54 protein-coding genes, 1 tRNA gene and 7 pseudogenes (1 of these 62 only partly in view) are annotated in these 55,961 nt (G+C 59.6%); 28 read left to right on the top strand and 34 right to left on the bottom strand.

The window, feature by feature from the left end; translation table 11 throughout:
* Positions 1-1,092, top strand: partial view of a beta-ketoacyl-ACP synthase II gene (fabF, locus tag BLV47_RS13040; RefSeq protein ID WP_092314135.1) — the 3' portion only. The gene continues 177 nt to the left of window position 1, outside the view; only the last 1,092 of its 1,269 coding nucleotides appear in the window; its start codon lies beyond the left edge, outside the window; it ends in the stop codon at positions 1,090-1,092.
* A 94-nt stretch (positions 1,093-1,186) separates the two neighbouring features.
* On the opposite strand, the gene BLV47_RS13035 is transcribed toward fabF, so the two are convergent.
* Complete coding sequence (locus tag BLV47_RS13035) at positions 1,187-1,420, bottom strand: YceK/YidQ family lipoprotein (protein ID WP_092314133.1); 234 nt, start codon at positions 1,418-1,420, stop codon at positions 1,187-1,189.
* A 70-nt stretch (positions 1,421-1,490) separates the two neighbouring features.
* On the bottom strand, positions 1,491-1,646 hold the full coding sequence (locus BLV47_RS36200) for a hypothetical protein (protein ID WP_167365615.1): 156 nt from the start codon (positions 1,644-1,646) through the stop codon (positions 1,491-1,493).
* A 184-nt stretch (positions 1,647-1,830) separates the two neighbouring features.
* Here BLV47_RS36200 and BLV47_RS13030 point away from each other — a divergent pair, with 184 nt between their 5' ends.
* The gene (locus BLV47_RS13030; protein ID WP_092314131.1) at positions 1,831-2,076 is read left to right on the top strand and encodes a hypothetical protein; all 246 of its coding nucleotides are present in this window, start codon (positions 1,831-1,833) and stop codon (positions 2,074-2,076) included.
* Between the two features lie 82 nt (positions 2,077-2,158).
* On the opposite strand, the gene BLV47_RS13025 is transcribed toward BLV47_RS13030, so the two are convergent.
* The 4 genes from BLV47_RS13025 to BLV47_RS13010 all read right to left on the bottom strand — a co-directional run bounded on the left by BLV47_RS13025 (position 2,159) and on the right by BLV47_RS13010 (position 4,177).
* Complete coding sequence (locus BLV47_RS13025) at positions 2,159-2,452, bottom strand: hypothetical protein (RefSeq protein WP_092314129.1); 294 nt, start codon at positions 2,450-2,452, stop codon at positions 2,159-2,161.
* A 116-nt stretch (positions 2,453-2,568) separates the two neighbouring features.
* The gene (locus BLV47_RS13020; RefSeq protein WP_244168873.1) at positions 2,569-3,579 is read right to left on the bottom strand and encodes a threonine ammonia-lyase; all 1,011 of its coding nucleotides are present in this window, start codon (positions 3,577-3,579) and stop codon (positions 2,569-2,571) included.
* Positions 3,580-3,837: 258 nt separating this feature from the next.
* Positions 3,838-3,975 (bottom strand): PA0050 family protein, encoded by a 138-nt coding sequence (locus BLV47_RS36195; RefSeq protein ID WP_092314125.1) that lies wholly within the window; start codon positions 3,973-3,975, stop codon positions 3,838-3,840.
* 61 nt (positions 3,976-4,036) lie between these two features.
* Entirely contained in the window at positions 4,037-4,177 is a 141-nt protein-coding gene (locus BLV47_RS13010) for a PA0050 family protein (RefSeq protein ID WP_003083582.1), read from the bottom strand.
* Between the two features lie 405 nt (positions 4,178-4,582).
* Between BLV47_RS13010 and BLV47_RS13005 the strand changes: the two genes are divergently transcribed.
* Positions 4,583-4,744 carry a DUF2986 domain-containing protein gene (locus BLV47_RS13005; protein ID WP_092314123.1) on the top strand — a complete coding sequence of 54 codons (162 nt, stop codon included), beginning with the start codon at positions 4,583-4,585 and terminating at the stop codon, positions 4,742-4,744.
* Positions 4,745-4,768: 24 nt separating this feature from the next.
* Here the strand turns inward: BLV47_RS13005 and BLV47_RS13000 are convergent, their stop codons facing one another.
* Complete coding sequence (locus BLV47_RS13000; RefSeq protein ID WP_092314121.1) at positions 4,769-6,274, bottom strand: diguanylate cyclase; 1,506 nt, start codon at positions 6,272-6,274, stop codon at positions 4,769-4,771.
* A 534-nt stretch (positions 6,275-6,808) separates the two neighbouring features.
* Between BLV47_RS13000 and BLV47_RS37000 the strand changes: the two are divergent.
* The 5 genes and pseudogenes from BLV47_RS37000 to chrA all read left to right on the top strand — a co-directional run.
* Positions 6,809-7,594: pseudogene (locus tag BLV47_RS37000) on the top strand (MCP four helix bundle domain-containing protein); the annotation flags it as partial.
* Positions 7,586-8,449: a methyl-accepting chemotaxis protein gene (locus tag BLV47_RS36995; protein WP_425272169.1), complete on the top strand. Its 864-nt coding sequence runs from the start codon at positions 7,586-7,588 to the stop codon at positions 8,447-8,449. The pseudogene BLV47_RS37000 and the gene BLV47_RS36995, both read left to right, overlap by 9 nt.
* Positions 8,450-8,804: 355 nt before the next feature.
* Entirely contained in the window at positions 8,805-9,716 is a 912-nt protein-coding gene (locus tag BLV47_RS12990) for a bifunctional GNAT family N-acetyltransferase/nucleoside diphosphate kinase regulator (protein WP_092314117.1), read from the top strand.
* Between the two features lie 162 nt (positions 9,717-9,878).
* Positions 9,879-10,268: pseudogene (locus BLV47_RS12985) on the top strand (chromate resistance protein ChrB domain-containing protein); the annotation flags it as partial.
* A complete protein-coding gene (gene chrA, locus BLV47_RS12980) occupies positions 10,261-11,619 on the top strand; it encodes a chromate efflux transporter (RefSeq protein ID WP_092314115.1) in 1,359 nt (452 codons plus the stop codon). The pseudogene BLV47_RS12985 and the gene chrA, both read left to right, overlap by 8 nt.
* Here chrA and BLV47_RS12975 read toward each other — a convergent pair.
* Positions 11,616-11,960: an NAD(P)-dependent oxidoreductase gene (locus BLV47_RS12975; protein ID WP_208605264.1), complete on the bottom strand. Its 345-nt coding sequence runs from the start codon at positions 11,958-11,960 to the stop codon at positions 11,616-11,618. The two genes, chrA and BLV47_RS12975, sit on opposite strands and share 4 nt — an antisense overlap.
* Before the next feature lie 29 nt (positions 11,961-11,989).
* Entirely contained in the window at positions 11,990-12,607 is a 618-nt protein-coding gene (locus BLV47_RS12970) for an FMN-dependent NADH-azoreductase (RefSeq protein WP_092314113.1), read from the bottom strand.
* A gap of 73 nt (positions 12,608-12,680) precedes the next feature.
* Between BLV47_RS12970 and BLV47_RS12965 the strand changes: the two genes are divergently transcribed.
* Positions 12,681-13,151, top strand: a complete 471-nt coding sequence (locus BLV47_RS12965) for a winged helix-turn-helix transcriptional regulator (RefSeq protein WP_244168872.1) — start codon at positions 12,681-12,683, stop codon at positions 13,149-13,151.
* Positions 13,152-13,722: 571 nt separating this feature from the next.
* Here the strand turns inward: BLV47_RS12965 and BLV47_RS12960 are convergent.
* The 6 genes from BLV47_RS12960 to BLV47_RS12935 form a co-directional block, all read right to left on the bottom strand.
* Entirely contained in the window at positions 13,723-14,046 is a 324-nt protein-coding gene (locus BLV47_RS12960) for an NAD(P)H-binding protein (RefSeq protein WP_279626592.1), read from the bottom strand.
* A 100-nt stretch (positions 14,047-14,146) separates the two neighbouring features.
* Positions 14,147-14,896: an IS21-like element IS1474 family helper ATPase IstB gene (gene istB, locus BLV47_RS12955; protein ID WP_062838242.1), complete on the bottom strand. Its 750-nt coding sequence runs from the start codon at positions 14,894-14,896 to the stop codon at positions 14,147-14,149.
* Positions 14,784-16,469 carry an IS21 family transposase gene (istA, locus tag BLV47_RS12950; RefSeq protein ID WP_062838241.1) on the bottom strand — a complete coding sequence of 562 codons (1,686 nt, stop codon included), beginning with the start codon at positions 16,467-16,469 and terminating at the stop codon, positions 14,784-14,786. The genes istB (BLV47_RS12955) and istA (BLV47_RS12950) overlap by 113 nt, the downstream gene beginning before the upstream one ends.
* Positions 16,470-16,672: 203 nt before the next feature.
* The gene (locus tag BLV47_RS12945) at positions 16,673-17,008 is read right to left on the bottom strand and encodes an NAD(P)H-binding protein (protein WP_092314107.1); all 336 of its coding nucleotides are present in this window, start codon (positions 17,006-17,008) and stop codon (positions 16,673-16,675) included.
* A gap of 12 nt (positions 17,009-17,020) precedes the next feature.
* Positions 17,021-17,950: an alpha/beta hydrolase gene (locus tag BLV47_RS12940; protein ID WP_092314105.1), complete on the bottom strand. Its 930-nt coding sequence runs from the start codon at positions 17,948-17,950 to the stop codon at positions 17,021-17,023.
* Between the two features lie 57 nt (positions 17,951-18,007).
* Positions 18,008-18,967 carry an alpha/beta hydrolase gene (locus tag BLV47_RS12935; RefSeq protein WP_482822344.1) on the bottom strand — a complete coding sequence of 320 codons (960 nt, stop codon included), beginning with the start codon at positions 18,965-18,967 and terminating at the stop codon, positions 18,008-18,010.
* A 72-nt stretch (positions 18,968-19,039) separates the two neighbouring features.
* On the opposite strand from BLV47_RS12935, the gene BLV47_RS12930 reads away from it, so the two are divergent.
* The 3 genes and pseudogenes from BLV47_RS12930 to BLV47_RS12920 all read left to right on the top strand — a co-directional run bounded on the left by BLV47_RS12930 (position 19,040) and on the right by BLV47_RS12920 (position 22,084).
* Complete coding sequence (locus BLV47_RS12930; RefSeq protein ID WP_092314101.1) at positions 19,040-19,960, top strand: LysR family transcriptional regulator; 921 nt, start codon at positions 19,040-19,042, stop codon at positions 19,958-19,960.
* 140 nt (positions 19,961-20,100) lie between these two features.
* A pseudogene (locus BLV47_RS36540) lies at positions 20,101-20,492 on the top strand (hypothetical protein); the annotation flags it as partial.
* 44 nt (positions 20,493-20,536) lie between these two features.
* Entirely contained in the window at positions 20,537-22,084 is a 1,548-nt protein-coding gene (locus BLV47_RS12920; protein ID WP_092314099.1) for a sensor domain-containing diguanylate cyclase, read from the top strand.
* A gap of 143 nt (positions 22,085-22,227) precedes the next feature.
* Here BLV47_RS12920 and BLV47_RS12915 read toward each other — a convergent pair.
* Positions 22,228-22,537: pseudogene (locus BLV47_RS12915) on the bottom strand (phage late control D family protein); the annotation flags it as partial.
* A gap of 32 nt (positions 22,538-22,569) precedes the next feature.
* Between BLV47_RS12915 and BLV47_RS36740 the strand changes: the two are divergent.
* The 8 genes and pseudogenes from BLV47_RS36740 to BLV47_RS12885 all read left to right on the top strand — a co-directional run bounded on the left by BLV47_RS36740 (position 22,570) and on the right by BLV47_RS12885 (position 28,632).
* Positions 22,570-22,704 carry a site-specific integrase gene (locus tag BLV47_RS36740; RefSeq protein ID WP_279626577.1) on the top strand — a complete coding sequence of 45 codons (135 nt, stop codon included), beginning with the start codon at positions 22,570-22,572 and terminating at the stop codon, positions 22,702-22,704.
* Between the two features lie 619 nt (positions 22,705-23,323).
* Positions 23,324-24,508: a DUF262 domain-containing protein gene (locus tag BLV47_RS12905; RefSeq protein ID WP_092314097.1), complete on the top strand. Its 1,185-nt coding sequence runs from the start codon at positions 23,324-23,326 to the stop codon at positions 24,506-24,508.
* A 157-nt stretch (positions 24,509-24,665) separates the two neighbouring features.
* Entirely contained in the window at positions 24,666-26,351 is a 1,686-nt protein-coding gene (gene istA / locus BLV47_RS12900; protein ID WP_062838241.1) for an IS21 family transposase, read from the top strand.
* Positions 26,239-26,988 (top strand): IS21-like element IS1474 family helper ATPase IstB, encoded by a 750-nt coding sequence (gene istB, locus BLV47_RS12895; RefSeq protein WP_062838242.1) that lies wholly within the window; start codon positions 26,239-26,241, stop codon positions 26,986-26,988. Before istA (BLV47_RS12900) ends, istB (BLV47_RS12895) begins: the two co-directional genes overlap by 113 nt.
* Positions 26,985-27,107 (top strand): hypothetical protein, encoded by a 123-nt coding sequence (locus BLV47_RS36735; protein WP_279626576.1) that lies wholly within the window; start codon positions 26,985-26,987, stop codon positions 27,105-27,107. Before istB (BLV47_RS12895) ends, BLV47_RS36735 begins: the two co-directional genes overlap by 4 nt.
* Positions 27,104-27,640 carry a HEPN domain-containing protein gene (locus BLV47_RS12890; protein WP_092314095.1) on the top strand — a complete coding sequence of 179 codons (537 nt, stop codon included), beginning with the start codon at positions 27,104-27,106 and terminating at the stop codon, positions 27,638-27,640. Before BLV47_RS36735 ends, BLV47_RS12890 begins: the two co-directional genes overlap by 4 nt.
* 535 nt (positions 27,641-28,175) lie before the next feature.
* Positions 28,176-28,265, top strand: a pseudogene (locus BLV47_RS36535) (DUF159 family protein); the annotation flags it as partial.
* A 190-nt stretch (positions 28,266-28,455) separates the two neighbouring features.
* On the top strand, positions 28,456-28,632 hold the full coding sequence (locus BLV47_RS12885) for a DUF3606 domain-containing protein (RefSeq protein ID WP_092314093.1): 177 nt from the start codon (positions 28,456-28,458) through the stop codon (positions 28,630-28,632).
* Positions 28,633-28,673: 41 nt separating this feature from the next.
* Here the strand turns inward: BLV47_RS12885 and BLV47_RS12880 are convergent, their stop codons facing one another.
* The 6 genes and pseudogenes from BLV47_RS12880 to BLV47_RS12855 all read right to left on the bottom strand — a co-directional run.
* Positions 28,674-29,207 carry a lysis system spanin subunit gene (locus BLV47_RS12880; RefSeq protein ID WP_092314091.1) on the bottom strand — a complete coding sequence of 178 codons (534 nt, stop codon included), beginning with the start codon at positions 29,205-29,207 and terminating at the stop codon, positions 28,674-28,676.
* Complete coding sequence (locus BLV47_RS12875; protein ID WP_092314089.1) at positions 29,204-29,755, bottom strand: glycoside hydrolase family 19 protein; 552 nt, start codon at positions 29,753-29,755, stop codon at positions 29,204-29,206. The genes BLV47_RS12880 and BLV47_RS12875 overlap by 4 nt, the downstream gene beginning before the upstream one ends.
* A 28-nt stretch (positions 29,756-29,783) precedes the next feature.
* Complete coding sequence (locus tag BLV47_RS12870; protein WP_092314087.1) at positions 29,784-30,827, bottom strand: phage late control D family protein; 1,044 nt, start codon at positions 30,825-30,827, stop codon at positions 29,784-29,786.
* Positions 30,828-30,888: 61 nt separating this feature from the next.
* Positions 30,889-31,551, bottom strand: a complete 663-nt coding sequence (locus tag BLV47_RS12865; protein ID WP_092314085.1) for a hypothetical protein — start codon at positions 31,549-31,551, stop codon at positions 30,889-30,891.
* Between the two features lie 57 nt (positions 31,552-31,608).
* Complete coding sequence (locus BLV47_RS12860; RefSeq protein ID WP_092314083.1) at positions 31,609-31,815, bottom strand: tail protein X; 207 nt, start codon at positions 31,813-31,815, stop codon at positions 31,609-31,611.
* Positions 31,736-32,094: pseudogene (locus BLV47_RS12855) on the bottom strand (phage tail protein); the annotation flags it as partial. The pseudogene BLV47_RS12855 and the gene BLV47_RS12860, both read right to left, overlap by 80 nt.
* Before the next feature lie 2 nt (positions 32,095-32,096).
* Here BLV47_RS12855 and BLV47_RS36990 point away from each other — a divergent pair.
* Together BLV47_RS36990 and BLV47_RS12850 are read left to right on the top strand one after the other, a co-directional pair.
* A pseudogene (locus BLV47_RS36990) lies at positions 32,097-32,234 on the top strand (DUF4224 domain-containing protein); the annotation flags it as partial.
* 3 nt (positions 32,235-32,237) lie between these two features.
* The gene (locus tag BLV47_RS12850) at positions 32,238-33,302 is read left to right on the top strand and encodes a phage integrase (protein ID WP_092314081.1); all 1,065 of its coding nucleotides are present in this window, start codon (positions 32,238-32,240) and stop codon (positions 33,300-33,302) included.
* A gap of 119 nt (positions 33,303-33,421) precedes the next feature.
* Here the strand turns inward: BLV47_RS12850 and BLV47_RS12845 are convergent, their stop codons facing one another.
* The 3 genes from BLV47_RS12845 to BLV47_RS12835 form a co-directional block, all read right to left on the bottom strand.
* Positions 33,422-34,549: a hypothetical protein gene (locus BLV47_RS12845; protein ID WP_092314079.1), complete on the bottom strand. Its 1,128-nt coding sequence runs from the start codon at positions 34,547-34,549 to the stop codon at positions 33,422-33,424.
* Positions 34,542-35,702, bottom strand: a complete 1,161-nt coding sequence (locus BLV47_RS12840) for a nucleoid-associated protein (protein WP_092314077.1) — start codon at positions 35,700-35,702, stop codon at positions 34,542-34,544. Before BLV47_RS12840 ends, BLV47_RS12845 begins: the two co-directional genes overlap by 8 nt.
* A 424-nt stretch (positions 35,703-36,126) precedes the next feature.
* Positions 36,127-36,200 (bottom strand) — tRNA-Cys (locus BLV47_RS12835).
* Positions 36,201-36,596: 396 nt separating this feature from the next.
* Here BLV47_RS12835 and BLV47_RS12830 point away from each other — a divergent pair.
* The 3 genes from BLV47_RS12830 to BLV47_RS12820 all read left to right on the top strand — a co-directional run bounded on the left by BLV47_RS12830 (position 36,597) and on the right by BLV47_RS12820 (position 40,121).
* Entirely contained in the window at positions 36,597-37,697 is a 1,101-nt protein-coding gene (locus BLV47_RS12830; RefSeq protein WP_092314075.1) for an extracellular solute-binding protein, read from the top strand.
* A gap of 58 nt (positions 37,698-37,755) precedes the next feature.
* Positions 37,756-39,171, top strand: a complete 1,416-nt coding sequence (locus BLV47_RS12825) for an aminotransferase (RefSeq protein ID WP_092314073.1) — start codon at positions 37,756-37,758, stop codon at positions 39,169-39,171.
* A 77-nt stretch (positions 39,172-39,248) separates the two neighbouring features.
* Positions 39,249-40,121 (top strand): helix-turn-helix transcriptional regulator, encoded by an 873-nt coding sequence (locus BLV47_RS12820; RefSeq protein ID WP_092314071.1) that lies wholly within the window; start codon positions 39,249-39,251, stop codon positions 40,119-40,121.
* 121 nt (positions 40,122-40,242) lie between these two features.
* Here BLV47_RS12820 and BLV47_RS12815 read toward each other — a convergent pair whose 3' ends face one another.
* The 3 genes from BLV47_RS12815 to BLV47_RS12805 all read right to left on the bottom strand — a co-directional run bounded on the left by BLV47_RS12815 (position 40,243) and on the right by BLV47_RS12805 (position 44,037).
* On the bottom strand, positions 40,243-41,283 hold the full coding sequence (locus BLV47_RS12815) for an ABC transporter substrate-binding protein (RefSeq protein WP_092314069.1): 1,041 nt from the start codon (positions 41,281-41,283) through the stop codon (positions 40,243-40,245).
* A 566-nt stretch (positions 41,284-41,849) separates the two neighbouring features.
* Positions 41,850-42,797 carry an AEC family transporter gene (locus tag BLV47_RS12810; RefSeq protein WP_092314067.1) on the bottom strand — a complete coding sequence of 316 codons (948 nt, stop codon included), beginning with the start codon at positions 42,795-42,797 and terminating at the stop codon, positions 41,850-41,852.
* Positions 42,790-44,037 carry a beta/alpha barrel domain-containing protein gene (locus BLV47_RS12805; protein WP_092314065.1) on the bottom strand — a complete coding sequence of 416 codons (1,248 nt, stop codon included), beginning with the start codon at positions 44,035-44,037 and terminating at the stop codon, positions 42,790-42,792. The genes BLV47_RS12810 and BLV47_RS12805 overlap by 8 nt, the downstream gene beginning before the upstream one ends.
* A 352-nt stretch (positions 44,038-44,389) precedes the next feature.
* Between BLV47_RS12805 and BLV47_RS12800 the strand changes: the two genes are divergently transcribed.
* The 3 genes from BLV47_RS12800 (at position 44,390) to BLV47_RS12790 (ending at position 47,887) form a co-directional block, all read left to right on the top strand.
* On the top strand, positions 44,390-45,538 hold the full coding sequence (locus BLV47_RS12800; protein ID WP_092314063.1) for a MalY/PatB family protein: 1,149 nt from the start codon (positions 44,390-44,392) through the stop codon (positions 45,536-45,538).
* A 283-nt stretch (positions 45,539-45,821) separates the two neighbouring features.
* Positions 45,822-46,880 carry an aromatic ring-hydroxylating dioxygenase subunit alpha gene (locus tag BLV47_RS12795; protein WP_092314061.1) on the top strand — a complete coding sequence of 353 codons (1,059 nt, stop codon included), beginning with the start codon at positions 45,822-45,824 and terminating at the stop codon, positions 46,878-46,880.
* Positions 46,881-46,936: 56 nt separating this feature from the next.
* Positions 46,937-47,887 (top strand): PDR/VanB family oxidoreductase, encoded by a 951-nt coding sequence (locus BLV47_RS12790; RefSeq protein WP_092317216.1) that lies wholly within the window; start codon positions 46,937-46,939, stop codon positions 47,885-47,887.
* 6 nt (positions 47,888-47,893) lie between these two features.
* Here BLV47_RS12790 and BLV47_RS12785 read toward each other — a convergent pair whose 3' ends face one another.
* The 6 genes from BLV47_RS12785 to mdlC form a co-directional block, all read right to left on the bottom strand.
* A complete protein-coding gene (locus BLV47_RS12785; RefSeq protein ID WP_092314059.1) occupies positions 47,894-48,607 on the bottom strand; it encodes a GntR family transcriptional regulator in 714 nt (237 codons plus the stop codon).
* A gap of 231 nt (positions 48,608-48,838) precedes the next feature.
* A complete protein-coding gene (locus BLV47_RS12780) occupies positions 48,839-50,095 on the bottom strand; it encodes an OprD family porin (protein WP_092314057.1) in 1,257 nt (418 codons plus the stop codon).
* 118 nt (positions 50,096-50,213) lie between these two features.
* Positions 50,214-51,689, bottom strand: coding sequence for an aldehyde dehydrogenase family protein (locus BLV47_RS12775; RefSeq protein ID WP_092314055.1), 1,476 nt, complete (start codon positions 51,687-51,689; stop codon positions 50,214-50,216).
* 148 nt (positions 51,690-51,837) lie between these two features.
* A complete protein-coding gene (locus BLV47_RS12770; protein ID WP_092314053.1) occupies positions 51,838-52,761 on the bottom strand; it encodes a ketopantoate reductase family protein in 924 nt (307 codons plus the stop codon).
* Complete coding sequence (locus BLV47_RS12765) at positions 52,758-54,191, bottom strand: MFS transporter (RefSeq protein WP_092314051.1); 1,434 nt, start codon at positions 54,189-54,191, stop codon at positions 52,758-52,760. Before BLV47_RS12765 ends, BLV47_RS12770 begins: the two co-directional genes overlap by 4 nt.
* Before the next feature lie 83 nt (positions 54,192-54,274).
* Positions 54,275-55,861: a benzoylformate decarboxylase gene (gene mdlC / locus BLV47_RS12760; RefSeq protein ID WP_092314049.1), complete on the bottom strand. Its 1,587-nt coding sequence runs from the start codon at positions 55,859-55,861 to the stop codon at positions 54,275-54,277.
* Positions 55,862-55,961 lie beyond the last annotated feature (100 nt).

Raw genomic sequence — 55,961 nt, 5'->3', positions numbered from 1 at the left:
CCGCAGGCCGGCTTCGATCCGGACCGTCTGCTGACGCCCAAGGAACAGCGCAAGATGGACCGTTTCATTCTCTTCGCCCTGGCCGCGGCGGAAGAGGCCCTGGCCCAGGCGCAGTGGAAACCCGATAACGCCGCCGCCCAGGAACGCACCGCCACCATCATTGCCTCGGGAGTCGGAGGCTTCCCGGCGATTGCCGATGCCGTGCGCACCAGCGACAGCAAAGGCCCACGGCGCCTGTCGCCCTTCACCATTCCGTCATTCCTGAGCAATATGGCCGCCGGCCACGTTTCGATCCGCCACAGCCTCAAGGGGCCACTGGGGGCGCCTGTCACTGCCTGTGCGGCCGGAGTCCAGGCCATCGGTGACGCGGCGCGAATGATCCGCGCCGGAGAAATCGATATCGCCGTCTGTGGCGGAGCGGAAGCGGCAATTCACCAGGTCAGCCTGGCTGGCTTCGCCGCTGCACGGGCCTTGTCCAGCGATTACAACGACACGCCGGAGCGCGCCTCGCGCCCCTTCGATCAGGCCAGGGACGGCTTCGTCATGGGCGAAGGCGCCGGTCTGCTGGTCATCGAGGAGCTGGAGCATGCCCTGGCCCGAGGCGCGCAGCCCATCGCCGAACTGGTGGGCTACGGCACCAGCGCCGATGCCTACCACATGACAGCCGGCCCTGAAGATGGCGACGGTGCGCGGCGTGCCATGCAGCAGGCACTCAACCAGGCCGGCGTCCAGCCGGCCCAGGTACAGCATCTGAATGCCCATGCCACTTCCACCCCCGTGGGCGACAAAGGCGAACTGGCAGCGATCAGGAGCGTGTTCGGCAGCGGCCGCGGCCCGGCCATCAGCGCGACCAAATCCGCCACTGGCCATTTGCTGGGCGCGGCCGGCGGGATCGAGGCGATCTTTACCATTCTCGCCTTGCGCGACCAGATCGCCCCGGCCACGCTCAACCTGGAAAACCCCGACCACGACGCTGCGGGCCTTGATCTGGTCAGCGGCCGGGCACGCCAGGTAGCCATGCAATACGCCCTGTCCAACGGCTTCGGTTTTGGCGGGGTCAATGCCAGCGTGCTGTTCAAGCGCTGGGAATAGTGCTGGCAGTCGACAGACTCAGTGTCGGGGTTTCAGCCAGCTTGGGCTGCAACCCCGGCGGTCCGGCCTGAGCCGGACCTGCGAGCGCCGAGCATCAAAGCGAGCAGCTGTACTGATATTCAAAAGGAAACATCAAGGTATCCACCACGCCGGAAAACGGTGCATCCAGCGCCAGCAATGGCCAGAGCACGCCGTTGTTTTCCTTCGCCAGGGCCCAGTCCATGCGCACACCGATATAGGGGCAGGTATCGGGCGTGGTTCGGACAATCAATGCGGTGCACCCATTCAGCCCCAGGGCCAGCGCCAGCAACAACAGACTTCGCAACACGTAACATCCTTATCACTGGCATCGGCAAGCGCCCCCGGGCGCTGCATGGCCGACGCGGCACTGCACACTCTCAAGCCTTGTAGTCGCAATGGATCTGCAGGCTTTGCGTAGGGTTGCGATGGATCTCGAAGCCACATTGGCTCAGGGTTTCCCTGACTTCATCAACCACCGCCGCGTAACGCGCCTGGCGCGAGCGCTGGTGATCACCCTTTGTCAGTCCCAGCATGCAGATCGAACCTGATTGTTACGCGGGCCCGAATGGTACACACAGGGGCATCCGAGTACAGGAAATTCACCGCCGAAAAACCCATATGCCAACGTGCCGGCCCAGTGACAGCCCGGCGGCGGTTTAGTTAACATAGCGATGGCTCATAGCCACTATTGTTGATCACAGTGACCGCAGGGGTTGTATGTACGATTTAACGAGTCTGGTCATTGTCGATAGCCCGTTTGGCTTGAATGTCCTGCAAGTCACCGCTGACCTGGTGGCCGGCGCACTGGACGAGCTGCTGCAAAATTGCACAGGTGGCGCGAACATCACCCAGAAGCTCGACTACTCCATTCTGAGCCTCTATCAGGACAAGCTCGAAGCAGCCATTCGCGACACGAGCCTGCCGCCACTACCCATGCCCAGTGCCGCCGATAGCCTTCGCTGATTCGTTGCGAACAGCAGGCCGCCGACCTGACCATCACCTGCGCGCCGACCAAGCCCGGCGCGCAGGTGAGGCAATCCCTCCATCAGCCGAATACCAGCACCAGGTACCAGATGACAAAGCCTGCCGACACCACACTGTGGAGAATCAACAGGTCGCGCATTCCGATGGTCCTGCCGCTGACCATCCAGTAGGCAAAGACCAGCGGATAGCACAACAGGCAGGTGATCCCCAGCGCCGCGATCGCCAAGGCTGTCCCGAGGCCCGGGAGGAACCCTCCGGAAATTGTCAGACTGGTCACAAAAGCGATGCAGCCCAGCGCCACGATAATGATCAAGAAGGCAACGATAACGCGCTGCACGTCGGTTCGGTCGTTCATTACTCTCTACTTTCAGCTTGTTGACCTGGGCTGGCCTTGACGTCGCAGGATCAGGTCGGCGAGCCATTCAAGGCCCGAAACGCTGTACTTGATGCAAGGAAAACCCCAGGGGGGACTCAGGATATTCCCGCGTAGGCGGCCCATTTGCTCATGTCTTGAAGGGATATGTTGCCGCCACAGACCACCAGACCGATGACTGCGTCCTCGGGCAGCTTCGGCGCGGTGGCCAGCATGGCCGGAACCAGCGCTCCGCAAGCCAGTTCGACCCATTGCCTGGCGTCCTGCGCAAAGCAAACCATGCCCTTGATGGCGTCATGGTCAGAAACCACAAGCATGTCTTCCAGATAGTGGCGAGCGTGGGCAAACATCAGCTCATCGATGATGGGAACACCCAGGGTCGAGACGATCGAACTGATCTCCACGTCCACTGGCTTGCCTGCCTGCAACGCCTGTTGCATGGAGCTTGCGCCGGCAGTCTCGACGCCCCAGACACGGATTCCGGGCTTGATCGCCTTCAACGCCGTGGCCACTCCCGCCAGCATCGCCCCACCACCCACCGCGACGAATACGTCGGTCAGGGACGGGCAGTCGGCAATGAACTCAAGGGCCAGGGTGCCATGCCCCTCGGCGATCAAGGTGTCGGCGCAATCGTCGATAACCACATAGCCCTGCTCCTCAAGCGCCTTGGCCCGGGCAAATGCACCATGAACGTCTTTTTCGATAATCACCGAACTGCCACTGGCGCGAATTCGCTCGACCGATGTTGAGGGCGCGCTCTCGGGCATGACCACCGTTACCTTGGCGCCGAAGTGCCTGGCCGCCTCGCCGATGGCAATCCCGAAATTGCCACCACTTACGGCAACGAAATGGTTGTCGTCGAGATTCTTGGCAAGCGCCGAAAACTTGTTGAGCACCCCGCGGGCCTTGAACGAGCCCCCGACCTGCATGTTTTCAAGCTTGAGAAAGACGGGCCGCCGAGCCTTGTCGCTGAGCACTGAACTGTTGACCGTCGGCGTGCGAGTTACCGATCCATCTATCCGTTGCGCCGCTGCAACGATGGATTTGAAATCAATTAGCTGACTCATCTGGGGCTGCTGTCCTTGGATTGAGATGCACGGGACTTCCAACGTCCGCGCCTGGCCGGCTTGGATGCAGACTGCCTGCCGGCATGCTGAAAACTACAGGACAACCTGAGCTGCGCGCCACACATTGAGCGGATTCAGCCGTTCAATGAAAGCCGCTGTCCGGCCCCCATCGGTGAAAGTGGGTATCACCAGCAATTGATGACCCACCTGTGAAGCATTTGCCGGAGACGCTGCGGCACTTGCCGAGCGGCCAGCGGAGCGGGCAGACCCGATTTGCGTCGGGCCTGCCTAGCCACTATCTCAAGGGCATTCGCAGGTCGATGGACCGAATACCGGACCGCTGCACGGATCCTTGGACGGGCCGAACACCGGGCACGAGGCCTGGGCAGTCAGGGAGAAACCACACAGCAGCAATACCGCCAACAGCACTTTCTTCATTTGCGACCTCCTGGTCAGTCATCCAATCGTCCATGTGCCCGGGCAAGGGCACGGACAGTCATCAAGGGCACTCGCAGACGGTCGGGCCGAGCACCGGGCCGGCACACGGATCCTCACCAGGCCCGAGCACCGCGCAGTCCGCCTGCGCTGTCAGCGAGAACATCCATAGCAGCAACGAAGCCGCCAGCATTTTTCTTTTCAACCTGACCTCCTTGGTCGAGACAATGATCACGATCCGCGCTTTCCCCTTGTCTCAGGGGGCGGATGCACGCCCATGGCACGGCGCGCAGCAAGCCCTGCCAGCACTCCCGCCAGCGGGCCCGCAACAGCAAAGACCACAGTCTGTAATTGCGCCAGTGCGGCACAGTGTCACAGCACTGGTCATCTGCCTCGAGCGGGACATGAGGCCCTCTTTGTCACCCTGTACACCGAAGGGCGCGACATCATCACCCTGGCCTGCGTGATCGACGACAAGGACAAGAACTGCTGAGCTGATCAAGGCCGACAGGACCGCCAGCCGACTCGGCGCACCCCATACTCGGCACAGGTGAACGGCCCAATCCCCTTAGCTGATATCATCCGGCAACTTATCCGCCGAGTAACAACGATGAATCGCCGCAAGAAAATAAACCAACTGCTGAAGGCCAACGCCAAGAAGGCCAGCGCCAAACTGGCACCGAAAAAGAAGTCGACCTACATCAGCAAGGCCGACCGATTGAAACTGGCGGAGCAAGCCACTCAAGACCCGGCCATCGTCCCCGACAGCTGATACTGCACGTCTGGCATACGCCCACTACACCTTTGCCTCGGCAAACTGGTTACGTCCCGATGCCTTGGCAATGTACAGCGCCTGATCTGCCGCCTCGATCAGTCCTTGCAGGTGGTTCAACTCCGCACCCGTGGCGGCGGCAATTCCGATGCTTACACTCACCCGCCCCAACGGGCTGGAAACGTGCGCAATGTTCTCCTGTTCCAAGCGACTGAGAATATGTTGCGCCACTATCCTCGCTCCGTCGCTGTCGGTGTCCGGCATGATGACGCCCATCTCCTCTCCACCATAACGTGCCACCAGATCCGACGGCCGTCGCACACACTCCTCCAGGATTCTGCCAACCGCCTGCAGGCAGGCGTCTCCGGCTACATGCCCGAGCGAATCGTTAAACAGTTTGAAGTAGTCGATATCGATCATCATCAATACCAGCGAGGCATTGGCACGTTGTGCCCGACGCGCTTCGGTGGCGAGGCTCTCGTCGAAGCAGCGCCGGTTGGCCAGCCCCGTCAAGGGGTCCTTCATGGCCAGCAACTCCAGTTGGCGATTGGATGAGAGCAACTGCTGCTGGGCGCCTCGCAACTGACCTTCAACCTCGGTTCGCCGGCGAATATCCAGGATCAAGAAGCAACCGATCAGAGCGGTAAGCCCCAGCAGCCCCGCCACCACGACCGTCGACAACAGCGCCTCCATACGCCACGCAGCCAGGGCCTCTCGCTTGCCGAGAGCAACAGTCGTGATCACAGGCAGCTGGTCACTCTTGCGAAAGGCATAAAGGCGCTCGACACCGTCCAGGCTGGAGGTAAACGATGCGGTACCGGCGGTTCGATCGACAAGGTACTTGGCATAGATCGGCGACTTGGAAAAGTTGCGCCCCATATCCTGCTCACGGAAGGGATAGCGAACCAGCAACGTACCATCGGTATTGGACAAGCCGATGGCCCCCTCCTGCCCTACATCGATCTTGCCAAACAACCGCAAGAAGTTTTCGATCCCCAGGGTAACCGCCACGACTCCGGCAAACTCGCCGCGAGAATCATTGAAACGCCGACTGAGGGTAATCACCCACTCCTGATTGGAGCGGCTCTGGATTGGCGGCCCGATAAAGGTTTCACGGGATGGATCGTCGCGATGATGAATGAAATAGGCCCGATCACTGCTGTTCGCCCCGGCAGGAATCGGCCGATTGGAAGACATCAACCAACGGCCCTGATTATCGTAAATGGTGACGCCACTGAGCTGTGGCATCAGCGGTTCCTGCCGGTGGATCAGCTTACTCAGGCGCTGAATCTGAGGAGGACCGCTACCCTCGGTTTCCAGGCGCTCGACCAGCCCGAGCAACAGCGCCGAGCTTTGACGAACTATCCCTTCGGTGTAGGTAGCAAGCGCCTGGGTCAGGTTCAGACCGTGAACATTGACATCCCTTAATACCTGCTCGCGAGATGCCAATACTTTCCAGACAGTCAATGACGCCAGTGAGCAACCAACGACCAACAGCAAAAGCACAACCAAGCGTGTATCACGCTTCACGTTCCCACCTTATGGATAGTACGGTTCAAGTTCTAGTGTAGCGGTTGTAATAGATTGGTAGAAATTTAAACCCGTTGCGGGAGGTCAAAAGTCCATTGCAGATCAACTAGTAGTAAATGCATAGTCATTAATCAGCACCAAAAGAAGTCACCGTGCCCACTGCAACGTCAAGAATGACGCAACTGCGAAACACACCTCTGTACCTGCGACGCTGATACACAGCCTGTTTTTTCGGGCGACAAGTGTCGCATGCGTGCCACTGGCCGCACCATCGCGCCCCTCATCACCTGACTGTTTTTGGCCCCCGTCAATATCGCTTATGACGCCAACAATGACTGCAGACGAAACCTTATTGTTAATACTGCACGTTAGTTCCAAATCAAACCCATGACTCACTGCAGAAAAAACACTTAGCTAGTTAATGATCGTGCTCAAAAAAAACCGGCGCTCCATTAAAGTTAATAGATATCCCGGCGGATACATGGAAACCCAAGCCAGCTTGGGCCAGCCAACTAAGAGTTCGTCGAGGGTCCTATGGACGCATTACGTAACATCAAGCTTTCCACACGATTAATCTCTGCATTTGTGGTGTGCGCCATCATCACACTGGGAGTGGGGCTCTTGGGACGCTCGGGTATCGCATTGCTAAAAACAACAATAAACGAAATCGTTAGCAACAACCTGGTGTCCGTTAACAATACGGGCAATGCTCGGGCCGGTGTTTTTGCCTACTCCAGGGATCTGCATGCAGCCCTGCTTTTTAAGTACACCAAGGCGGATTCAGGGAAGTTTGAAGCGGCAGTACAGTCCATGTCCGAAAACCAGAAGGAAGTTGAGCGGCTTTTCAAGGAATATCGCCAGACGCCTCTCGCCGATGACGAGCGGGTGGCGGGCGATCAGTTCGAAAAGGACTGGCCGGCCTACGTTCAGGGGGCGAACAAAGTCATCGCCCTGGCGAGATCTGGCGACCTTGATGGTGCCATGCAGACTTTCCAGCAGCAGGTTGCCCCGGCGTCCAAGCGCATCATCGATCAACTGCAAATCATAGTTGCCTCCAACTATCGCCAAAGCGGTGAAGCCGCCGACGCAGCCGAGGCCGCCACTACCAGTGCTTACTGGACATTGGGCATCGGGGTGCTGATCGCGTTCATCGCGGCCGTCTCGTTGGGCATGATCATCACCCGCTCGATCACCCGGCCACTTTCCATCGCTGTCCACAGCGCAGAGGAAGTAGCGGAAGGCAACCTTTCCAAGAGCATTCAGGTCAGCGGCCGGGATGAGGTCAGTGCACTGCTCAATGCGCTGGATAAAATGCAGCAAAACCTGCGGGCCACGGTCAAGGAGATTGGCAGTGCTGCTGACCAACTGGCCTCTGCATCCGAAGAGCTGAACGCCGTCACGGAAGAAAGCTCGCGGAGTATGACGCGACAGAATGACGAGATTCAGCAAGCGGCAACGGCGGTAAACGAAATGACCGCGGCAGTGGAAGAAGTTGCCCGCAATGCCACAGGCGCCTCAGAAGCCTCCGAGCAGACCAGCCGCAGCGCCGTGCAAGGGCGCGATCAAGTGCGCAGGGCCGTTGACTCCGTTGGCGCAATGGCAGACGAAATTGCCAATTCGACCGGCAAGGTTGAGGTGCTCGCAACCCGCGTCAACGAGATCACGAAAGTGCTTGAAGTGATCAGGGCCATCGCCGAGCAGACCAATCTCCTGGCCCTCAATGCGGCCATCGAAGCCGCCCGGGCGGGTGAACAGGGTCGCGGCTTCGCAGTGGTGGCCGATGAAGTCCGCGCACTGGCCCACAGGACCCAGGCGTCGACGGCGGACATCGAATCGATGATGCAACAGGTGCGCTCGGGAGCTGAAGAAGCCGTCCTCGCGATGAACAAAAGCAAAGAGCTGGCCGCCGATACACGGGCGCAGTCGGTTGAGGCCGGCCAGGCCTTGGACAGCATCACCGAGGGCGTTTCCGTCATCAACGAAAAGAACCTGGTCATCGCAAGTGCAGCTGAAGAACAAGCTCAGGTCGCACGCGAGGTCGACCGTAACCTGATCAACATTCAGGATCTTTCCGCACAAACCGCGACAGGCGCACATCAAACCAGCGCTTCAAGCGCCGAACTGTCGCGACTCGCGACCTCATTTGGCGTGCTGATCAGCCGATTCACCGTTTGATGGGCAAAGCATTGAGCGCCTAGACCGGGCATCAGCCTGACAGGTCAACACTCTCCTCAAGCTCAAGCGCCTCCCCTTACGGAGAGGCGCCGACAGCCCGCAGCACTTTGTTGAAGGTTTGCCGCCTCAAGCGTCTTTGATTGCCGAACTGATTGCTCAATACAGCGTGAATGGAGTCGGCTTCATCGACGCTTGAGCGCGTGGCTGGCTCGGGTTCGACAATACGATGTTTTCCTCGAATTCTCGGGGATCTTCGCTATTACTCGCGGTATATCTTAGAATGCGCGGTTGCCGAAGAACCGTCGTGACTTTAGCCATGAAGGGCTTCCATCCTTTACTAAGAAGTGTGGTTTAGATGAACAAGCCTTTCATTACCCTGTGCCCTGAAATCACTCGGGCGCACGCGCTGACGTTGATGGATTGGTTGGAAGATGAGCGCGTTACCTGCTATCTGAGCGATTCGCGTGATGTCTCCCGCTCCATCGAGCAAGTCATCGATCGGACTCAATTGCCGATCCTGACCCATCTTTTCAATCGAGGCGGCCGGTTCTTCATGGCCTATGACCGGCATGACGCCCCGGTGGGCTTTGTCCGCCTGATCAAGACCGACTCCAACTGCGAGATAGTCCTGGTCATCGGAGACAGCGACAAATGGGGCCGAAACCTTGGCGCCCGCACCATCCGCGAAGGCATGAAACTGGCCTTCCTCGACATGCGTGCCGAGAAGCTCATCGCCAAGATCCACCCGGACAACGCGCGCTCGCTGAAAGCCTTTCAACGCAGCGGCTTTCTGCTTGAAAGCGAGACGCCGACATTGAAATCATTTTCCATGACCGCGGGGCGCTATCTCCAGTTCTTGCGCGCAGGCACCGTTGTCGACTCCACCGAGATCTACATCACTGAAATCGACAAGGCCAGGCTCGAGAGCCTGATCGTGTTCGAGCAAGGCCCGGCGATTGTAGAACTTGAACATGAGCTTGAACGAGCCATTGTCGTCAAGCCGCAGCAGGTGGCGGGCAATGTCATCACGATGAACTCCAGGGCGTTGCTGCAACTGGATGACGAAGAGCTCGAAGTGGCCCTGGTCTACCCTGAAGACGCGGACTGCGACGCAGGGAAGCACTCCGTGTATTCCGACTTAGGCGCCGCCATCCTTGGCTATCAGGAGGGGAACGCCATCGACTGGCGAATCTCTGATCGGACCCGCCGGATTGAGATCCGGAAAGTGCTTTACCAGCCGGAGGCTGCGGGCGACTTCCACTTGTAATTGAGCCTTTTGCCCGATGTTCGTACATCGGGCACCAGGATTCCCCAAAGGACGGCGCCTCGCTTTCCGCGCCTGAGCGCTGGTTCTACGGTCAAGGGTAGTCTTGCAGAACCCGGTACATCGCGAGGCACCTGCTCCCCCTGCTCCCCTCAGCCATTCTCGGTTGACCGCCTGGCTTGTGCCTGGCTGATCCGTCGCTTCATTGACCACGATGCTCAGATCCTCTGGCTGGACAGGCCACAGGACTGCCCAGCCAATGCGCTGGTTTTTTATTTCGTTGAGGCGACTTTCAGTCATGTGGGCAACCGGGTTACTTTCGAGACCTTGCAAGCCAGCTTCGAGCTTCAAGAGCCCGGCCTAAACCGTATCGCGGCCTTGGTGCATTACCTAGATGTTGGAGGCACTCAGCCGGCGGAGGCCGCCGGTGTCGAGCGAGTGCTTGCCGGCCTGCGCGAAACGATTACCGACGACGACCATTTGCTGGCTGCAGCGAGCGCCATTTTCGACGGTCTGCTCGCCGGCTTTGTGAAAGAGGAACAACCCAATGAGTAAGGTATCGGCCCCCATGGTTGAAGAAGAGCTGTCGAAGCCGGAAGCGATCAGCCTGCGTGAGGCGTTCTGGTTCTGGTTGAAGCTCGGCTTCATCAGCTTCGGCGGGCCTGCGGGCCAGATCTCGATCATGCACCAGGAATTGGTGGAGCAACGGCGCTGGATATCCGAGCGCAGATTTCTGCATGCCCTCAATTACTGCATGTTGTTGCCTGGGCCCGAGGCGCAGCAGTTGGCGACTTACATTGGCTGGCTGATGCATCGAACGTGGGGAGGTGTTATCGCCGGCGTGCTGTTTGTGCTGCCCTCACTGTTCATCCTGATCACGCTGTCGTGGATGTACATCGCGTTCGGCGAAGTACCTGTGGTGGCCGGGCTCTTCTACGGCATCAAGCCTGCCGTGACAGCCATCGTAGTGCAGGCGGCACATAGGATCGGTTCTCGGGCGCTGAAGAACAATTGGCTGTGGGCGATAGCAGCGGCTTCATTTGCCGCGATCTTTGCATTCAATGTTCCGTTCCCATTGATCGTTCTTGGGGCCGCCTTGATCGGCTATGTCGGTGGACGCCTGGCACCCACGAAATTCAGAACCGGGGGCCATGGCGCCGCCAAGAAATCCTTCGGCCCGGCCTTGATCGACGACGACACTCCGTCCCCGGAACATGCCCGCTTTAGCTGGTTGAAATTGGCATCGCTCGCAGTGATCGGCGCCCTGTTATGGGCTTTGCCGATGGGGGCCTTGACCGCGCTCTTTGGTTGGGAAGGAACCTTGACCCAAATGGGATGGTTCTTTACCAAGGCCGCCTTGCTGACCTTTGGTGGGGCCTACGCCGTGCTGCCGTATGTCTACCAAGGCGCAGTCGGACACTATGGATGGCTGACCCCAACCCAGATGATCGACGGGCTGGCGCTGGGGGAAACCACGCCAGGGCCACTGATCATGGTGGTGGCCTTCGTCGGCTTCATCGGGGCCTATGTCTCGCAGGTATTCGGGGCTGATCAGGTCTTTCTGGCCGGAGCCGTCGCCGCCGCGCTAGTCACATGGTTCACCTTCCTGCCATCATTTTTATTCATCCTCGCGGGCGGCCCTCTGGTGGAGTCGACCCACAACGAACTCAAGTTCACGGCACCGCTTACCGCCATCACCGCTGCCGTGGTTGGAGTGATCCTCAATCTGGCGTGTTTCTTCGGCTATCACGTGATTTGGCCGAAAGGCTTCAGCGGCCACCTCGACTGGCCCTCTGCACTGATCGCCATTGCAGCGGCGATTGCCTTGTTCCGCTTCAAGCGGGGCGTCATCCAAGTGCTGATGGCCTGCGCGCTAGTCGGTTTGGCAGTGCATCTGTTGCGCTAGATCGCACGAGCGGACTGACAGTCTTTGCCGGGCATTGGGCGCGCCGTATCAGCAAGGGCATGAACGGCCAGATCTGGACGGCGTATCACTACGATGGCAGGTGCCAGGCGTAGGACCGCTTTGTCAGTCACTTGATCCTCAAGGAACTTCGCGAGACTACCCCTGGAAAGTTTCATGCTGAGCTTGGTTTTCCCATACCAGCCCACGTAGACACCACCATCGGCATCGCCGTCCTTGAGGTTGGGGATGCCTTCCTGTGTCCAGTCCAAGCCCGAATTGGCGATCAATTTGCCTGTCGGCTTGATGCCCTCACAGCCATTGCGCGCGATCACCCTGAACAACAGGGCGATGTTTTACCCCACCCATGAGATCACGCAACCTTCGCCAACAAGGACTTGACGGCTGTTTCGGTATTGGCGATTGCCGCCTGCAGCGCATCGGGACCGAGCACCGTGCCTTCGACGCGTACCACTTCAACGTCGGTCAAGCCGATGAAACCGAGCAAGTGCAGCAAATAGTTGGTTTGAAAGTCGAAAGGCGCCCAAGCACCTTCCGAAAACACGCCGCCAGCAGCGGTAACGAGATAGACATTCTTGCCAACGAGCAATCCTTTTGGCCCGGTGTCGCCATAGCTGAAAGTGATGCCTGGCCAAGTGACGTGATCGAACCATGCCTTGAGCTGTGAGGACGGGCCGAAGTTGATCATGCCCGACCCCAGCACGATCACATCGGCGGCCTTCAATTCATCCACCAGTTCCTGGGCGATCTTCACGGCCTCGATCTGTTCCGGCGTGCGCTCTTCGGGCGATGTGATGCGGCCCTCGATGTAGGCCGGGGCGATGTGCGGCGGCGGATTGGCGGCAAGGTCGCGCACAGCAAGCGAGCCGCCCGAGTGGCCCAGGATGCCTTCAGCGATCTGAATGGCGAAACGGGTGGAAAGGCTGTCCGCTCCGCGCGGACTGGAAGTGACAAGTAGAGTACGGTTCATGATTGCTCCTAAGTATAAAATAAGAACTGAGTAAACTATTTAATCTAAATTACCAATTCATACGAAGGATGGTATGGTCACTTCCGTTTCCCCACAAGAAGGCACACGCATGTCACCTAGTCACACCGAACTACCTGCCGACATGCCTGCTCCTGACGCAGGTGGCTGTCTGGCGACCCGTAAAATCCTGGATCGCATCGGCGACAAGTGGACCCTCTACATCGTCGCCACGCTGGCTAAAGGCCCGCAGCGCTTCAACGAATTGAAGCGTGGCATCGACGGCATTTCCCAACGGATGCTGACGCTGACCTTGCGCGGACTGGAACGTGACGGACTGATTACCCGAACGATGTATCCGACCATTCCTCCACGCGTCGAATACGAACTCACCGACATGGGAAAAACGCTGCTGGAGCCGGTGATGGCACTGGTCAACTGGGCGAACGAAAACCAGTTCGCCATTGCGCAGGCGCACGAACGTTTTGACGAAAAGCCCGAGTCAGATCAGGTGATGATTCAGGGCGTTATCTACGAACGTCGATAAGCGAATCTCAGGCGACTCGGGGTTACCGGACGTGCAGATTCTCGGTTGACCGGGAAGTTAGTTGCACCTGGTATGACCAAGGAGCGAAAACGGTGAAAACTGGCTCAGCCCGATGCCGGAAATAGTTTGATTACGGGAACGATCCAAAAACATGCGGAGATGACTGCCCAAACCCCAGGCAATAAAAAACCCCGTAACCGTTGATCTACGGGGTTTTCAAGGGTGGAGGCCGAGGTCAGAATCGAACCGGCGTAGGCGGACTTGCAATCCAGGTAAAATTCAATCTTTTCAATCAGTTAGTGATAGACCAGCTCCACAGGCTTGAATCTCCACGAAGGCTGGAACCCACGGCCTATGCGGAGCAGGATTGTGATTGCGGAACTGATTTCTCAGGGACTTCTAATGGTCAAAAGAGGTCGGTCATGAGTGGGCGCAGCAGTCATTTGCGTCATGACCTGGACAGTTAGCACAACGCCCCGGATTCACGGTTTTGCCCGTGAGCCAAACCATTGTTCGTCGATGGTCTAGAGCATCTGTTCGAGGGATCTGCTTGAGCATGCTCGGCCTCGCATTACATGAAGTACGGCTTATCGCCGTCAGTGTTCGGCTTGTTCACGCCCAGGTTGGCACCCACATGCAGATCAGGTGAGCCGATGATCTTGACGATTAGGTCTGCCACGCTCCTGCGCGACACCACGGTGCCCTTGAACGGCTCACCCTTGGCGGTGATTTCATAGTCCACCTCTTCTTCATCGGTCAGCCAGGCCGGGCGCAAGATGCTGTACTCCAGACCAGATGCCTCGATGGCATCCGCAGCGCGGCGGTAGGGCTTGAGATCCTCTCCGATGATGGCGTGGTTCCACTCGCCGAACTTGCCGGGAATCTCGTCATAGATGCCCAGTTGCGGATTTCGGTGAACGTGACCGAGCGTTTCGCTAATACGTGACCGGTGCTTCCACCCCGGTTGCGCGGGTTCTGGATTGTAATCGCATCGGTCACGATGCGGCTTGTTCCTCGGCTTTTTTTCGGCGCAGCGACTCGCCTTTCATCGTCAGTCGGTAGGCGTTGTGCACCAGGCGGTCGAGGATGGCATCGGCCAGGGTCGGGTCGTTGATCCAGCCGTGCCAGTGCTCGATGGGCAGTTGGCTCGTCAGGATGGTGGAGCGGCTGCCAGCGCGGTCGTCGATCACCTCCAGCAGGTCATGCCGGGCTCCTTCCTCCAGCGGGGCTAGCGCCCAGTCGTCCAGCACCAGGACGTCGACCTTTGCCAGCTGTTGCAGGGTACGGCCGAAGCTGCCGTCGCCATGAGCGATGCGCAGTTGTTCCAGCAGGCGCGGGGTGCGCAGGTACAGGGTGCTATAGCCCTGGCGGCAGGCCTGGTTGCCCAGGGCGCAGGCCAGCCAGGTTTTGCCGGCACCGGTCGGGCCGGTCAGCAGCAGGTTGTGCTGCTGGCGGATCCAGTCGCCACTGGCCAGGGTGGCGATCAGACGCTCGTCCAGGGCGCGTCCGGTGCGGCGGTCGAGATCTTCCAGGCAGGCGTTGGCGTACTTGAGCTTGGCCTTCTTGCGCAGCCGTACCAGGCGCTGGTTGTCACGCCAGGCCAGTTCGCGGTCGAGCAGTAGGCCGAGGCGTTCATCGAAGCTCAGGCTGTGGCTGGCCGGCAGCGTCCATTGCTCTTCCAGGGCGCGGGCCATGCCGTCCAGGCGTAGCTGGTGCAGTTGATTCAGGGTGTGTTGCGGCATCATCGAACAGCTCCTGTTGCGGGGGTTGGTAGTAGTCGGCGCCACGGACGTTCTCGTGGTCGCCGGGTAAGGTCGTTTCGGCGGCACGCTGGGGCAGCGGCTGTTGATCCAGGCCTTGCTGGAGCAGGTTGCGCACGCTGCGCCCGGTGAAGGCGCGCAGGTGTACGGCACGTTCGGCAGCGGCTTCCAGGCGTGCATTGCCATAGCGCCGGGCCAGCGAGAGCAGGCCGAGGCAGGCGCGGTAGCCCATCTCCGGGTGCGGCTTGTGGGTCAGTTGGTGATCGATCAGTTGGCGCGTGTAGGGGCCGATCCGCGCGCCCCAGTCGAGCAGGCGTTGTGGCGTCCATTCGCGATGCGCCTGGTGCGCCGCGGGCATGTGCTCGCGCTGGGTACTGTAAGCGCCGCGTCGCCCCAGCAGCAGGTGGCTGGCCACCCGCCGGTTGCCATGCAGCACTTCCAGGGTGTGTGCCGTCAGTCGCACGTCCACGTTCTGCCGGGCCAGGGCGGAGGGCACGCTGTAGAAGCTGCCATTGACCTCGATGTGGTAGTCGATGCTGACCTTGCAGCGCTTGAAGGTGGCGACCTCGTAGGGATGCACCGGCAGCGCTCGCAAGGCCGGGCGATCCAGGCGCTCGAACCAGTCGCGCCGGCAGCCATCGAGCCGCTTGAACGGGCGCCGATTCAGATCCTCCAGCAGCTCGGCGATGGCCTGGTTAAGCGCATGCAGGCTGAAGAACTGCCGATGGCGCAGCCGCGCCATGATCCAGCGCTCGACCACCTGCACCGCCACCTCGGCCTTGGCCTTGTCCTGAGGCTTGCGTGGCCGTGCCGGCAGGATCACCGTCTGGTAATGACGCGCGCACTCCAGCGTGGCCCGGTTCAGGCCCGGCTCGTAGCGATCCGGCTGGGCGACCAGGGCGCGCGGATTGTCCGGCACAACCATTTCCGGCACGCCGCCAAAGTAGGTCAGAGCCTGGCCCAGCGAGGTCAGCCAGTCCACCTGGGTTTCGCCTGGCGTCGCGCAGGCATAGGTGTAATTCGAGGCGCCCAGGGCGGCGACGAAGATGTGCGCCCGGCGCACTTCGCCGGTGGCCGGGTCGACCACCGGCAGCGTCGGCCCGGCATAGTCGATGAATAGCTTCTCGCCCGCACGGTGCAGCTGACGCATCGAACGTTTGAGCGTCTGGGCGTAGCGCCGGTAGTGCTCGACGAACTGGGTGTAGCGGTAGGTCGGCTGGCCCGCATGCGCGGCGAGATATTCCTCCCACAGCAGCTGCAAGGTCACGCCCTTGCGTCGCAACTCGCGGTGGATGCTCAGCACATCGGGCAGCACTCGCTCACCGCGCGGCTTGTTCGTCGACGTCGGTGCAAACAAGGCGGCCGCCAGCGCGGCCTCGTCCATGGCCACCAGCGCCGGCCAGTCCAGCCCGGCCACCCGCGCCGCCGCGATGTACTTGCTAACCACGCCCTTGGACAGCTGCAAGGCACGGGCAATCTTCTCGTGGGACAAGCCGGCCTCAAACTTGAGGCGCAGACATTCTTTGATGTTTCGCATGGCTACTCGCGGCGCCGCCATCTTCCTCTCCCGAAATCGGTCGAGGATGGCGGCGCATCAGGTCATGCGCAACGAAGGGGAAGGCTTTCGCTAAGTCGTGACCGGCGATTTCGGTAAGCCGTGACCACCTGTTTCGGAACAGGCGGAAAATCGGTCACGTTGCTACCGAAATGAGCGGTCACGCGTTAGCGAAATGACCGGTCACGATCAACCGAAACGGCCGGTCACGGTGCTCCGAAATCCGCACCCAGTGACAGCACGAAAACCAGGCGATGTACCCCGCAGGCCTGCATGGCGGCGATGATGGCTCGGGCTTGTTTATCCAGATCTTCGCCAATCAGGTTGGCGTAGACGATGTCCTGCCCGACCATCACCTGGCGCAGCAGCTTCTTGTCGAGTACATCGCCAATCACCACCTGCGCATTGGCTGGTTCCCGCCCGGAGAGTTTTCGTGGATTGCGCAGCAGGAGGGTCTGCTGCACATCGGCGTGTTGTCCTAAGTCCAGGGCTACCCACTGGGCGATTTGCCCAGTGGCGCCGAGAATCAGTACTCGTTTCATGATTTCTGCCGTTTAGAGATGCTTTTTGAAGAAGGGCACGATCTGCGACATGGCTAGAGCGACCGGCTCGGGTTGGTCATACAGGTCGTAATGCGACCAGCCCTCGGCGACGAAGATCTGCTTGGCCTTCGAGGCAGCGCGACCGTAGATCTCCCAACCATCGCGGTAGGCGCCAAAGCCACCGGGCTTGTCGCCGATCACCACGAGCAACGGCTGGGTCAGCAGGGTTTCGGCATGGGCGAAGGCGTCCCAGGCCATGGCCGCACTGTTGAAGGAGAACAGGCCGCTGGTGGCGCCATTGGGCTGCCGGCCACGGGCCGACTTGTAATAGTCGGTGGCCTCCAGTACGTCGATATCGCTGATACCGGCCTGCTTGCCTGCCTCGACAGAGTCCGGCAGATAGTTGATCACTTGACGCGCCGCGCCTTTGGCTTCCGCCGTGCGCTGGGCCGCCATGGCCTCTAGTGCGCCAACCTGGTCGAACTGGCTGAAGCCTTCGCGCATCAGGCGACCGAAGTTCACCCCGGTGATCGAGGTCAGCGCCCTGATGCGATGGTCGGTGCTGGCCGCGCTGATAGTGTAGGCGCCGCCGCCGCACACGCCGATGGCGCCGATGCGCTGAGCGTCCACATAGGGCAGGCTCACCAGGTAATCGATGGCGAAGCGGATGTCGGAAACGCGAATCGCCGGATCTTCCATGAAGCGTGGCTCACCGCCGCTGGCACCCTGGAAGCTGGCGTCGAAGGCCAGCACTACGAAGCCTTCCTGCGCTAGTTGGCGGGCGTAGATGTTGCCGGAAGTCTGCTCCTTGCAGCTGCCAATCGGGTGAGTGCTGACAATGGCCGGATACTGCTTGCCTTCGTCAAAATCTGGCGGCAGGTAGAGGTCGGCGGCTGAATCCCAGCCCAGGTTGCGGTAGGTGACATGCTTGAGGATGGTCATGGTCTGAAGCTCCTGTGAGCCGGCGCGAGCCACGCCGGCATTATCGGGAAAGATGAGTTACAAACGGCTCTGGAAGAACTTGGCCAGTACCGCGACGGCTTCGCTCACGTAGGGCTGCTGGTCGTACAGCGACATGTGGTTGGCGCCCTCGATCACATGCCTCTGCTTGTCACCGCTGGCTGCGCGAGCGAGCAGGTCATCGCTCATCCATTTGCTGCCGGCCTGGCTGCCCACCACGATCTGGATCGGCTGGGTGAGGAAGGCCTCGGCCTTGTGATAGGCGTCGTAGGTGATGATCTGCGGCAGGCTACGTGCGGTCATGAAACCTGGGGCGTTGGGATGCTGGCAGCGCTTGGTGTGGTAATACTCCCAGGCTTCACGCAGCTCCTCGTTCGGCGCGTCTTCCTCGCGCATCGGTGCTAGCGGCAAGGTTGCCAGTTCGGTGCTGTTGGCATCGCTGGTACGGGCCTGAGAGCCATGTTCGATATAGGGCAGTGCATCGGCATCCTTGACGATGTTCTCCCAGCCGTTGCGGAACATCTGACCGATGTTGACTGCGCTCACGGTGCCGATGGCCTTAATGCGGCGGTCGTTGATGGCGGCGTTGGCGGTGTAGCCACCTCCGGCGCAGATGCCCATGGCGCCGACTCGGTTGTTGTCGACATAGGGCAAGGTGGTCAGGTAATCAACCACCGCACTGATGTCCTCGGTGCGGATGTAAGGGTTCTCCAGCTGGCGCGGTAGGCCAGTGCTCTCGCCCTGGAAGGACGCATCGAAGGCGATGGCCAGAAATCCTTGCTCAGCCAGTTTCTGTGCATAGAGACCAGAAGCCTGCTCCTTCACCCCACCGCCAGGGTGAGCGATGACAATGGCCGGATACTGCTTGCCAGCATCGAAACCAGCGGGCTGATAGATCACGGCAGCAATGGTAACGCCCTGGCCATTGAGGGTTTGAATGTAGACGTTTTGCATGGTGGAGGCTCCAGTGGCTGAGCGCCGGGGTGTCGCTCGATGGATTCATGCTAGGCCGAGTTTTGTTCTAGAAAAATATGCAAGAATCGACATGACTCGTCAGGATTACTTAACAAAATGTCGATCAACCCCTCTCTGCTCCCTGCCTTAGCCTGGTTCGTCCATATCGCCCGCCATCGCAGCTTTACCAAAGCGGCGACCGAGATGGAAATGTCCCGCGCGGCACTCTCCCAGCATCTCAAGAGCCTTGAGCAGCAGCTCAATGTGCGTCTGCTGCATCGCACCACACGCGATATGTCGCTGACCGAGGAAGGTCAGCGGCTGTTCGACGCCGTGGCCCCGGCGTTGAAGACCATAGATACGGCAGTGGCCGAACTGGGCGAGGTACAGTCCGCACCGAGCGGGCTGATCCGCGTGAACACCTCGCGCATCGCCGCGCGTACCTTGCTGGAGCCCTACTTGGGCGAGTTTCTCGCCCGCTACCCAAGGTTGCGTCTGGAACTGGTGCTTAATGACGGCTTCGCCAACATCATCGCGGGTGGTGCCGATGTAGGGATTCGCCTGGGAGAAAGCCTGGACGAGCATATGGTGGCGATACCCATTACCCCGCGTATCGAGATGGCAGTGGTCGGCTCTCCGGCTTACTTCGAGCGCCACGGTATTCCGCAGACCCCGGCTGAACTTGTTCAACACAACTGCCTGGCCTATCGCTTCACCAGCAGCGGCACAATCGACCGCTGGTCGTTCACCTCGCCAGATGCCGAGGCCCACACACAGGTATTCGAGCCGCGCGGCAGCGCCCTGTTCAACGACGACGAGAGCATGTTGAGGGCCGCTATACAGGGAGTGGGGTTGATCAAGTATCTCGACGTCTGCGTGCGCGAGCAGTTGGCGTCGGGTGAGTTGATCAGGGTCTTGCAGCCATGGTGCCAGCCTTTCCCTGGCTTCTATCTCTATGCGCCAACACGAGCCCAGATGCCGGCCAAGGTGCGGACACTGATCGACTTTCTTGTAGAGAAACGGTCGTTATTGGGTTGATTGCCAAAAGAAGCGAGGTTGCTTGAGTGGCGGCTAATGGCCGGTAGCTGCTTCTAGCTAAGGGCTGCTGTGGGTCGAAAGGAGACGGTCATACACCGATTGCAACTCATCCCCTCAAATAACACGGCGCCAACGATGCACTTGCCCTCTTCCATATCGCCAACGACACGCTATATGCAAATCCTGTTACCCGGGGTTGGCGGCCGCACTGAGCGACGGACCGAGCAGCGCTGATAAATGCCCGCGTCGAGAAGGTCGCCCATGGCCCATTCTTCCGGCAGATATGGCCTGCCCTATTGATAGTTGGTTCGAGTGGGACGACGAAAGCGGCCCGAAGAAGCAGCCCTCAACGCCAAAGGGGCGCGCAAAACATATGGCGCTACACCAGGGAGAGTCCACAGAGGCCTTCGAATGGTTCAAGGTCAGCTCCGCCGTGGGAAACGTCAGCCACCACGGCGTCCTGCAGTCCGAACACAATCCCAAATCTCCACTGCTCGCCAGCACGACTCGCACTCATAACTCAACGCCTTGACCTAAACTCGACGCGTGCCCCAATGAGTCTAAGGACTGGACGCAATGCTCACAAAAAAAGCCTCAATTTTTACCACCGAGTGGACTGATGCCAAACTCAAGGTTGGTCATGTAGTTCTATTCATTTCAGTAGTGTGCATCTCTCTGATTGCGATAAGCGCATGGGGGATCTTCAACTCCTTGGAGTATCATTTACACGACAAAGAAACCGAGATGTCCAATCTCTCGAAGACGTTATCCTCCAATATCGAAGCAACTCTAACCCAAGCGGACTCCGTGCTGTTAGGTGCAAAAGAGCACCTGGAGTCTGAAGGCAGTAACGTCGACAACTTAAAAAAACTAGAAGAACTACTAAAATCACAACAAAAACGACTACCTCAAATCCATGGTTTTTTTGTCTATGACGAGCAAGGAGACTGGCTGCTGAATTCAAATGGCAGCATCCCCGTCGGCGCCAACAACTCAGACCGAGACTATTTTATTTATCATCGCGACCATGCGGATCCAGGACCTTACCTTGGCCCATCCATACGCAGTCGTTCAACAAATGATTGGATTATGACAGTATCACGCCGGATCAATCATCCAGACGGAAGTTTCGCTGGTGTCGCGATAGCCACGATTTATCTTAATTATTTCCTCGGTCTTTACGATGGTGTAGACATGGGAGAAAACGGCATTATAAATCTGGCAACATCAGACGGACATATTATAGTTCGCAAACCATTTCACGAGTCAGAAGTGGGTCTAAACATATCAAAAGGGGAAGTATTCGCACTACTAAAGCCTGACGTGAATTCAGGAACTGCGACGATAAAATCATTTGTAGACGGTGTAGAGCGTGTAATAGGCTTTCGACGCGTTAATGGGTACCCTCTCGTGGTCATTGCTGCATTTGACAGGAATGAGATTCTAGCCGACTGGCGAAGCGAGTCTTTTGGCAGCCTAGTAATATCCGCAATACTACTATTAATTCTTAGTCTTATAGGCTACCGACTAGCAAAATTAATAAAAAAACAAATCCAAGCACAAAGAGAGCTACAGAAATCCCAAAAAAAATACATTGAAGCCAATAAGACACTTAAATCAATGGCGCTCGAAGATGGGCTAACAGGGATTGCCAATCGGCGTCATTTCGACTTGTTCTTAGAGGCTGAAATCAGTCGAAAAAAACGCAAGCCCAATGACACCACCCTTATAATAATTGATATTGACTTCTTCAAGCTCTACAACGACCACTACGGCCACGTCCAGGGTGACGAATGCTTAAAGAGTGTAGCCGCAATAATTAAAAGCCACGTAAACCGAAGCGGCGATCTTGCCGCTCGATACGGAGGAGAAGAATTTGCCATCATACTTACAAACACAGACTACATCGGAGCATTCCTTCTAGCTGAAAAGATACGAATCGACCTAGAGAAAAACAAGATTGAACATATTAAGTCCCCATTGGGCGTAGTCACCATCAGCATTGGCATTAGCGCACTCTCTGAAGGGGATTTTAGTATTTCCAAGAGCCTGATAGATACTGCCGACAAAGCACTATACATCGCCAAAGCTAATGGAAAGAATAGGACAGTTATTTCAAATTAGTCTTACACCTCAAGCTACTGACTCCAGGCGATTATCTTGACGGTTCATCTTAGCGCCTGCCTGAGACATGACTGACATGCGGCAAGCGCGATTAATCCTTGGTCATCGGGCATTAACACCGGCGTTGGGGAGGATCTGCAGCACTTGAAGCCCTGGGCATTGATCATGCGTTCAGCGAATAGATCGGTTCGGCCTGGGCATCTCCAGGCGCACACTAGCGGTGCTGCGGTTGAATGCCGCCAGACGAGCCTTGGTGGCCTGCTCGGCAGCGGACTTGTTCGGGTAGATGTGGCGATCGGTGTGCACCGGCGGCAGGCCGTCCGGGGAGTCCTCGTTGCCCAGGTCGACGACCCGCAGCTTTCCGCTCTTCTTGTCCTGGTGCTTGGTCTGCACCGCCTTGTGGGTGCTCTTGTCACCGAGGCGAAACTGATAGCGGCTCACGTCGCGGCGGGTGCCAGAGATGGGACGACGCCAGATCAAAAGCCTTGGCTGAGGCTATCGAACAAGGCGACCAGGGCCTGACTAAGAAAATCGCAGGATTTCAGTTCCGTGATATCCGCCCGAAGGCGGCATCCGAAATTCTCGACCTGGACGATGCGAGCCAGCTTCTCGGACACTGAAACAGGAGACCACAAAGAAGATTTACGTTCGAGTTGGCGCCATCGCCACCCCTACGAAATAGGAAAGTTTTGGTACGCCAGCACTTTCATACAGGCAATAAAAAACCCCGTAGACGTTAATCTACGGGGTTTCAAGGGTGGAGGCCGAGGTCGGAATCGAACCGGCGTAGGCGGATTTGCAATCCAGGTAAAACTTCATAATTTTCAGCTAGTTAATGATGAATCTGTTCCGCAAGTGCCATCTCCTAGAAAGGCTGCAACCAACGGCCTATATGGGTCATCATTTTGATTGCGGAACTGATTTTACTGACACCCTTAGCGGTTCAGAGCCCAGTGACAGTCGCAGCCCTCAAGGATCCTCTACCCTTTCCTCCTGGACCCTGCAAGCTCAGTCGATCCGATGACGGATTGGTCACATCTTCATCATCCCCGACCTTACTCTACTGAGCTCTAAGCGTCTCATCGACAACTAGTACCAATTTGTACCAGTACTGTTTATCTCTGGCGCCACCTCTGGGTCAACCTAGATTCTGCTTTGGCGCACACTCGTATTGCCGTAACCCATGCAATCAGCTATGGTCGCGCAATATCACAACGCCATCATGAAATGGACCTTCGTATGAAAGAAGAACAAAACATCGAAATTGAAGTCCCGGCAGACGAACGTGACGACTTCTATAGCGACGACGACTTATTTGAAATTTCTTCGTGGGGCGCTGACTTAAGTTTCAGGGAGCTAATTGCCCGATATGATGACGACGAACTAGTAAAGCCTGAGCTTCAACGAAACTATGTTTGGGATAAAGCTGAAGCCTCTCGCTTTATAGACTCGATCTTGCTTGGACTCCCCGTTCCAAGTATTTTTCTCGCTAAAACTCTCGATGAAAAATTACTAATCATAGACGGCTACCAGCGCCTAATGACGGTCAGAGACTTCGTCAAAGGTATCTTCAGCACAGACGGCAGCATTTTCAAGCTATCACGAAGCGAAAAGATCCATGACCGTTGGAAAGGCAAGGCTTTCCTAGAACTCACGCCAGAAGAACAGAGAAAAATTCGCAACACTACAATCCATGCAATTGTATTTATGCAGAAACACCCTGTAGATGGTGACACAAGTTTATTCCAAGTATTCGAACGAATAAACTCAGGCGGTCGTTCACTGCTTCCACAGGAAATCCGAAACTGCGTATACCAAGGCCCGTTGAATTCACTTTTGTTTGAGCTCAACAAAGTCCCTGAATGGAGAGCACTCTGGGGAAATCCTGAGCCCGATTCGCGAATGAGAGACATGGAGTGCATCCTACGTTTCTTCGCGCTCTCACAGCTTGCAACTGAGAGCCCGAAAACTTCGCCTTCCAGAGTATCCTTGAAAAAATATCTCAACCAATTCATGGGACAAAATAATCAAGAATCACTGTGCACAGAGTTCAAGGAGCGCTTTATATCTGCCGTGCACTTTACATATGAACACATTGGCACCAATGCGTTCCACAACATATCGCCCTCCAATCCAGATCGTGACGTAACAGCGTTCAGCGCTACAATTTTCGACTCTGTACTTATTGCCATCGATGTGGGTATTCATAACGGCATAGCAGAGAATTATATTGAAGGGATTGCTGATCGCAGACGCAACCTACTCAAATCAAACGACTACCAGAAATCAGTTTCACAAGAAACGATGCGCAGCGAAACCATCCGAAAACGTGTTATCTGGATGTACCAAGCCTTATTGCGGATTTCGGAGCACCGTGACCGGCCGTTTCGGTTGATCGTGACCGGTCATTTCGCTAACGCGTGACCGCTCATTTCGGTAGCAACGTGACCGATTTTCCGCCTGTTCCGAAACAGGTGGTCACGGCTTACCGAAATCGCCGGTCACGACTTAGCGAAAGCCTTCCCCTTCGTTGCGCATGACCTGATGCGCCGCCATCCTCGACCGATTTCGGGAGAGGAAGATGGCGGCGCCGCGAGTAGCCATGCGAAACATCAAAGAATGTCTGCGCCTCAAGTTTGAGGCCGGCTTGTCCCACGAGAAGATTGCCCGTGCCTTGCAGCTGTCCAAGGGCGTGGTTAGCAAGTACATCGCGGCGGCGCGGGTGGCCGGGCTGGACTGGCCGGCGCTGGTGGCCATGGACGAGGCCGCGCTGGCGGCCGCCTTGTTTGCACCGACGTCGACGAACAAGCCGCGCGGTGAGCGAGTGCTGCCCGATGTGCTGAGCATCCACCGCGAGTTGCGACGCAAGGGCGTGACCTTGCAGCTGCTGTGGGAGGAATATCTCGCCGCGCATGCGGGCCAGCCGACCTACCGCTACACCCAGTTCGTCGAGCACTACCGGCGCTACGCCCAGACGCTCAAACGTTCGATGCGTCAGCTGCACCGTGCGGGCGAGAAGCTATTCATCGACTATGCCGGGCCGACGCTGCCGGTGGTCGACCCGGCCACCGGCGAAGTGCGCCGGGCGCACATCTTCGTCGCCGCCCTGGGCGCCTCGAATTACACCTATGCCTGCGCGACGCCAGGCGAAACCCAGGTGGACTGGCTGACCTCGCTGGGCCAGGCTCTGACCTACTTTGGCGGCGTGCCGGAAATGGTTGTGCCGGACAATCCGCGCGCCCTGGTCGCCCAGCCGGATCGCTACGAGCCGGGCCTGAACCGGGCCACGCTGGAGTGCGCGCGTCATTACCAGACGGTGATCCTGCCGGCACGGCCACGCAAGCCTCAGGACAAGGCCAAGGCCGAGGTGGCGGTGCAGGTGGTCGAGCGCTGGATCATGGCGCGGCTGCGCCATCGGCAGTTCTTCAGCCTGCATGCGCTTAACCAGGCCATCGCCGAGCTGCTGGAGGATCTGAATCGGCGCCCGTTCAAGCGGCTCGATGGCTGCCGGCGCGACTGGTTCGAGCGCCTGGATCGCCCGGCCTTGCGAGCGCTGCCGGTGCATCCCTACGAGGTCGCCACCTTCAAGCGCTGCAAGGTCAGCATCGACTACCACATCGAGGTCAATGGCAGCTTCTACAGCGTGCCCTCCGCCCTGGCCCGGCAGAACGTGGACGTGCGACTGACGGCACACACCCTGGAAGTGCTGCATGGCAACCGGCGGGTGGCCAGCCACCTGCTGCTGGGGCGACGCGGCGCTTACAGTACCCAGCGCGAGCACATGCCCGCGGCGCACCAGGCGCATCGCGAATGGACGCCACAACGCCTGCTCGACTGGGGCGCGCGGATCGGCCCCTACACGCGCCAACTGATCGATCACCAACTGACCCACAAGCCGCACCCGGAGATGGGCTACCGCGCCTGCCTCGGCCTGCTCTCGCTGGCCCGGCGCTATGGCAATGCACGCCTGGAAGCCGCTGCCGAACGTGCCGTACACCTGCGCGCCTTCACCGGGCGCAGCGTGCGCAACCTGCTCCAGCAAGGCCTGGATCAACAGCCGCTGCCCCAGCGTGCCGCCGAAACGACCTTACCCGGCGACCACGAGAACGTCCGTGGCGCCGACTACTACCAACCCCCGCAACAGGAGCTGTTCGATGATGCCGCAACACACCCTGAATCAACTGCACCAGCTACGCCTGGACGGCATGGCCCGCGCCCTGGAAGAGCAATGGACGCTGCCGGCCAGCCACAGCCTGAGCTTCGATGAACGCCTCGGCCTACTGCTCGACCGCGAACTGGCCTGGCGTGACAACCAGCGCCTGGTACGGCTGCGCAAGAAGGCCAAGCTCAAGTACGCCAACGCCTGCCTGGAAGATCTCGACCGCCGCACCGGACGCGCCCTGGACGAGCGTCTGATCGCCACCCTGGCCAGTGGCGACTGGATCCGCCAGCAGCACAACCTGCTGCTGACCGGCCCGACCGGTGCCGGCAAAACCTGGCTGGCCTGCGCCCTGGGCAACCAGGCCTGCCGCCAGGGCTATAGCACCCTGTACCTGCGCACCCCGCGCCTGCTGGAACAACTGCGCATCGCTCATGGCGACGGCAGCTTCGGCCGTACCCTGCAACAGCTGGCAAAGGTCGACGTCCTGGTGCTGGACGACTGGGCGCTAGCCCCGCTGGAGGAAGGAGCCCGGCATGACCTGCTGGAGGTGATCGACGACCGCGCTGGCAGCCGCTCCACCATCCTGACGAGCCAACTGCCCATCGAGCACTGGCACGGCTGGATCAACGACCCGACCCTGGCCGATGCCATCCTCGACCGCCTGGTGCACAACGCCTACCGACTGACGATGAAAGGCGAGTCGCTGCGCCGAAAAAAAGCCGAGGAACAAGCCGCATCGTGACCGATGCGATTACAATCCAGAACCCGCGCAACCGGGGTGGAAGCACCGGTCACGTATTAGCGAAACGCTCGGTCACGTTCACCGAAATCCGCACCTTATTTAATGGGGCGCAAAAATGAGAAACAGGGAAGTTGAAAGACAACTACAATCTTGCTCCCAAGAACTAGAAGGAATAAAACAATTCCTTACAGGCATGGGAGATGCGGCCACACCCACACCGTACATGAAACGATATGCAGTAATACGTGCATCTGGCACAATCGAAGTTGGCTTCAAACAAATAATCGCCGACAAGGTGGACGCAGACTGCGCCATCCAAGTAAAAAATTTCGTCAGAAAGAAAATCAGAGAAAACTCAGTAAACCCGAGGCTAGGGCAGATCCAAGCCATTCTTCAGGATTTCGACAATCGCTGGGGAAAAAAATTTGAGGAGCTTGTTGGCCTCGGCGACAAGCCCCGCTACTCCGGCGCCTTAAGCAAACTCGTAAACGCTCGCAACGAATTTGCGCATGGAGGGACACCAAATATTGATATAGCCTCAACCATTGAATATTTCAATAGTGGCGTCGAGGTGCTCAGAATTTTAGATCAAGTGGTTCATCATGAATTTGAAGAAGGCGAAGATGAACCGGTAATTGAAATACAAGATTAATTGCATACGCCGATTGTGCTCGGATATTAACGCAAAAAAGCCCTACAGCCCCGAGGAACAAGGGCTATAGGGCTTTTTTGACAAAGCTAGATAAATCGTCGCTTGGCATTAAATGGCATTGTTTGGCGTATAGATTGCTCCATTTTTGCCCCTGCCCCCCGTGAGAGCCTGTGTTCTGGAGTGCATGAGTCTCAGCAAGTGAGGCTCGGCTCTATCGCCGGTTGCGTAGCCAAGAGCCTGGGATTAACATCAACTCCCTTCCAAGGCGCAAGTCCGACAAACCTTATCAGGGTGCGTAAGGGCAGATCTTCATCTACTTCAGGCTGATCGCCTGATAGTTTTGAATCAGCCGGGAACTCAACTTCAATTCTGAATATTGGGTACCGGCCAATGTTAAAGCACCTTGCTGCCTGTTTAAGAATTTTAGCTATATCGCCTGAGCTTCGGCTTTTCTTACTCCCCGTGTCACTTTCCATCCCTGTACTGTCCATTGCCCTTCTGATATGGGTTTGCCACATCTCCTAGTTAAGATGTTGGCTCCCCTATCTTCTGTGCCTCAATCGGACAGTTGCCAAGACCGGACCAGAGCAAGCACGACGGCTTTGTGATCATCCCGGCCGACAGCAACCGGCCGGGATGTTGACGCATCCAGACCAGCCGCTTCTTTTTGAATAGGGACACGTTCTGAATCAATTTATCGGACTAAATTGACTCTACAAATTTGACGGACGATACCGCCCTGCTTAGCTGGAAGGCTCCGGCTTAATTTAAGCCAAACCCAGTTGGATTAATTCCGACTCAACGGAGCGCGAAAAATGCCTGATGACCTAACGAAAACTGGTAAAGCGGATCGGGACAAGGTGAACGTCAACCAATCGCATGAGCTGCGAGACTGGTCGAAAAAGTTAGGTGTGACGGAAGATCAGCTAAAAAAAGCAGTGAAAGAGGTTGGCGTTTACGCTGACGATGTGAAGAAACACCTCAAGAAGTAAGTTGTAAATGCCCCTGAAACTCAGGGGCATTTTTCGTTTCATTACCTGTCAAGCTTCACGGTCCTTGTGACTTCCTTAACGTAGCGTTGGCAGGCCACTAGGGCAATCAATCCTTGGTCGCCGTCTCCGGCGATGGCGACAATTCGTCGAGCAGCCGCTGGGTCAAGTTCGGCTCGCGCTCTTCCATGAACCACGCCGCAGGTGCCGGGGGTGGCTGGCACCCCAGCGCTACCACCCGAGGCGGCGGTGTTGAGTAGGACTGACAGCCGCAGGTCAGCAGTAGCAAGCCGATCACGCAGGCGAGCCTGGTTCGTTTGAGCATCGCGCAATTCCTTGTAGTGGGTTTCGTCATTCGCCTGCAGGCGGTCCTCCAGCGCCCGACGGGCATCCTGCTGAGTTTCCTGCCAGTTGATCACCTCCGTGGCGGCCTGCTCGCGGTCCCTGCTGTACGCATCGGCCTGGTCAGCCAGATCCTTGCCGTAGGCGTTGGCCTGCCACGTCCAGGCCAGCCAACCACCCAAGACGAACCCCAGCACTAGGGCCAGTACCGGCAACAGCCAACCCGGGGCCTTCATGGCAGCACCTTCAACGCACGCTGATATAGCGCCTCGCGATCCGCCAGGCCGTTGGTTCCGCCGTTGATGCGCTTGGTGATGGTGAGGAAGTCGCCTTTATCGGCCAGGGTGTTCAGCCCTGCCCGCTGCCAGAACCAACCCGCCGACAGCGCGGCATAGACCGGGGCTTCCAGCAGCTCCGGGGTGTTGAGTAGTCGAGCATCGCTGAACAGCGCTTCACTGCAGGCTTCGTAGTTCGCCCGGCCGGTGACCTGAATCAGCCCCCTACCCCGGTACTTCTGGCCGTCGCCATCCGCTTCGGGTGTATTGCCCAGGCGCTTGGCCAGGGTGCCAGTGTCGTACTTGCTCAGGTACTGATTGCTGCCCAGCTCGCGTACCCATTGCAACTGGCCGGACTCATGGCCGATCTGCGCGATGAACGCTGCCATCCGCAGCCGGGTGATAATTGCGTACTTGCTCATGGCAGCGTTGAGAGCAGGAACAAAAACGCCGGCTTTAGCGCCGGCGTTGGGGAGGATCTGCAGCAACTGCTGCGTGGTAATCGTCATGCCTGATATCTCCAGTGATTATGGGGTTCTAAAGCTGCACAACCTTGAGCGGCTTGGTTTCTTTCTTTTTCTTGCCCTTGGCTTTCGCCTTGCCCTTCTTGCCGCCGTTGCATTCCACCGTAGTGCTCCACCCGGACTGGGTGAACACCTGTTCGACCGAGTCCACCAGGTACTCGCCATCGAGGCCAACCTTGAAGCCCTGGGCATTGATCATGCGTTCAGCGAACAGATCGGTTCGGCCAGGCATATCCAGGCGCACACCGGCGGTGCTGCGGTTGAATGCCGCCAGACGCGCCTTGGCGGCCTGTTCGGCGGCGGACTTGTTCGGGTAGATGTGGCGGTCGGTGTGCACCGGCGGCAGGCCGTCCGGGGAATCCTCGTTGCCCAGGTCGACAACCCGCAGCTTTCCGCTCTTTTTGTCCTGGTGCTTGGTCTGTACCGCCTTGTGGGTGCTTTTGTCCCCCAGGCGGAACTGATAGCGGCTCACGTCGCGGCGAGTGATGGTGACGGTGCCAAGGGCCTTACCGCTAGCGCTCTGCCCGGCCTGTCGGGGCAGCACCAGCAGCTTGCCGTCGGCCACCTTGGCCGTGCAGTCGTACTGCTTGGCCAGGCGTGTGATGAAGTTGAAGTCGGATTCATTAAGCTGGTCGACCCGGGGCACCTTGGTGGTCACCGGGCACACCGGTTGCCAGCCATTGCGGGTCGCCACATCGCGCACGATCTGTTGCAGCGGGACGTTTTCCCAGCTCCCGCTGCGGGTGGTCTTGCCACTGCCGCGCATGTCGCTGGCCTTGCCCCTGATCTCGATAGAATCAGGCGGCCCCGTCACCACGACCTCGTCCACCATGTAGCGCCCAAGGCGGGTCAGTGACTGGCCGGCGCAGCCCATGAACACCTCGATGCTCGCGCCCCAGCTGGGCAGCGCCACAGCGCCGTCGCGGTCGTCGATGCGCAGCTCAAACTCGTCCGACTCCATGCCGGGCTTGTCCGAGGTGCGCAGGGTCAACAGCCGGTCATTGATCAGTGCGGTGATGTTCTTGCCGTCGGCAACGATTCGGAACATGGGGCTCATTTAAATACCTCAGAAACAAAAAAGCCCCGTTTATACGGGGCTCTGTCATATATTTTATGTCTTAAAAGGATTCGACAGGCTTTTGGGCTGCGGCTGTAACTTTCTTCGCGTCAAGATTGGGGAAGCTGAAGCTAATTATCAAACTAGAGTCGGCTCCCTCTCCTGCAAGCTCGACCTCAGCAATTCGAATATTGTCAGCGGATGCATCCAGAAGACTGGCAATGCTAGCGAATCTTTTATTCAAATCGACCCCTTCAATGAACGTGTAAACCAAGTTACCGCTATTGAATGCTGCCGACTCATAGTTGGTAAGTTTAAAGTTAAACTCCTCAGGGCTAGAGGCCTTAGAAGCCAGCTGGACTAAATCTAGTTCAGTCTGACCATTAGCAAGAGCGGCTAGAGTGAACGTTTTACTAAGAGAGCCTACTACAGTTGCGTAAAGACTCTGATCATAGGCACTATTCAACGACACCGTGATCAATTTTGAATTAGAAAAAACCAGTACTGCATCAAACTTATGCCCAAGAAAGTCCACATCATCTAGGCACAATGCCTTCCCGCCGATCTCTTCAGAGCAATCATAATAACCCTTTGACTTCGGATAAGCGGAAATAGGAGATTCATAGGCATACGACTTAAAAAGGTTATCACTAGCAGAAGCACTCAGCGCGCATCCCAGCATTCCCATACCAACTAAAAAACCTACAACTTTTTTCTTGTTCATCAGCCAAGTCCCTAGCATTGTAGAAATTACTATCCGAATGCTACCAAACTGCCACCTTTAATCCCATAACTTCACCACAGCATCAGGCACGCTAGGCAACTCCGGCAGCACGATCAGCACCCCAGCCCGGAACGGCTGGGGTTCGTCGGCCAGCCCCTGGTTGGCATCCAGCACCGCTTCGACACTACTGTTCAAGTGCCCGTAATACTGGTGACACAGGGTGTCCAGCAGATCCCCGTCCGACGTTCTGCATGTCGTCGCCATAGCTTACGAACTCCATCGAAAAGCCCTGCTTACGCGGGATGCCCCGGCCAGCAAATGGCTCTGCTCTTCCTCAAGGCTGGTCAGGCACCAGGTGCCCAGCACCTCGCCGTAGCCCGTGGTCAGGCTCAGCGGCTGCAGGCGCCGCCCGATGCTGCGCAGTTTCTGCAACTGACCCAGCCCCCCCTTGAACCTAGGAAATACCGCGCCCTTGTGGGTGATTTTGTCGTCGCCCTGCCCCACCGCCTGCTAAGCGATTCTGCGGGTTAGACGTTCCTGGCCATTGGGAGTTTGTTCTGACCGGTGCCCGACGCCCCATCGTTGGCCGGGTCTACGCCAGGATGAAATTAGCCGGAGTTAAACCCTCAGCAACTAATGCCGTGACTGAAGTCTGGTCGCTCAACCTTGCGAATGTGAGCTGACCCGTGCGCAAGAGAACCACAGCCAACCGCGACCTGCCGCCACGCATGGTGCGCCGTATCAGAAAGGGCAAGAGCGGCCAGATCTGGACGGCGTACTACTACGACGGCAGGGACGCCACCGGCAAACGCAAGGAGATCCCACTGGGCACCGACCTCGATCAGGCCAAGGTGGAATGGGCCAGGCTGGAACGCAGAGCACCACCCAAGCCCAACCACCTGATGAGCTACGTCTTCGATCGGTACGAAAAGGAGATCATCCCCGGCAAATCGATCCGCACCCAGTCGGACAACCGCAAGGAACTCAAACAGCTCAGGAGAGCCTTTGAAAACGCGCCCATCGAATCGATCACTCCCCAGGTTATCGCCCAATACCGCGACGCCAGAACCGCCAAGGTCCGGGCCAATCGAGAAATCGCCCTGCTCTCTCACGCATTCACCATTGCCCGAGAGTGGGGCCTGACCGACAAAGCCAACCCGTGCTTCGGCGTTCGCCGCAACAAGGAAAATCCCAGGGACTACTACGCCGGCGAGACCTTATGGAATGCGGTCTACGCCGAGGCGGTGCAGGAACTGAAGGACGCGATGGATCTGGCCTACTTGACCGGACAACGCCCCGCAGACGTGCTCAAGATCGCCGCCACCGACCTAAACAATGGATTCTTGCTGATAGGCCAGGGCAAGACCGAAAAACGCCTGCGCCTGCGCCTGGAGGACGAAGGCGTCCAGTCCGGCTTGAGCGCCTTTATCGAAGACCTACAAGAGCGCAGGGCCATCAACGGCATTAGGACATCAACGCTGATCACGAACGCTTCAGGGCTACGAATGAGCCAGCAGATGCTGCGCAACCGCTGGGACGATGCGCGGGAGAAGGCTGCCATCAAGGCTGCGGCCGATGGCGATCCGGCACTGGCGGTCAGCATTCGGCAGTTTCAGTTCAAGGACATACGGCCGAAGGCGGCTAGTGAGATTGAGCTGACGCATGCAAGCCGGTTGCTGGGGCATTCCACCGAGGAGATGACCAAGAAAGTCTATAGGCGAGTCGGGGAGATAGTGAAGCCGACCAAATAACAGTACGCAGCCAAAATCATCATTGGCCGTATACGGCCAAACGAAGACAATTGAAATCGAGTCTAGTATGGAATTAACTGAAGAACCTATCTTTTATGTGATTTAGTCAGAGAGCGACACTAATTATCTAAGAAGCGTTTGAGCAAAATCAGGTTTACTAGCACAAGTATTAACCAGCATACCCGGGTTAGCACCTTAAGTTTAGTTTCAGCTGAGCTAGAGGAAGTCGAAAGTTTTTGTCGAGACCCCTCAATTTTCAACTGTATCTCTTCTACCCCCACAACGATATCGTCATACTTTTTAGTGGAGCGCTGAAACTCTTCTGCAAGTAACTTGATATGAGCAATTACGTTATTATTTAAGGAGGTAATCATCCAGGTTGATATTACCAACCCCACAACTATGACGAGGTAATCCCATGCAGTGGTAGCAGGTTTTAAAATAGCGCCCGCCGCAACGATACTACCCGGTATAGCAAACGCCTTTGTCTGCTGAGACATGATTGCATCTTGGACCTTGCCCAAGAAATTAACACAATCATTTTCGATCTCAGTGAGAATTTTGTTAACAGAAAACTTGCTTACATAAACCTTATAACGCTCATTGTATTTTTTGTAAAAAATCGAAATGGACGCCATAACTACAGCAACATTACAGTCTTTTTTATCCTTTAAAAAATCTGTCAGCGCTTCTCGCATAACGTGACGTCTTTCTTCACAATGAACGTCCTCATCCGCCATCACCGCCGCATGCATTTTTTGAGCATGCTTAATCCCTTCTGCATCCACCTCTATGGCTATTAGCTCATCACACTCCATGAGATAAGACACTTCTAACTTTGTAAGAAAGGACTCTTTCGAACTATAGAATATGTATTTGAGGATTTGGCTTTCATCACCGTTGTTATGGCAAAGCGTCGCAAGGATTTCTCTAATTAAAAAATACAGGTCAATTAGCCGAGAAATTGAAACATACTGATTCTCATCCACACCTATAATGTGTATGTATTCAGGCTTTTTGCTACGCGTCCGTATCGTATGCCACATTGCCTCTGCATTGGCAAAGAAGGGCACGTAACCTTCGTTCCACGCTGAAGAGTCCAGCAGAAAAAGATCTCGCCCAATCAAGTCCAAACTTTCGGGACTCTGGCAACCATAGGTTTTGAGGAACTCATAGACGCTCTCTATATCAAGAGATCGAGTGTCAAATATGAGCTGATCACCATCAAGTGAGATTCGATCAAGCATTTTGGGATCCTGACGATGGATCATCAGCATTTATACTCTTCAGCCTGTTTGACACGTCGCTTGGAAGCTTTACCTTCAGGTACACAAAATTCTTGTCGACACTAAGATCAGCAGTGCTCTCACCAACAGCCACAGCATCTAGCTTCAAACGCCCCACGAATTCTCCGGAGGGTAGCTTAAGATCCACATAGCCCATTTTTTTTGCGGTAACACCAGAAGGTTGAAATTCTTCACTCACTTTAAAGCGTTCAGAGTTTTCTGAAATAAATTTTATGAGCCCATCGAGATGAGGTGAGTCCTCGTTCAGACATTTATTTATCACGCGCTGAATTTCTGAGAGATGCACTCTCTCACCAGCTTTATTTTCAATATAGCTAACTACTCGCGTATAAATTGTGCGTCGATCTGAAGAGGAAAGCGTATTTGCTTCTTCTGTGAAGTATGCGCCCAGCGCGTCTTTCAAATTATCAACACAGACCTTGCCTGGAATCGAATCGGAACAACCGAGCGCACTGTTAAAGAATTCGCTTTTTGAATTCCCTTTAATAAAATAAAGGTAGGAGTCACCTGTATTTTTCGGGAAGCCTTTTTTGAACTCTGTCAGATCCATACAGGCGGCCTGACGAAAATCTTGAAGGTTTAGGCTTTCCGTTCCTCTCGGATTGAGATTGTTGTCATCGTCAAAATCATACCCACCTCTTTTACCAAGCATGACAATTAAGAGATGGTCTACCTGCCGAAAATCTTTATAGTGCGAAAATACAACATAACCCTCATTGAGAGAGCGTCGAGCCGGGTCGTTTGCCTCATGGCACAGCCGCTCCATAACACCACTGACAAAGGCATTGAAATCGAGATTGTTAGCGTACTTAGAAAAGTTATCGGCAGCAGCGAGCATATTCGGATCTACATATCCGTAAATCCTCCCACTCTTAGAAAACTTTTTGCCAATGAGATTCACAAAATCAACACATACTGGGGATTTGAGATCCCAGTCGTTACCTTTATTACTATCGTAGAAAGTTAGGCCACCAAGCGTTTTTTTGAAAAATTTCGCAGCACACGCGTTCAACACAACGAGCGATCTAACTTCAGTATTTTTAACTTCAGTATCCGTATTGGAATGAGGCGTATTTTTTACTTGATCATCCATGCGATGTACGTCCGTAGTGACTATTAGTGCCAGACGTGCCTGACGTCAGCTGCGAGTGGTTGATGGTAGCACAGCGATAGCAAGGGGGCCTTGCATCACTGGAGTCCATTGAGTTTGGGATGGCGAATCACCCCTGATTTGATAGGCACCATTAAATAGCAGCTTTCGGCCGAACGCTGTCGCATTTTTAAGGGCCCAATCTGAATGCAACCATGAATTTAAAGCCAAGATAGCTCATAGCAACAGAGGCAAACCTCGCAGCCAGCATCAAGCATGAACTCGTACCCGATCTCGTGGAATCTCTCTTAGCTCAGTTCAAAAAACCGACCACTTGCGGAAGCGATCCTAAAATTTGCGGAAGCGATCACCCAAATCCCAGGCAATAAAAAACCCCGTAGACGTTAATCTACGGGGTTTTCAAGGGTGGAGGCCGAGGTCGGAATCGAACCGGCGTAGGCGGATTTGCAATCCGCTGCATAACCATTTTGCTACTCGGCCCCAAGTGTCCAGTACCGTAAAGCAACACTGAACACGTACAAACTGGAACGGCTTTCGAGATTAACCTCATCTCGCAACTCTTTGATTTTTAAAGAGTTTTTCCGTTTCCTCGCTGAGGAATGGTCGCAATTATGGACATGTTTTCCATTCCTGGCAACTCCTATTCGATATTTTTTCTGCCGGGCTGTTTCTGCAGGTTTCCGGGCAGTTGCAAATCCGTGTCGGAGTGGGCAATGGCGCTGGATGATTGCACACATGACGGCGGATTGCTCTCTCCTCTCTCCTCGCCCTGCCACCTACCCGATCGGGTTATGGCGCGTGTCCGGTCGCTCGCGGACAGTAGCGCCAACGGCTCGACCCGGGCTCCTTCCATCAGGTTCAAGGCGGAATTCCAGCATGCGCATAGCATTCACTGCGGTATTTGGCGTGGTTCTGGCGGTGGCGGCAGTCGGGGGGCAGGCCCAGGAGTCCGCGGGCAAGACCTTGCGTCTGTACAACTGGTCGGACTACATCGGTGAGCACACCCTCGCCGGCTTCGAGAAGGCCAGCGGGATCAAGGTGATCTACGACACCTTCGACTCCTACGAAACCGTGCAAGGCAAGCTGCTTCCGGGGCGCTCCGGCTATGACCTGGTGGTGCTCAATGCCGCGCTGGTGCCGCCCTTGATCAAGGCGCGGGTGTTCCAGCCGTTGAACAAGCAGTGGCTGCCCAGCTGGCAGAATCTCGACCCCCAGGTGCTCAAGAGCCTGGAGAACTACGACGCGGGCGTGGAGTATTCGGCGCCCTACACCTGGGGCAGCAATGGCGTGACCTACAACGTCGACAAGATCCGCGAGCGGATGCCGGATGCGCCCATCGGTTCCCTGGCGATGCTGTTCGATCCCAAGGTGGTGTCGCGCTTCGCCGATTGCGGGGTAACACTGCAGGACTCGCCCACCGATATCCTGCCGCTGGTCCTGGCCTGGCTGGGGCGCAATCCCAACAGCGCCGAGCCCGCCGATCTCAAGGCCGCGCAGGAGACCTTGATGGCCGTGCGCCCCTACATTCGCAAGTTCGACTCCACCAGCTACCTCAACGGCCTGGCCAATGGCGAGCTGTGCCTGAGCGCCACCTGGTCCGGCGACTACGCCACGGCCCAGGCCCGGGCCAATGAGGCCGGAGCACCGGTCAAGCTCGACTACTTCATTCCCAGGGAAGGTTCGCTGATCTGGTTCGACAACTTCTACATTCCTGCCGACGCCCCGAATGCGGCCAATGCCCACGCTTTTATCGAGTACCTGCTGCAGCCCCAGGTCATGGCCGAGGTCAGCGACTACATCCGCTATGCCAATGCCAATCTCCAGGCCACGCCGCTGCTCAGCGCCGAAGTGCGCGACAACCCGGCGATCTATCCCGATGCCCAGACCCGCGAGCGACTGTTCACCCAGACGATCCAGTCCCCCGCCAGTACCCGCCTGATCACCCGCACCTGGAACATGGTGAAGATCGGCAAGTGATCCAGCCGCTCGGATTCCACACGCTGTCCACGCAATGCTTTGACCCGAGGTAAAGCCCATGGCTATCCAATCCGCAACCTTCTTCCAGCAGTTCGACGAACCCAGGCTGGTGGCCGCCGACAAGGCGCATTACATGCACGGTTTCCACATGTTCGACGAACACCGCGAACAGGGTTCGTTGAACATCGCCGCCGGCGACGGCGCCTACATCTATGACACCGCCGGCAACCGTTACCTGGATGCAGTCGGCGGCATGTGGTGCACCAACATCGGCCTGGGGCGGGAGGAAATGGCCGAGGCCATCGCCGATCAGGTGCGGCAGCTGGCCTACTCCAATCCGTTCTGCGACATGGCCAACGTCAGCGCCATCGAACTTTGCGAAAAACTCGCCAGCCTGGCTCCCGGCGACCTGAATCACGTGTTCCTCACCACTGGCGGCTCCACCGCAGTGGACACCGCCTACCGCCTGGTGCAGTTCTATCAGAACAGTCGCGGCAAGCATGAGAAGAAGCACGTGATCTCGCGGCACAATGCCTACCACGGCTCGACCTTCCTCACCATGTCCATCGGCAACAAGGCCGCGGACCGCGCGCCAGAATTCGACTTCATGAGCGACCTGTTTCACCACATCTCTTGCCCCAACTACTACCGGGCGCCGGCCGGCATGAGCGAAGCCGATTTCCTCGAATTCCTGGTGGCGGAATTCGAAGACAAGATCCTCACCATCGGCCCGGACAAGGTAGCGGCGTTCTTCGCCGAACCCATCATGGGCTCCGGCGGGGTGATCATTCCGCCCGAGGGCTATCACCGGCGCATGTGGGAGATCTGTCAGCGCTACGACCTGCTGTATGTGGCCGACGAGGTGGTGACCTCATTCGGACGCCTGGGCACCTTCTTTGCCTCGCAGGAGGTGTTCGACATGCAGCCGGACATCATCACCACCGCCAAGGGCCTGACGTCGGGCTACCTGCCCCTGGGGGCCTGCATCTTTTCCGAGCGCATCTGGCAGGTGATCGGCGAGCCGGGCAAAGGGCGCTGCTTTACCCACGGTTTCACCTACAGCGGGCACCCGGTGAGCTGCGTCGCGGCACTGAAGAACATTGAGATCATCGAGCGGGAGAACCTGCTGGCCCATGTCGAGGATGTCGGGCGCTATATGGAGCAGCGCCTGCAGACCCTGGCCGAATTGCCCCTGGTGGGCAACGTGCGTTGCATGCGGCTGATGGCCTGTGTCGAATTCGTCGCGGACAAGCAGAACAAGGCACTGCTGCCGGAAGCCCTGAACATCGCCGAGCGCATTCACCTGCGGGCCCAGGCCAAGGGCTTGCTGGTGCGCCCGATCGGCCACCTCAACGTCATGTCGCCGCCGCTGATCATCAACCGCCAGCAGATCGACCAGATCGTCGACACCCTGCGCGAGTGCATTCTGGAGGCCGCCGCCGAGCTGCGCCGCGACGCTCAGTACCTGGAATGATGCGCCTGCAACCGGTGCCAGCGGCGCCCTGTCGCGGACTCTTACCCGGTCTGCGCCCGGCAGTTAAACTGCCGGGCATGAGCGCACCTGCCGATACCTCCACTGCCCTTTTGTCCCTCCAGGCCCTGCAGACCTGGCATGCCGGCCTGACCGAAGCGTTCCAGGCCGTGGACGATGATGCATTCCTGCCCCGCCTGGCAGCAGCGCTGAACGCCCTGACCCCGATCGAATCCATGATGATCAGCCTGGAGCGCAAAGGCCTGCCGCCGCAGTTGCTGCACGAACAAGGCATCGTCGGCGAATACCGCGACGAGATCATCAACCGCTACTTTTCCCGGGGCTACCTGCTGGATCCCTTTTGCCTGGCCGTGGAAAACGGCCTGGCCGAAGGCTTCTACCACCTCTCGGAAATCGCCCCAGACGACTTCTTCAGCAGCCAGTACTACAAGACCTACTACCTCAAGACCGGGGGCGCCGAGGACAGCTACTACATCGTCGACCTCGACCCCCAGAGCAAGATCTCCCTGTGCATGTTCCAAGGCCTGAGCGGCGCACGCTTCGCCAGCGCACCCCTGGCCTTGCTCAGGGCCGTGGAACCGCTGGTGCGCGAACTGTTGCGCCGTTTCGGCACCGCCGGCGGCCTGCAGCAACTGCTGCGCCAGGCCCCGGCCGATTGGCTGCCAACCCAGACACCGACCAACCTCAACCAGCAGATCGAAGCCGCCTTCATGAGTTTCGGCAATCCGCTGCTGACGGCCCGCGAACGGGAGATCGCCCACCTGATCCTGCGCGGCCATTCGGTGAAATCCACCGCCAAGGTGCTGCAGATCTCTCCGGAAACCGTGCGCATGCACCGCAAGAATCTCTACACCAAACTGGCCATCAACTCCCAGGCCGAGCTGTTTTCGCTGTTTATCGACTGGCTGACCCGGCCCCCCGCCACGGGCTGAAAAGCTGCGGGAGCGAATGCGCGGGCGATGCCCTACAACGAGAACGCCGTGTCCACTGGGTGAACACGGCGTTTTTCATGGCAGCGCGGGCAAGCTCACGCCTGCAGCCGGGGGGATGCCGTCAGCGCGCGGCCCAGGCGTTGAAGCGCTGTTCCAACTCCTCGCCATGGTCGACCCAGAAGGCCGCATCCACCGCACGCGCGCCTTTCAGGTTGGCCTCATAGGTCGGCAATTGCTGCTGCACCGTTTCAGGTAACAGAGGCAAGGCCTGGCGGTGCACCGGTCCGTAGGGAATGTTCTGCGAGAACACCTTCTGCGCCTGGGGCTGGCTGGCAAACAGGATGAAATCCTCGGCCAGGGCCTTGTTCGGCGACCCCTTGACCACCGCCCAGTACTCCGGGTCATACAGGCTCTGCGGCCAGAGAATGCTCAACTGCATGCCCTCCTTCTGGGCCATGGCAATGCGTCCGTTATAGGCCGCGCTCATCACCACATCGCCGGCCACCAGCCATTGGGGCGGCTGGGCCCCGGCTTCCCACCACTGGATAAAGGGCTTGATCTGATCCAGCTTGGCAAAGGCCCGGGTCACCCCCTGCGCAGTACCGAGCACCTGGTAGAGCTGCTCGGGGGCGACTCCGTCCGCCAGTAGAGCGATCTCCAGGGTGTACTTGGCGCTCTTGCGCAAGCCGCGCTTGCCGGGGAAATCCTTGAGGTTCCAGAAATCCGCCCAGGAGCCCGGGGCCTTGGCCAGTTTCTCCGGAGCGAAAGCCATGACCATCGACCAGACGTAGGTCGCCACACCGCACTCGCTCAGGGTGCCAGGGACGAACTGCGCCGGATCGCCGAAACGCGACAGGTCCAAAGGCTCGAACAGGCCCTCGTCACAACCGCGCAACAGTTCCGGGCTTTCCACTTCGACCACGTCCCAGCTGGTCTTGCCGACATCGACCATGGCCTTGATCTTCGACAATTCACCGTTGTACTCACCGGCCACCACTCGGCCCGCCCCGCTCTGGTTGAATGGCTGGAAATAGGCCTTCTCCTGGGCCTGTTTGGTGGCTCCGCCAAAGGAAATGACCGTGAGGTTCTGCACCTGGGCCGAAGCCCCGGCGCACAGCACAAGCCACGACAATGCAACGCCGAAACGCAAGGTGTTGGACATGAAACCCTTCCTCAAGAAAGCCGGCTCGCCCGCACGAACCTGCACAGCAGAAGCCTGGAAGCGACCGTATTCACGGGCGGTACAGCACCGGGCACGACGAGTCTTGGTCAGCGGTACACGGACTGGCGCAGCCTGGGTTGCGCAGCCGGATGGCTACCGTTGCGGGCTCTTCGGCCCCGTTCGCTTGATCTGTTTGCGACCGGTCCAGGGTCGCCGGACGCGGTCTTGCTCGAATGGCGGTTCATCGCTTGCTCCCTGTTGTTTTTGTAGGAAGAACAAATCGATCGGCAGTGCATCGCCACAACGCACCGGGCAGTCGGGCAGGCGTATGCAGGGGTTCATTGTTTGCCTAACCCGGCGCATTGCGAAACGAGGTTTTTCTGAGGCACAGGCAAGGGAAAAGCTGCCTAGACGGCAGACTCGGCCCGAGATCGACGAAGGGAGTACGCGCACTGAACGGCGTGCCTGGACGGACAAGCAAGTCCGCCGGAGCAACGACACAAACCCCGCCAGGGCATCACCCGGGCGGGGCGTTTTAACCACTCACGGACAAAGGAAGGCGCTGCTCAATCCAGCACCACCAGCAACCCCGAGATCACCCCGATGCCCATCACCGCCGAGAGCAGCATGCTGCTGGACACCTCGGTCTCGTAGGTCTTGTAGCGCGAGGCCAGGATAAAGACGTTCACCGCCACCGGCAGCGCCGCCATGATCACCGCGATCTTGACCAGAAAATCGCCGAGGCCAAAACCATAGCGGGCGGAGACGAACACCAACACCGGCAACAGCACCACCTTCAACAGCGCCAAGGCCAGAGAGTCGCCCTTGATCAGGTTCTGCCTGCGATGCACGGCAAAGGCCGCGCCCAGGGCCACCAGCGCCAGGGGGCCGGTGGCGTTGGTCATCTGCGTGGCGAAGATCTGCAGCGGGCTGGGCAACTGCCACTGCAAGGCAATGCACAGCGCCGCCAGCGCCACCGCCAGAATCAGCGGGTTGCTGATGATCGACTTGCCGGTGGTCAGCAGCACACGGACCAGATCCGGCTTGTCCTGCGCCTCGCGCGGTTCGGTGAGCTCCATGATCAACGCGCCTCCGGCCAGGATCACCAGGTTGTCGGCCATGGTGATCATCAGCGTGGGCAGCGCCGCTTCATCGCCAAACGCCATGACCATCAAGGGCAACCCCATGTACCCCACCACCCCGGAGATGGACGTCAGCCCGCGCAGGCCGGCCACCCGCGCGTTGCCGCCCCAGATCAGCCGACCACCCACGGCGGCGATCATGAAGGTCACCAGACAGGCCAGGTAATAGGCGCCGAGCAAGGCCCAATCCAGCTCGCCATGCTCCCGGGTGCCAAGGGTCTTGATGAAGATGAAGCACGGCAGGAACAACCAGAACACCACCCCCACCAGGCCCTTGACTGTTTCCGTGCCGATCACCTCCAGCCGCACTATCCAGTAGCCGGCAAAAATCATCGCAAACAGCGGCATCACCACCGTGAAGACCTTATCCATGGGCCGATTGCTCCTGACGGAGCTGGCGCTCGGCATAGCGGGCCAGATGCATCGGGCTGTAGGTACAGGAACGATAGAACTCCATCACCCCGTCCAGCGCGTGCTGATAACGGACTTCGATATCCGCCATCGAGGCGCGCATTTCCTCTTTCAGGCTTTCGACGATAGGCCAAAGCTCCTCATCCGCAATCTCGGCAACAGGGGTACTTAGCGATGAATAATCGGCCAGGGCCTGGCGGAGGGTCTGTGGATGCAGGCCTACATAATTGACGAAGTAAGCGTTCTCATCCTGAGTTTCCAGAAAGTCCGGAATATTCAAGACACCGTAATTGGAAAGTGTTTCAAACTTGCCACTTACCGGACGATAGATACCAGGCAACTGCAGGAACTTTTCCTCACAATAACGAGCGGCTTCGATCAACTTGTCCAGTTCCAACGGGTGCGCGCCCAACTTTATATTGTTGTCCCGACACAACTTCACGACTTGTTCCAGCGGGGCGATTCCGGAGCGGTTGCCAAATCCGGCCAAGGCCCCTTCAACCATCTGAAAGCCGCATTGGATCGCCTGCATGGTATTGGCCAGGGCCAGCCCGTTGTCGTTATGGGCGTGCAGGCAGAACACCAGGCGCGGGTAATCCGCCACCAGCTTCGAGCACAACCAGCGGGTCACATGGGGCTGCAGCGAGCCCACGGAGTCGTTGATGCGAATGATCTCCACACCCAGGTTGACGGCCCAGTCGATCTGCCGGCAGATCTCGGCATAGCGCTGCTCGCACACCCCGTTGCGGAAGTTGTTGAGCACACTGGCCTTGAACTTGACGGCGCCGATGTCGCGAAACGCCTGGATTGCACGCTCGAACTCACGATCGTTCTGCCTGTAGGTGATCATGCCGAAGCTGAAGACGGTGTCGGCAATCCATTCCCGTCGATGAGCCCGGGCCTTGAAATAAGCCAAGGCGGTTTCCCAGCAGTTCAACAGGACGATGAACGTGGCCTGGGTATCGGCCGGCAATTCGCCGGCTTGCCGTGCCCGGTGCAACCGGTCCCAGACCAGCGGCTCCTCCGGTCCGCAGCCCACCACGAAATCCCGCAGGCCGGCCTCGACCATGGACTTGAGGATGGATAACTTGGCGTCCACCGTAATGGGAAAGGCAGTGCGTTCAATACCCTCGCGAAGTGTTTCATCCACCAGATAGGGGACGGAAAAATCACGGTAGCGAATTCCATTTTCGAGTTTCATCGTCCTGCTCCTTTTTATTGGTTTTTTACGCAGCCACACCGTGTTGCCTGGCACACAAGACCCATGACAACCGCCACACCATATAACAGCGAGTAAACACACGACCTAAGAAATACCTTAAAAAACACCACAGGCAAGATTCACCAAAAACCGCTAAAAACCGAAACATTTGCCCGACAAATATCCCTGTTTGAATAAACAGCCGCCCGGACTTGCTAGCGCCGCACCTCGCTCCCCACGAACGGTTGCGCGCCCCTTTGAGCGAAAGGCACGCCGGCCTCGGCATTCCCTGTCGAATACCTCAGGAAGCGCTAGAATCCGCGCTACCTTTCCCCGGCGACGAGAGCCGTTCATGAGCTTCGATTTCGATACCCTGCACCCCCGCCATGGCACCGGCAGCACCAAATGGAGCCGCTACCCCGAGGATGTCCTGCCGATGTGGGTGGCCGACATGGATTTCGCCGTGGCCGACGGCATCCTCCAGGCCTTGCGCCAGCGCCTGGAACACCCGCTGCTGGGCTACAGCGTGGCCAGCGACGAATTGCGCGATGCGGTGGTCGCCGACCTCTGGGACAAGTACGCCTGGCGCGTGCAGCCCGACGAGCTGATTTTCCTTCCCGGGGTCGAGCCCGGCTTCAACATGGCCCTGCACGCCTTCGTCAAACCCGGGCAATCGGTGGTGGTGCAAACCCCCAACTATCGCCCGCTGCGCCTGGCCCCTGGCAACTGGGGCCTGGACAAGGTCGAAGTGCCGTTCCAGCTCAACGCCGAGGGCACCTACGACACCCCGATGAATGCGCTGCGCCAGGCCCTGCAAGGCGCCGGCGCGATGCTCCTGAGCAACCCGCACAACCCGCTGGGCAAGGTCTTCCCCCGGGAAGAGCTGCAGGCGGTGGCCAACGCCTGCCTGGAACAAGGGGCGCTGATCATTTCCGACGAGATCCATGCCGAACTGTGCTTCGACGGCCGCCGGCACATCCCCACCGCGTCCCTGAGCCCGGAAATCGCCCGCCGCACCATCACCCTGATGTCGGCCAGCAAGGCCTACAACATCGCCGGGATGAAGACCTGCTTCGCCATCGTCCAGGACCCGGCCACCCGCCTGGCCTTCAACAGCGCCCGCGCCGGCATGGTGGACAGCGTCAGCCCCCTGGGCCTGGAAGCGACCCTGGCCGCCCTGACCCACGGTGGCCCCTGGCTGCAGGCGCTGCTCGGCTACCTGCAAGGCAACCGCGACTACCTGCTGCACGCGGTGCAGACCCGCCTGCCGGGCATCCGCATGCACGCCCCCCAGGGCACTTTTCTGGCCTGGCTCGATTGCAGCGCCCTGGGCCTTGCCGACCCCTACGCCTTCTTCCTCAAGGAAGCCAAGGTCGGCCTCAGCGCCGGGCTGGAGTTCGGCGACGACTGCGGGCAGTTCGTGCGCCTGAACTTCGGCTGCCCGCGGGCTTTGCTCGAAGAAGGCATCCAGCGCCTGCAAGACAGCCTGCAACGGCGCTGATCGCCGCCCCCATCCCCCCCGCCACCGCAGCCGCCAGGTTCCCGACCCTGGCGCTGCGCCCTCCTGGCCCGGCCTCGCAGCCACGCCCCCGCCCTGACGCGGATGGTGCGCTGACTCGCGCTCAACGGATCCATAAAACCGCCCCAATGGATCCATAATTCTCTTAAACCTCCAAAATAGCCGATTATCGAACACTAAATCCGCGCTTTTGTTTGACACCTCCAGAGCACGAGCCATTTAATGGATCCATTAAATAAAAACAACAAACGCCTGGAGAGACGTCATGTACCCCAAGAATGCCTGGTACGTTGCCTGCACCCCCGATGAACTACAGGGCAAGCCCCTGGGCCGGCAGATCTGCGGCGAACGAATGGTGTTCTATCGCGCCCACGAAGGCCGGGTAGCCGCCGTCGAGGACTTCTGCCCCCATCGCGGCGCCCCGCTGTCGCTGGGTTATGTCGAGAACGGCAACCTGGTGTGCGGCTACCACGGCCTGGTGATGGGTTGCGACGGCAAGACCGTGGAAATGCCCGGCCAGCGGGTACGCGGCTTTCCCTGCAACAAGACCTTCGCCGCGGTCGAGCGCTACGGTTTCATCTGGGTCTGGCCCGGCGATCAGGCCCTGGCCGACCCGGCGCTGATCCATCATCTGGAATGGGCCGACAACCAAGAGTGGGCCTACGGCGGCGGGCTGTTCCACATCCAGTGCGACTACCGGCTGATGATCGATAACCTGATGGACCTGACCCACGAAACCTACGTCCACGCCTCCAGCATCGGCCAGAAGGAAATCGACGAGGCACCGCCGCAGACCACGGTGGACGGCGATCAAGTGGTCACCGCCCGGCACATGCACAACGTCATGCCGCCGCCGTTCTGGCGCATGGCCCTGCGCGGCAACCAACTGGCCGACGACGTGCCGGTGGACCGCTGGCAGATCTGCCGCTTCACCCCGCCCAGCCATGTGCTGATCGAAGTCGGCGTGGCCCACGCCGGCCACGGTGGCTACGACGCCCCCGCGGCCTTCAAGGCATCGAGCATCGTGGTGGATTTCATCACCCCCGAAAGCGACACCTCGATCTGGTACTTCTGGGGCATGGCGCGCAACTTCAACCCCCAGGACCAGGCCCTCACCGCCAGCATCCGCGAAGGCCAGGGCAAGATCTTCAGCGAAGACCTGGAGATGCTCGAACGCCAGCAGCAGAACCTGCTCGCCCAACCCCAGCGCAGCCTGCTCAAGTTGAATATCGACGCCGGCGGCGTGCAGTCGCGGCGCGTGCTGGAACGCCTGATCGCCCAGGAGCGCGAGCCCCGGGAAGCGTTGATCGCCGCAAGCCGTTAACCCCCCCGAACCCGACAGCCAGCCGGCCCGAACGCGGCCGCTGGCGAGGACCGATGATGATCGACGTACTGGTGGTCGCGCGCCACAGCGAAGCCCTGGACATCTGCAGCTTCGAACTGGCCGCGGCCGACGCAAGCCCCCTGCCCGCCTTCAGTGCCGGCGCCCATATCGACGTGCACCTGGCCAACGGCCTGGTGCGCCAATATTCACTGTGCAATCACCCCGAGGAACGCCACCGCTACCTGATCGGCGTGCTCAAGGATCCTGCCTCGCGAGGCGGCTCAAGCAGCCTGCACCAAGAGCTGGAAGTGGGCGCGCGCCTACGCATCAGCGAGCCGCGCAACCTGTTCGCCCTGGCCCCCGGCGCGCGGCGCAGCCTGCTGTTCGCCGGCGGCATCGGCATCACCCCGATCCTCAGCATGGCCGAGCAGCTGGCCCACAACGGCGCGGATTTCCAGTTGCACTACTGCGCCCGTTCGGCCGAGCGCGCAGCCTTTGTCCCGCGCCTGCAGCAATCGCCGTTCGCCGAGCGGGTCAGCCTGCATTTCGACCAACAGCCCGAAACGGCCCTGGATATCGCACACGCCCTGGCCGCGCCAGCGGATGATCTGCACCTGTATGTCTGCGGCCCCGGCGGCTTCATGCAGCACGTGCTGGACAGCGCCCGAGCCCTGGGCTGGAAGGAACAATGCCTGCACCGCGAGTACTTCAGCGCCGCGCCCGTGGACCACGGCAGCGATGGCAGCTTCGCGGTCAAACTGGCCAGCAGCGGCCAGGTATTCCAGGTGCCGGCCGATCGCAGCGTGATCCAGGTGCTGCAGGACCAGGGCATCGAGGTCGCGATTTCCTGCGAACAAGGGATCTGCGGCACCTGCCTGACCCGGGTGCTGGAAGGGGTGCCGGAGCACCGCGACCTGTTCCTCACCGAGGAAGAACAGGCGTGCAACGATCAGTTCACGCCCTGCTGCTCCCGGGCCAAGACCCCGTTGCTGGTGCTCGACCTCTAGCGCCACTCACGGCGCGGGCAGGATCAGCTTCATGCGCTCATCGGCCACTGCCGAGCCGAAGATCTCGGCGTAGCGCAAGGTGGCGTTGGCATGCTCGCGCATCAGCGCTTCAGCCCGCGCGCCCTGGCCGTTGACCAGGGCGTCGAACACCGAATGATGCTGCATGTGGGCGTAGTTGAAGCGCCGGTATTCCCGGGCCATGTCCTGGCGGTCCACCGCCAGGGCGGTGACCGAGGCGAACGGCAGATGGTCGTTGCGCGCCAGGGCATCGGCGATCGCCGGGTTGCCGCTGCCTGCCACGATCACCTGGTGAAAACGCATGTTGAGGTCGTGATAGACCTCAAGGTCTTCTTCGTTGACATAGCCCTTGTCGAACAGCGCATCGCCCTCGACCAGGCAACGTTCGAGCATCGCCCGACCCTCGGCCGACAGCCCGCGTTCGGCGGTCTGGCGCGCCGCCAGGCCTTCCAGCACCCCGCGCACCTCCACCGCCCCGGCAATGTCCTGGGCGCTGACCGAACGCACCTGAAAACCGCGACCGCCGAAACGCACCAGCAGGCCTTCCTGCTCCAGGGTGCGAAAGGCCATGCGCACCGGCATGCGCGACACCCCGAAGCGTTCGGCGGTCGGCACTTCCATCAAGCGCTCGCCTGCCGCCAGCTCGCCCGAGGCGATCATCTTGCGCAGCGCGATCAGCACCGTTTGACCGGGTTTGCTCATCCGGGCAGCTTCCTGAAAAAAGGTGGGCGGCCATAGTAACGCAAGGCCTGCCACAACACGCCCCCCGACAACACTTGCAGCCGCTGCCGAACCCGCGAAGCTGCGCCAAGGTCGGCAGGACCTTGCCTGACGATCTCCCGCCGAACTTCTCGCGCCCTTGGAATCGCCGCGCCTGCTGCGTCGGAATGCCGCCCAAGCCGTTCGCCGCCTGCGGCAGCGGCTACAGGCTCGTCACAGCGACAGCGGGTAGCTGACGATCAGCCGGGTCTGGTCGAAGTCGCGGTTGAAGCTGCGCCGGGTGGTGGCGTTGTTCAGCCGCAGGCTGAGGTTCTTCAGGCTGCCGCTCTGCAGCGTGTAGCCGATCTCGCTATCGCGCTCCCACTCATGGCCATCCTTGCCGACCTTGGTGGTGGCGTTGTCGCCACGCCCGTAACGCACCATGGCCAGCAGTCCGGGAACCCCGGCAGCGGCAAAATCATAGTCGTAGCGCAGCTGCCAGGAACGCTCGCCGGCGTTGCTGAAGTTACCGTTGAACATATCGTTGCCCAGGGTCCGGCCGCTGCTGCCGTAGACCGACATCCAGGGGCTGTCGCCGCTGACCTTCTGCAACCCCAGGTACAGCGTGTGCCCGGCCCGCGCGGCGGAAAACAGAGCATAGGCGGTGTGGCTGTCGACCCGGCCGATGCGCGCGCTGCCATCGTCGCGGTCGATGAAGTAGCCCAGGTTGCCCCCCAGCACCCAGTCGCCCAGCGGCTGCTTGTGCTGCAGGTTGAAATAGCTCTGGCGGTAGATGTCCTGCAGTTGCGCATGCCAGAGCCCGAGCAGAGTGCGTTGCTGGTTGAAGCGGTAGTCGGCGCCCACGTAGTTGAAGCCATCGGACTTCACCCCCGGCGCGGCCCAGGCCGCAAGGTCCTGCATGTCCGACGAGTTGCGCAGGCTCACGGCCCGGTACTGCCCGGCCTGCAGGCCCAGGCCGTCGATCTCGCGGGACACCAGCATGGCCCCGCGAAATGTCTGCGGCAGCAGGCGGCCATCGTCATAACGCAGCAGCGGCAAATCCGGCAGCAGTTCGCCGAGCTTGAATTCGGTGGCGGAAATCCGCGCCTTCAACGCCACCCCGGCCCGGCCGAAATTGTCCGCCGCGCGACCGTCGTCATGCACCGGCAGCAACTCCGAACCGCTGACCTGGCGGCTGCTGTCGAGCTTGAGGCCGAACAGGCCGATGGCATCCAGGCCAACACCCACAGTGCCCGGGGTGTAGCCGGAACTGAACTTGAGGATGAAGCCCTGGGCCCACTCCTCGATTTGCCCCTTGGGCCCGTCGTGGTCGCGAAAATCCCGGTTGAAGTAATAGTTACGCAGCAGCAGGTCGGTCCTGCTGCCCTCGAAGAAACCGCTGTCGTCGCCAGCCCAGGAGGGGGCACACAGGGCCACGGACACACAAGCCCCAACCAGGGAGCGGCAGAGCATCGGATGACGACTGTTCATTATTATTGTTCTCCGTTTTTCATGGACGCAGCCGTGCCCCGACAGGCCGGAGACGGCCCGTCCATTCTCGGCTGCGTAAAAACCCGGCCAGGGCGGCCGGGGGGCTCAGGTCAGCCCGTCAGAAGGGATACTGACGCGGCCGGTGTTGCACGCTGATCCAGTGGTCGCGGGTGAACTCGTCGATCGCCCAGTCGCCGTTGAAGCGCCCCAGCCCGGAGTTCTTCTCGCCGCCGAAAGGCGCGTTGGCCTCATCGTTCACCGGCACATCGTTGATGTGGGTCATGCCCGCGCGCACCTGGCGGGCGAAGTTCACTCCGCGCTCCAGGCTGCCAGTGAACACCGCGCTGGACAGGCCGAACTCGCTGGCATTGGCCAGCTCCAGGGCGTGGGCTTCGTCCCGGGCGCGCAGCAGCCCCACCAGCGGGCCGAAGATTTCATGGCGTGCCAGGTCCATGTCGGCCCGCACCTCGCCGTAGACATGGGGCGCCAGCAGATTGCCGTTCACCCCGCCCTCGTACAGCGGCTCGGCGCCCTGCTCGCGGGCCAGGGCGATCTTGTCCTGCAGGCCCTGCAACTGACGGGTGTTGATCACCGGGCCGATCACCGTATCCAACGCTTGCGGATCGCCCACCTTGAGCTGCTTGACCCGGGCCACGAAGCGCTGGGCAAAGGCCTCGTAGAGGCGCTCGTCGACGATGATCCGGTTGATCGCCATGCAGATCTGCCCCTGGTGCAGGAACTTGCCAAACACCGCGGCATTCACCGCCTGCTCCAGGTCGACATCGTCGAGCACCACGAACGGGCTGTTGCCCCCCAGCTCCAGGGCCACGTGCTTGAGATGCTCGCCACCACTGGCGATACGGCCGATACCGCGCCCCACCGGGGTCGAGCCGGTGAAGGTGATCAACGCCGGCACCGGGTGCTCGACAAAGGCATCGCCGATCTCGCTGCCGGCCCCCACCACCACGCTGAACAGCCCCGCGGGCAACCCCGCTTCCTCGAAGATCCTGGCCAGCAACAGGCCGCCGCACACCGGGGTATCGCTGGCCGGCTTGACCACCACCGCGTTGCCCAGGGCCAGGGCCGGGGCGATGGAACGCTGGGTCAGGTGCAGCGGAAAGTTCCACGGGCTGATCACCCCCACCACCCCCAGGGCACTGCGGTAGACCCGGCTTTCCTTGCCCGGCACATCGGACTCGACAATCCGCCCGTGAACCCGCGCCGGGAACGACGCCGACTCCAGGGTAATGGCCCGCGCCGCGCCCCACTCGGCCAGGGCCTTGATCCGCGTGCTGCCGGATTCGCGGATGATCCAGTCGACGATTTCCTCCTGGCGCCGATCGAAAATCGCCACCGCCCGGTGCAGCACCGCCGCCCGCTGCGACGGCCCCAGGGCCGCCCACTCCGGCTGCACCTGGGCGGCCTTGGCATAAGCCGCATCCAGGTCGCTGCGGTTGGCCTGGGCCACTTCCAGCAACAGCGCGCCATCGAACGGATTGGTCACCGCCAGGGTCTTGCCGGCGGCTCCGGCACGCCACTGCCCGGCGATGGGTTGCAGATGCAGGTCGCGATAGACCGCGTTGGTTTCACTCATGAACAATCTCCTCATGGAACAGCATTCATAAACCGATACATCCCCCGCAAAACCGCCGGCGCCGGCTCGTGTAGGAGCTGGCTCGCCAGCGAAGACGCCCGCCAGAACAACACCAACCCCAACGCCCTCTTCGCCGGCAAGCCGGCTCCTACACGGCAGCGCGTTGTTCGATCAGCCGCAGCAGGCCAAGCAGGGTTTCGGTATGGGGCACCGCCACCCCCGCCTCCCGCGCCCGGGCCACGACCTGGCCATTGATCGCGCCGATCTCCGTGGGCCGTCCGGCCAGCACGTCCTGCAGCATCGAGGGCTTGTGGCCGCGATGGTTGTCCATGGCAAAGGCCACGCTGTCCAGGCAGCGCTGGGCATCCAGCACTATCCCCTGGGAGCCAGCCACAGCCACCACCTCCATGACGATGGCCCGGGCCAGCGCCACGCCTTCCGGCGCCGCGCCCAACTGACCCACGGTGCAGCCGGTGGCCGCGCACAGGCTGTTCAGCGCCGCGTTGAAGGCGACCTTCTTCCAGATCGAGGTCCAGACCTCGGGGTCTACCGCGCAGTTGAGCCCGGCCGCGTCCAGCACCGCCGCCACTTCAGCGCTGGCCTGGCGCTCGGCCTCGTCGAGGGCCAGCACCCGGACCATGCCCTGGCCATGGGAATGGACCTGCCCCGGGCCGAGCAGATCGGCCGGCCAGTTGGTCATGCCGATCAACACCTGCTGCGGGGCCACATGCCGCGACAGGGCCTCGGCGTTGCCCAGGCCGTTCTGCAGGGTCAGCACCCGGGTGTGCCCGGCGATATGCCCGGCCACGCTGCGCAAGGCGCTGTCGGTGTGCAGGGTCTTGGTGAACACCAGCAACAGCTCCGGGTGCCCGCTGGCCTGTTCCGGGCGACAGGCGTTCAGCCCCCTGATGCGCCGCTCACCGTGGTCGGTGGCCAGCAACAGGCCGTCGCGCTGGATGGCCGCCAGATGCGCGTCATTGATGTCCAGCAGCGTCACCTGCTGCCCGCTTTCCGCCAGCAGGCCGCCAAACAGCGAACCCATGGCGCCCGCGCCGAGAATGGTGATGTTCATCGAACCTCCTGATTGACTGGCCGTTTCAAGGACTGCGTTGCTGCCTGGCCCGGCAGGCGCCGGGGGATGTGCCGGCGCACGATCAGCAGCGCGAGCAAGGCCATGAGCATCACCGAGCCCAGTAGCGTCAGGTAGCCCACGGCGCCGCCGCGGGTGATCACCAGGGCGCCGGCGAAAGCACTGAGAATTGCCCCCAGGCGCCCGAAGGCCAGGGCCGAAGCGGTGCCGGTGGCGCGCACGCCGGTGGGGTAGATGAAGGCGCACAGCGCGTACATGGTGGACTGCACCGCATTGACGAACAGGCCGTGCACGCCGAAGCCGAAGATCAGCAAACCGGTGTGCTGATGGATATCCACCCCCTGCAACGCAAAGGCGCTGGCCGCGCCGCCGGCACAGCAGATCAGCAACGGCCAGAACGAGCCCCAACGGGTGATGGCCAGCGCACAGACCAGCGCGCCGATGACCCCGCCGAGGTTGTAGGCGGTCAACCCGGACCCGGCCACCGCCAGCTCCAGGCCCTCGGCCAGGAGCATGGTCGGCAGCCAGCTGAAGGCGCTGTAGACCGCGGTCAGGCACATGAAGAAGGCCACCCAGAGGGCCAGGGTGTCGCGACCGTAGCCCCGGGCGAACAAGGCGCGGAAACCGCCCTGCTTCTCGCTCTGCTGCTCCAGGGCATCGCTGTAGCTCACCCCTGGGGCCATGGGCCGTCCCATGCGCCCCAGCAAGGCGTTCAACTCGACCCAGCGCTGCGGTCGACGCGCCAGAAAACGCGGCGACTCCGGCAACGTCGCCAGCAACACCAGCCCCAGCACCATGGGCAGGCTGCCACCGATGAAGAACAGGGTGCGCCAGCCATACAGCGGCAACACCTGGGACGCGAACAACCCCGCCAGCATTCCGCCCAGGGGCACGCAGACAATGGTCGCGGTCACCGCCAGGGTGCGCCGCCGCGCCGGGGTGAATTCAGCGGTCACCGTGGTCGCGCTGGGCAGCGCGCCACCGATGCCCAGCCCGGCGATAAAGCGCAGCACCGCCACCGCCAGCGCATTGGGCGCCAGGCCAATGGCGCAGGTGGCCGCGCCGAACACGAACACGCTGGCGATGACCGCCATGCGCCGGCCGAAACGGTCGGCGAACAGCCCGGCACAAGCGCTGCCGATGCCCATGCCGATGAGCCCGGCCGCCACCGCCGGGGCGAACGCCTCGCGGGTGATGCCCCACTCCTTGATCATCAGCGGAATGGCGAACCCGATCAGTTGGCCGTCAAAGCCGTCCATGACGATGGACAGCGCGGCCAGGAGCACCACCAGCTTCTGCATGCCGGTGAAGGGGCCATGGTCGAGCAAGGTGCCGATATCGGCGTGGTTGGAAGTCGAACGCGCCGGTTGGGGCGCATGATCGATCGCTGCTGTAACCGAAGTCGTGTTCATAGCCACCTCTTTTTATTCTTCTGGTGAGTCCGCAGGTTGCGGTTGGCAAGGCCTTGTCGCCAGGCCCGGCGACAAGGCGGTCTTCAGGGTTCGATGGTCAGGGTCGGCACCTCAATCAGTACCGGGCGCTGGCCCGCCAGGGCCATGCCCAGGGCCTCGGCAAATTCCTCGCGGGTGTTGGCCTGCACCGAGTGCACGCCATAGCCGCGGCCGATGGCACAGAAGTCCAGGCCGGGCACGTCCAGTCCCGGCGCGTCATCGACCTGCAGGACCTCGGCGAACCAGCGCAAGGCGCCGTAAGTGCCGTTCTTGAGAATGATGAATACCACCGGGATCTGGTACTGGGCGGCGGTCCACAACGCGGTGATGCCGTAGTTGGCCGAGCCGTCGCCGATGATCCCGATCACCCGCCGCTCGGGCCGGGCCAGTTGCACCCCCACCGCCGCCGGCAGGCCGAAGCCCAGGCCGCCAGCCGCCGGGAAGTAGTAGCTGCCGGGCTCGCGCATCTCCACCCGCTGCCAGAAGGCGCCGACGGTGGAGGTGGATTCCTTGACATAGATCGCGTCCTTGGGCGCCAGCTCGTTGATCACATCGAACACGGTTTCCGGGCGCAGCAGGCCGCCGCTTTCCTCCTCCGGCGCCGGTGCCGGCAAGGCCGCCGGCTGTGGCCGGTCGCACTCCGGCAGCGCCCCGACCAGGGCCTGCAAGGTTTCGGCGATGTCCCCCACCAGCGCATCGCCCATCGGCGCGCGCGCCGCTTCGCCAGGGTCGCAAGTGATGTGCAGCAGCTCGGTACCCTCGGGCAGGTAGTCCCCCGGGGCGAACTGGTGATAACGGAACACCGGGGCACCCACCACCAGGATCAGATCATGCTCCGCCAGGCAGCGGCTGATGCCGGCAATGGCCGCCGGCAGCACCCCGCGAAAGCTCGGGTGGCGGGTCGGGAACGGGCAACGGGAGGCGGACGGCGCGACCCAGGCCGGCATGCCGAGTCTTTCCGCCAGTTGCACCGCCAGATGGTTGCTCTGGCTGCCATCCACATCCGGCCCCAGCACCAGCACCGGGTTGCGCGCCGCCACCAGACGCTGCGCCAGATCGCGCAATTGCGCCGCCGTGGGCAACCCGGCGCTGGCCACCCGGCGCCGGGCCAGATGCTCGACCCCGGCCGGCGCCGGACGGGCCCAATCGTCATAGGGAATCGACAGGTACACCGGGCCCTTGGGCGCCTGGCTGGCCATGTGGATGGCCTGGCTCAAGGCTCGGGGCACATCCTCGGCGCAAGCCGGTTCATGGCTCCACTTGACCAGCGGCTTGGGCAACTGCGGCGCATCGACGTTGGCCAGCATGGCCTCGACGCCGATCATCGAGCGCACCTGCTGGCCGGCGGTGATCACCAGCGGGCTGTGGGAGTACCAGGCATTGGTCAAAGCGCCCATGCCGTTGCCGGTGCCGGCCGCCGCATGCAGGTTGACGAAGGCCGGCTGGCCGCTGGCCAGGGCGAAGCCGTCGGCCATGCCGACCACCGCGCCTTCATGCAGGCCGAGGATGTAGCGGAAGTCTTCGGGAAAGCACTTGAGAAAGGGCAGTTCGTTGGAACCCGGGTTGCCAAACACCGTGGTCAGGCCGTGTTGCCGGAGGATGTCATAGGAAGCGCTATGGACGGTTTTCATAAGGACCTTGGCCGCTGCTTTTTAGAATTTGGGGTACTCTTGCAGCCGCACCGAAATTGATCAAATCGATACTATTTCTATCTAAAATAAGATCCATCTA

The organism is Pseudomonas saponiphila (genome assembly GCF_900105185.1).
In the GTDB taxonomy this organism is placed as follows: Bacteria; Pseudomonadota; Gammaproteobacteria; order Pseudomonadales; family Pseudomonadaceae; genus Aquipseudomonas; species Aquipseudomonas saponiphila.
The sequence above is the reverse complement of the archived record's forward strand: the minus strand, read 5'-3'. Positions and strand labels throughout refer to the sequence as shown.

What these genes read in the sequence shown, in the direction of transcription:
- BLV47_RS12880 (WP_092314091.1), bottom strand. Translation starts at nt 29,207, where the DNA reads ATGAAGGCCCCGGGTTGGCTGTTGCCGGTACTGGCCCTAGTGCTGGGG.
- istA (WP_062838241.1), bottom strand. Translation starts at nt 16,469, where the DNA reads ATGGCGGCGCCGCGAGTAGCCATGCGAAACATCAAAGAATGTCTGCGC.
- BLV47_RS12795 (WP_092314061.1), top strand. Translation starts at nt 45,822, where the DNA reads ATGTACCCCAAGAATGCCTGGTACGTTGCCTGCACCCCCGATGAACTA.
- istB (WP_062838242.1), top strand. Translation starts at nt 26,239, where the DNA reads ATGATGCCGCAACACACCCTGAATCAACTGCACCAGCTACGCCTGGAC.
- BLV47_RS12945 (WP_092314107.1), bottom strand. Translation starts at nt 17,008, where the DNA reads ATGAAACGAGTACTGATTCTCGGCGCCACTGGGCAAATCGCCCAGTGG.
- BLV47_RS12810 (WP_092314067.1), bottom strand. Translation starts at nt 42,797, where the DNA reads ATGGATAAGGTCTTCACGGTGGTGATGCCGCTGTTTGCGATGATTTTT.
- mdlC (WP_092314049.1), bottom strand. Translation starts at nt 55,861, where the DNA reads ATGAAAACCGTCCATAGCGCTTCCTATGACATCCTCCGGCAACACGGC.
- BLV47_RS36200 (WP_167365615.1), bottom strand. Translation starts at nt 1,646, where the DNA reads ATGCTGGGACTGACAAAGGGTGATCACCAGCGCTCGCGCCAGGCGCGT.
- BLV47_RS12825 (WP_092314073.1), top strand. Translation starts at nt 37,756, where the DNA reads ATGGCTATCCAATCCGCAACCTTCTTCCAGCAGTTCGACGAACCCAGG.
- BLV47_RS13005 (WP_092314123.1), top strand. Translation starts at nt 4,583, where the DNA reads ATGAATCGCCGCAAGAAAATAAACCAACTGCTGAAGGCCAACGCCAAG.
- BLV47_RS36995 (WP_425272169.1), top strand. Translation starts at nt 7,586, where the DNA reads ATGCAGCAAAACCTGCGGGCCACGGTCAAGGAGATTGGCAGTGCTGCT.
- BLV47_RS12785 (WP_092314059.1), bottom strand. Translation starts at nt 48,607, where the DNA reads ATGAGCAAACCCGGTCAAACGGTGCTGATCGCGCTGCGCAAGATGATC.
- BLV47_RS12830 (WP_092314075.1), top strand. Translation starts at nt 36,597, where the DNA reads ATGCGCATAGCATTCACTGCGGTATTTGGCGTGGTTCTGGCGGTGGCG.
- istA (WP_062838241.1), top strand. Translation starts at nt 24,666, where the DNA reads ATGGCGGCGCCGCGAGTAGCCATGCGAAACATCAAAGAATGTCTGCGC.
- BLV47_RS12885 (WP_092314093.1), top strand. Translation starts at nt 28,456, where the DNA reads ATGCCTGATGACCTAACGAAAACTGGTAAAGCGGATCGGGACAAGGTG.
- BLV47_RS12890 (WP_092314095.1), top strand. Translation starts at nt 27,104, where the DNA reads ATGAGAAACAGGGAAGTTGAAAGACAACTACAATCTTGCTCCCAAGAA.
- BLV47_RS12905 (WP_092314097.1), top strand. Translation starts at nt 23,324, where the DNA reads ATGAAAGAAGAACAAAACATCGAAATTGAAGTCCCGGCAGACGAACGT.
- chrA (WP_092314115.1), top strand. Translation starts at nt 10,261, where the DNA reads ATGAGTAAGGTATCGGCCCCCATGGTTGAAGAAGAGCTGTCGAAGCCG.
- BLV47_RS12930 (WP_092314101.1), top strand. Translation starts at nt 19,040, where the DNA reads ATGTCGATCAACCCCTCTCTGCTCCCTGCCTTAGCCTGGTTCGTCCAT.
- BLV47_RS12970 (WP_092314113.1), bottom strand. Translation starts at nt 12,607, where the DNA reads ATGAACCGTACTCTACTTGTCACTTCCAGTCCGCGCGGAGCGGACAGC.
- BLV47_RS12780 (WP_092314057.1), bottom strand. Translation starts at nt 50,095, where the DNA reads ATGAACAGTCGTCATCCGATGCTCTGCCGCTCCCTGGTTGGGGCTTGT.
- BLV47_RS12770 (WP_092314053.1), bottom strand. Translation starts at nt 52,761, where the DNA reads ATGAACATCACCATTCTCGGCGCGGGCGCCATGGGTTCGCTGTTTGGC.
- BLV47_RS12805 (WP_092314065.1), bottom strand. Translation starts at nt 44,037, where the DNA reads ATGAAACTCGAAAATGGAATTCGCTACCGTGATTTTTCCGTCCCCTAT.
- BLV47_RS12790 (WP_092317216.1), top strand. Translation starts at nt 46,937, where the DNA reads ATGATCGACGTACTGGTGGTCGCGCGCCACAGCGAAGCCCTGGACATC.
- BLV47_RS12990 (WP_092314117.1), top strand. Translation starts at nt 8,805, where the DNA reads ATGAACAAGCCTTTCATTACCCTGTGCCCTGAAATCACTCGGGCGCAC.
- BLV47_RS12840 (WP_092314077.1), bottom strand. Translation starts at nt 35,702, where the DNA reads ATGGATGATCAAGTAAAAAATACGCCTCATTCCAATACGGATACTGAA.
- BLV47_RS13025 (WP_092314129.1), bottom strand. Translation starts at nt 2,452, where the DNA reads ATGAACGACCGAACCGACGTGCAGCGCGTTATCGTTGCCTTCTTGATC.
- istB (WP_062838242.1), bottom strand. Translation starts at nt 14,896, where the DNA reads ATGATGCCGCAACACACCCTGAATCAACTGCACCAGCTACGCCTGGAC.
- BLV47_RS12870 (WP_092314087.1), bottom strand. Translation starts at nt 30,827, where the DNA reads ATGAGCCCCATGTTCCGAATCGTTGCCGACGGCAAGAACATCACCGCA.
- BLV47_RS12860 (WP_092314083.1), bottom strand. Translation starts at nt 31,815, where the DNA reads ATGGCGACGACATGCAGAACGTCGGACGGGGATCTGCTGGACACCCTG.
- BLV47_RS12965 (WP_244168872.1), top strand. Translation starts at nt 12,681, where the DNA reads ATGGTCACTTCCGTTTCCCCACAAGAAGGCACACGCATGTCACCTAGT.
- BLV47_RS12865 (WP_092314085.1), bottom strand. Translation starts at nt 31,551, where the DNA reads ATGAACAAGAAAAAAGTTGTAGGTTTTTTAGTTGGTATGGGAATGCTG.
- BLV47_RS12800 (WP_092314063.1), top strand. Translation starts at nt 44,390, where the DNA reads ATGAGCTTCGATTTCGATACCCTGCACCCCCGCCATGGCACCGGCAGC.
- BLV47_RS12775 (WP_092314055.1), bottom strand. Translation starts at nt 51,689, where the DNA reads ATGAGTGAAACCAACGCGGTCTATCGCGACCTGCATCTGCAACCCATC.
- BLV47_RS12845 (WP_092314079.1), bottom strand. Translation starts at nt 34,549, where the DNA reads ATGCTTGATCGAATCTCACTTGATGGTGATCAGCTCATATTTGACACT.
- BLV47_RS12765 (WP_092314051.1), bottom strand. Translation starts at nt 54,191, where the DNA reads ATGAACACGACTTCGGTTACAGCAGCGATCGATCATGCGCCCCAACCG.
- BLV47_RS12875 (WP_092314089.1), bottom strand. Translation starts at nt 29,755, where the DNA reads ATGACGATTACCACGCAGCAGTTGCTGCAGATCCTCCCCAACGCCGGC.
- BLV47_RS12920 (WP_092314099.1), top strand. Translation starts at nt 20,537, where the DNA reads ATGCTCACAAAAAAAGCCTCAATTTTTACCACCGAGTGGACTGATGCC.
- BLV47_RS12815 (WP_092314069.1), bottom strand. Translation starts at nt 41,283, where the DNA reads ATGTCCAACACCTTGCGTTTCGGCGTTGCATTGTCGTGGCTTGTGCTG.
- BLV47_RS13030 (WP_092314131.1), top strand. Translation starts at nt 1,831, where the DNA reads ATGTACGATTTAACGAGTCTGGTCATTGTCGATAGCCCGTTTGGCTTG.
- BLV47_RS12820 (WP_092314071.1), top strand. Translation starts at nt 39,249, where the DNA reads ATGAGCGCACCTGCCGATACCTCCACTGCCCTTTTGTCCCTCCAGGCC.
- BLV47_RS12940 (WP_092314105.1), bottom strand. Translation starts at nt 17,950, where the DNA reads ATGACCATCCTCAAGCATGTCACCTACCGCAACCTGGGCTGGGATTCA.
- BLV47_RS36195 (WP_092314125.1), bottom strand. Translation starts at nt 3,975, where the DNA reads ATGAAGAAAGTGCTGTTGGCGGTATTGCTGCTGTGTGGTTTCTCCCTG.